The organism is Duganella sp. (genome assembly GCF_039595735.1).
Taxonomy (GTDB): Bacteria; Pseudomonadota; Gammaproteobacteria; order Burkholderiales; family Burkholderiaceae_D; genus Rugamonas.
Window position 1 is genome coordinate 57,672 of record NZ_JBCNLB010000013.1, and the last position, 57,671, is coordinate 115,342.

Annotated in this window: 48 protein-coding genes (2 of these 48 cut by a window edge); 27 read left to right on the forward strand and 21 right to left on the reverse strand. The window is 64.2% G+C overall.

Translation table 11 applies throughout. From position 1 onward, the window contains the following. Positions 1–373, forward strand: the 3' portion of a protein-coding gene (locus ABDW57_RS19685) for a hypothetical protein (RefSeq protein ID WP_343731876.1). Its footprint begins 1,040 nt before the window's first position; 373 of the gene's 1,413 nt are visible here — the last part of the coding sequence; its start codon lies beyond the left edge, outside the window; it ends in the stop codon at positions 371–373. Positions 374–387: 14 nt separating this feature from the next. Here the strand turns inward: ABDW57_RS19685 and ABDW57_RS19690 are convergent, their stop codons facing one another. Both ABDW57_RS19690 and ABDW57_RS19695 read right to left on the reverse strand, forming a co-directional pair. Then, positions 388–1,137 carry a carbonic anhydrase family protein gene (locus ABDW57_RS19690; protein ID WP_343731877.1) on the reverse strand — a complete coding sequence of 250 codons (750 nt, stop codon included), beginning with the start codon at positions 1,135–1,137 and terminating at the stop codon, positions 388–390. Between the two features lie 90 nt (positions 1,138–1,227). Then, on the reverse strand, positions 1,228–2,151 hold the full coding sequence (locus ABDW57_RS19695) for a LysR family transcriptional regulator (RefSeq protein ID WP_343731878.1): 924 nt from the start codon (positions 2,149–2,151) through the stop codon (positions 1,228–1,230). 84 nt (positions 2,152–2,235) lie between these two features. On the opposite strand from ABDW57_RS19695, the gene ABDW57_RS19700 reads away from it, so the two are divergent. From ABDW57_RS19700 to ABDW57_RS19710, 3 genes are read left to right on the forward strand one after another with little or no spacing between them, the layout of a single operon-like run. Continuing rightward, positions 2,236–3,201 (forward strand): MBL fold metallo-hydrolase, encoded by a 966-nt coding sequence (locus ABDW57_RS19700; protein ID WP_343731879.1) that lies wholly within the window; start codon positions 2,236–2,238, stop codon positions 3,199–3,201. Positions 3,202–3,210: 9 nt separating this feature from the next. Then, entirely contained in the window at positions 3,211–4,875 is a 1,665-nt protein-coding gene (locus tag ABDW57_RS19705) for an FAD-dependent oxidoreductase (protein ID WP_343731880.1), read from the forward strand. Beyond that, complete coding sequence (locus ABDW57_RS19710) at positions 4,872–5,084, forward strand: DUF2783 domain-containing protein (RefSeq protein ID WP_343731881.1); 213 nt, start codon at positions 4,872–4,874, stop codon at positions 5,082–5,084. The genes ABDW57_RS19705 and ABDW57_RS19710 overlap by 4 nt, the downstream gene beginning before the upstream one ends. Before the next feature lie 4 nt (positions 5,085–5,088). Here the strand turns inward: ABDW57_RS19710 and hpaR are convergent, their stop codons facing one another. Then, entirely contained in the window at positions 5,089–5,586 is a 498-nt protein-coding gene (hpaR, locus tag ABDW57_RS19715) for a homoprotocatechuate degradation operon regulator HpaR (protein ID WP_343731882.1), read from the reverse strand. Positions 5,587–5,707: 121 nt separating this feature from the next. On the opposite strand from hpaR, the gene ABDW57_RS19720 reads away from it, so the two are divergent. The 14 genes from ABDW57_RS19720 to ABDW57_RS19785 all read left to right on the forward strand — a co-directional run bounded on the left by ABDW57_RS19720 (position 5,708) and on the right by ABDW57_RS19785 (position 21,212). Beyond that, entirely contained in the window at positions 5,708–6,340 is a 633-nt protein-coding gene (locus ABDW57_RS19720; protein ID WP_343731883.1) for a fumarylacetoacetate hydrolase family protein, read from the forward strand. Continuing rightward, positions 6,337–7,104: a fumarylacetoacetate hydrolase family protein gene (locus ABDW57_RS19725; RefSeq protein ID WP_343731884.1), complete on the forward strand. Its 768-nt coding sequence runs from the start codon at positions 6,337–6,339 to the stop codon at positions 7,102–7,104. The genes ABDW57_RS19720 and ABDW57_RS19725 overlap by 4 nt, the downstream gene beginning before the upstream one ends. After that, complete coding sequence (hpaE, locus tag ABDW57_RS19730; protein WP_343731885.1) at positions 7,086–8,543, forward strand: 5-carboxymethyl-2-hydroxymuconate semialdehyde dehydrogenase; 1,458 nt, start codon at positions 7,086–7,088, stop codon at positions 8,541–8,543. The genes ABDW57_RS19725 and hpaE overlap by 19 nt, the downstream gene beginning before the upstream one ends. 10 nt (positions 8,544–8,553) lie before the next feature. Continuing rightward, positions 8,554–9,402: a 3,4-dihydroxyphenylacetate 2,3-dioxygenase gene (gene hpaD, locus ABDW57_RS19735; protein ID WP_343731886.1), complete on the forward strand. Its 849-nt coding sequence runs from the start codon at positions 8,554–8,556 to the stop codon at positions 9,400–9,402. A gap of 9 nt (positions 9,403–9,411) precedes the next feature. Then, positions 9,412–9,813 carry a 5-carboxymethyl-2-hydroxymuconate Delta-isomerase gene (locus ABDW57_RS19740; protein WP_343731887.1) on the forward strand — a complete coding sequence of 134 codons (402 nt, stop codon included), beginning with the start codon at positions 9,412–9,414 and terminating at the stop codon, positions 9,811–9,813. Next, a complete protein-coding gene (gene hpaH / locus ABDW57_RS19745; protein WP_343731888.1) occupies positions 9,806–10,609 on the forward strand; it encodes a 2-oxo-hept-4-ene-1,7-dioate hydratase in 804 nt (267 codons plus the stop codon). Before ABDW57_RS19740 ends, hpaH begins: the two co-directional genes overlap by 8 nt. A gap of 9 nt (positions 10,610–10,618) precedes the next feature. Then, positions 10,619–11,413, forward strand: a complete 795-nt coding sequence (locus ABDW57_RS19750) for an aldolase/citrate lyase family protein (protein ID WP_343731889.1) — start codon at positions 10,619–10,621, stop codon at positions 11,411–11,413. A gap of 104 nt (positions 11,414–11,517) precedes the next feature. After that, positions 11,518–13,146 (forward strand): DUF1302 domain-containing protein, encoded by a 1,629-nt coding sequence (locus tag ABDW57_RS19755; RefSeq protein ID WP_343731890.1) that lies wholly within the window; start codon positions 11,518–11,520, stop codon positions 13,144–13,146. 39 nt (positions 13,147–13,185) lie between these two features. Then, positions 13,186–15,531, forward strand: coding sequence for an efflux RND transporter permease subunit (locus tag ABDW57_RS19760; protein ID WP_343731960.1), 2,346 nt, complete (start codon positions 13,186–13,188; stop codon positions 15,529–15,531). 9 nt (positions 15,532–15,540) lie between these two features. Next, a complete protein-coding gene (locus ABDW57_RS19765) occupies positions 15,541–16,518 on the forward strand; it encodes a YCF48-related protein (RefSeq protein WP_343731891.1) in 978 nt (325 codons plus the stop codon). A 22-nt stretch (positions 16,519–16,540) separates the two neighbouring features. Beyond that, positions 16,541–17,965, forward strand: a complete 1,425-nt coding sequence (locus ABDW57_RS19770) for an aldehyde dehydrogenase family protein (RefSeq protein WP_343731892.1) — start codon at positions 16,541–16,543, stop codon at positions 17,963–17,965. Positions 17,966–18,090: 125 nt separating this feature from the next. Continuing rightward, positions 18,091–19,113 carry a helix-turn-helix domain-containing protein gene (locus tag ABDW57_RS19775; RefSeq protein WP_343731893.1) on the forward strand — a complete coding sequence of 341 codons (1,023 nt, stop codon included), beginning with the start codon at positions 18,091–18,093 and terminating at the stop codon, positions 19,111–19,113. Between the two features lie 85 nt (positions 19,114–19,198). Continuing rightward, a complete protein-coding gene (locus tag ABDW57_RS19780; RefSeq protein WP_343731894.1) occupies positions 19,199–20,530 on the forward strand; it encodes an aspartate aminotransferase family protein in 1,332 nt (443 codons plus the stop codon). Continuing rightward, the gene (locus ABDW57_RS19785) at positions 20,523–21,212 is read left to right on the forward strand and encodes a helix-turn-helix transcriptional regulator (protein ID WP_343731895.1); all 690 of its coding nucleotides are present in this window, start codon (positions 20,523–20,525) and stop codon (positions 21,210–21,212) included. Before ABDW57_RS19780 ends, ABDW57_RS19785 begins: the two co-directional genes overlap by 8 nt. Here the strand turns inward: ABDW57_RS19785 and ABDW57_RS19790 are convergent. The 3 genes from ABDW57_RS19790 to ABDW57_RS19800 are packed head-to-tail and all read right to left on the reverse strand — an operon-like array spanning position 21,198 to position 23,533. Then, positions 21,198–21,959, reverse strand: a complete 762-nt coding sequence (locus ABDW57_RS19790) for an SDR family oxidoreductase (RefSeq protein WP_343731896.1) — start codon at positions 21,957–21,959, stop codon at positions 21,198–21,200. The two genes, ABDW57_RS19785 and ABDW57_RS19790, sit on opposite strands and share 15 nt — an antisense overlap. A gap of 3 nt (positions 21,960–21,962) precedes the next feature. Beyond that, a complete protein-coding gene (locus ABDW57_RS19795) occupies positions 21,963–22,757 on the reverse strand; it encodes an SDR family oxidoreductase (protein ID WP_343731897.1) in 795 nt (264 codons plus the stop codon). A 5-nt stretch (positions 22,758–22,762) separates the two neighbouring features. Beyond that, entirely contained in the window at positions 22,763–23,533 is a 771-nt protein-coding gene (locus tag ABDW57_RS19800) for a MoaF C-terminal domain-containing protein (protein ID WP_343731898.1), read from the reverse strand. A 157-nt stretch (positions 23,534–23,690) separates the two neighbouring features. Between ABDW57_RS19800 and ABDW57_RS19805 the strand changes: the two genes are divergently transcribed. Together ABDW57_RS19805 and ABDW57_RS19810 are read left to right on the forward strand one after the other, a co-directional pair. Next, the gene (locus ABDW57_RS19805) at positions 23,691–25,079 is read left to right on the forward strand and encodes a DUF1329 domain-containing protein (RefSeq protein WP_343731899.1); all 1,389 of its coding nucleotides are present in this window, start codon (positions 23,691–23,693) and stop codon (positions 25,077–25,079) included. A 32-nt stretch (positions 25,080–25,111) separates the two neighbouring features. Further along, positions 25,112–26,512, forward strand: a complete 1,401-nt coding sequence (locus tag ABDW57_RS19810; protein ID WP_343731900.1) for an APC family permease — start codon at positions 25,112–25,114, stop codon at positions 26,510–26,512. A 3-nt stretch (positions 26,513–26,515) separates the two neighbouring features. Here the strand turns inward: ABDW57_RS19810 and ABDW57_RS19815 are convergent, their stop codons facing one another. From ABDW57_RS19815 to ABDW57_RS19825, 3 genes are all read right to left on the reverse strand, one after another. Next, on the reverse strand, positions 26,516–27,562 hold the full coding sequence (locus ABDW57_RS19815) for a DUF4351 domain-containing protein (RefSeq protein WP_343731901.1): 1,047 nt from the start codon (positions 27,560–27,562) through the stop codon (positions 26,516–26,518). Positions 27,563–27,639: 77 nt separating this feature from the next. Beyond that, positions 27,640–28,014, reverse strand: a complete 375-nt coding sequence (locus tag ABDW57_RS19820) for a cupin domain-containing protein (RefSeq protein WP_343731902.1) — start codon at positions 28,012–28,014, stop codon at positions 27,640–27,642. 15 nt (positions 28,015–28,029) lie between these two features. Beyond that, positions 28,030–29,328 carry an FAD-binding oxidoreductase gene (locus ABDW57_RS19825; protein ID WP_343731903.1) on the reverse strand — a complete coding sequence of 433 codons (1,299 nt, stop codon included), beginning with the start codon at positions 29,326–29,328 and terminating at the stop codon, positions 28,030–28,032. A gap of 180 nt (positions 29,329–29,508) precedes the next feature. Between ABDW57_RS19825 and ABDW57_RS19830 the strand changes: the two genes are divergently transcribed. Continuing rightward, positions 29,509–30,612, forward strand: coding sequence for a helix-turn-helix transcriptional regulator (locus tag ABDW57_RS19830; protein WP_343731904.1), 1,104 nt, complete (start codon positions 29,509–29,511; stop codon positions 30,610–30,612). Here the strand turns inward: ABDW57_RS19830 and ABDW57_RS19835 are convergent. The 3 genes from ABDW57_RS19835 to ABDW57_RS19845 all read right to left on the reverse strand — a co-directional run bounded on the left by ABDW57_RS19835 (position 30,609) and on the right by ABDW57_RS19845 (position 34,473). Further along, complete coding sequence (locus ABDW57_RS19835) at positions 30,609–31,520, reverse strand: transporter (RefSeq protein ID WP_343731905.1); 912 nt, start codon at positions 31,518–31,520, stop codon at positions 30,609–30,611. The genes ABDW57_RS19830 and ABDW57_RS19835 overlap by 4 nt on opposite strands. 1 nt (position 31,521) lies before the next feature. Continuing rightward, positions 31,522–33,255 carry an amidohydrolase gene (locus ABDW57_RS19840; RefSeq protein WP_343731906.1) on the reverse strand — a complete coding sequence of 578 codons (1,734 nt, stop codon included), beginning with the start codon at positions 33,253–33,255 and terminating at the stop codon, positions 31,522–31,524. A 111-nt stretch (positions 33,256–33,366) separates the two neighbouring features. Beyond that, positions 33,367–34,473 carry an endonuclease/exonuclease/phosphatase family protein gene (locus ABDW57_RS19845; RefSeq protein WP_343731907.1) on the reverse strand — a complete coding sequence of 369 codons (1,107 nt, stop codon included), beginning with the start codon at positions 34,471–34,473 and terminating at the stop codon, positions 33,367–33,369. 224 nt (positions 34,474–34,697) lie between these two features. On the opposite strand from ABDW57_RS19845, the gene ABDW57_RS19850 reads away from it, so the two are divergent. The 6 genes from ABDW57_RS19850 (at position 34,698) to ABDW57_RS19875 (ending at position 46,941) form a co-directional block, all read left to right on the forward strand. Beyond that, positions 34,698–37,736, forward strand: a complete 3,039-nt coding sequence (locus ABDW57_RS19850) for a putative Ig domain-containing protein (RefSeq protein WP_343731908.1) — start codon at positions 34,698–34,700, stop codon at positions 37,734–37,736. Between the two features lie 10 nt (positions 37,737–37,746). Beyond that, positions 37,747–38,319, forward strand: a complete 573-nt coding sequence (locus ABDW57_RS19855) for an NF038129 family PEP-CTERM protein (protein WP_343731909.1) — start codon at positions 37,747–37,749, stop codon at positions 38,317–38,319. A 111-nt stretch (positions 38,320–38,430) separates the two neighbouring features. Next, positions 38,431–39,873 carry a hypothetical protein gene (locus ABDW57_RS19860; protein ID WP_343731910.1) on the forward strand — a complete coding sequence of 481 codons (1,443 nt, stop codon included), beginning with the start codon at positions 38,431–38,433 and terminating at the stop codon, positions 39,871–39,873. A gap of 11 nt (positions 39,874–39,884) precedes the next feature. Then, positions 39,885–42,932, forward strand: coding sequence for a glycoside hydrolase family 2 TIM barrel-domain containing protein (locus ABDW57_RS19865; protein ID WP_343731911.1), 3,048 nt, complete (start codon positions 39,885–39,887; stop codon positions 42,930–42,932). A 178-nt stretch (positions 42,933–43,110) separates the two neighbouring features. Next, positions 43,111–46,059 (forward strand): TonB-dependent receptor, encoded by a 2,949-nt coding sequence (locus ABDW57_RS19870; RefSeq protein WP_343731912.1) that lies wholly within the window; start codon positions 43,111–43,113, stop codon positions 46,057–46,059. A gap of 69 nt (positions 46,060–46,128) precedes the next feature. Next, positions 46,129–46,941: a hypothetical protein gene (locus ABDW57_RS19875; protein WP_343731913.1), complete on the forward strand. Its 813-nt coding sequence runs from the start codon at positions 46,129–46,131 to the stop codon at positions 46,939–46,941. Here ABDW57_RS19875 and ABDW57_RS19880 read toward each other — a convergent pair. The 9 genes in view from ABDW57_RS19880 to kduI are tightly spaced (at most 44 nt apart) and all read right to left on the reverse strand, a layout consistent with a single transcriptional unit that may run on beyond the window. Next, a complete protein-coding gene (locus ABDW57_RS19880; RefSeq protein ID WP_343731914.1) occupies positions 46,935–48,572 on the reverse strand; it encodes a glycoside hydrolase 43 family protein in 1,638 nt (545 codons plus the stop codon). The two genes, ABDW57_RS19875 and ABDW57_RS19880, sit on opposite strands and share 7 nt — an antisense overlap. Then, positions 48,569–49,771 (reverse strand): glycoside hydrolase family 88 protein, encoded by a 1,203-nt coding sequence (locus tag ABDW57_RS19885; RefSeq protein WP_343731915.1) that lies wholly within the window; start codon positions 49,769–49,771, stop codon positions 48,569–48,571. The genes ABDW57_RS19880 and ABDW57_RS19885 overlap by 4 nt, the downstream gene beginning before the upstream one ends. Before the next feature lie 9 nt (positions 49,772–49,780). Continuing rightward, positions 49,781–51,016, reverse strand: coding sequence for an oligosaccharide MFS transporter (locus ABDW57_RS19890; RefSeq protein ID WP_343731916.1), 1,236 nt, complete (start codon positions 51,014–51,016; stop codon positions 49,781–49,783). Positions 51,017–51,060: 44 nt separating this feature from the next. After that, positions 51,061–52,938 (reverse strand): glycoside hydrolase family 97 catalytic domain-containing protein, encoded by a 1,878-nt coding sequence (locus tag ABDW57_RS19895; protein WP_343731917.1) that lies wholly within the window; start codon positions 52,936–52,938, stop codon positions 51,061–51,063. An 11-nt stretch (positions 52,939–52,949) separates the two neighbouring features. Then, positions 52,950–53,900, reverse strand: a complete 951-nt coding sequence (locus ABDW57_RS19900; protein ID WP_343731918.1) for a carbohydrate kinase — start codon at positions 53,898–53,900, stop codon at positions 52,950–52,952. Beyond that, positions 53,897–55,096, reverse strand: coding sequence for an AGE family epimerase/isomerase (locus ABDW57_RS19905; RefSeq protein WP_343731919.1), 1,200 nt, complete (start codon positions 55,094–55,096; stop codon positions 53,897–53,899). The genes ABDW57_RS19900 and ABDW57_RS19905 overlap by 4 nt, the downstream gene beginning before the upstream one ends. After that, positions 55,093–56,154 (reverse strand): hypothetical protein, encoded by a 1,062-nt coding sequence (locus ABDW57_RS19910; protein WP_343731920.1) that lies wholly within the window; start codon positions 56,152–56,154, stop codon positions 55,093–55,095. Before ABDW57_RS19910 ends, ABDW57_RS19905 begins: the two co-directional genes overlap by 4 nt. Next, on the reverse strand, positions 56,151–56,906 hold the full coding sequence (gene kduD, locus ABDW57_RS19915; RefSeq protein ID WP_343731921.1) for a 2-dehydro-3-deoxy-D-gluconate 5-dehydrogenase KduD: 756 nt from the start codon (positions 56,904–56,906) through the stop codon (positions 56,151–56,153). Before kduD ends, ABDW57_RS19910 begins: the two co-directional genes overlap by 4 nt. A gap of 9 nt (positions 56,907–56,915) precedes the next feature. Then, a protein-coding gene (gene kduI, locus ABDW57_RS19920; RefSeq protein WP_343731922.1) for a 5-dehydro-4-deoxy-D-glucuronate isomerase crosses the window boundary here: on the reverse strand, positions 56,916–57,671 show its 3' portion. It continues 93 nt past the right edge of the window; 756 of the gene's 849 nt are visible here — the last part of the coding sequence; the start codon falls outside the window, past its right edge — the gene reads right to left on this strand; the stop codon is at positions 56,916–56,918.

Genomic DNA, 57,671 nt, shown 5'->3' on the forward strand with positions numbered 1-57,671 from the left:
TGTGCGCTACGGCAAAGTGCACATCTATAACAACTACTTTGAAGGCTCGCGCTCGCATCCGGTCTACAAGCATCAGTACAGCATAGGCGTCGCGTACAAGGCGAAAATTATTGCGCAGAACAACGCGTTTGAGATCGCCGGCGCTTCAAGCTGCCCGGACATTATGAAGAATCCGGGCTCGTCCAGCATGACCGGTGCGATTGTGGAATCGGGCTCCCTGCTGAATGGCGGCGCGCTCAGCGCTGGCGGCGCCTGCAGCTTCAGCAACGCGGTCGGCTGGACGGTTCCGTACAGCGTCAACCTGCTGAACGCGGCCGACGTCAAGCAGTCCGTGCTCGGGAACGCCGGCACGGGCAAGCTGACGGTGAAATAGCCCTGCGCAGCGCCTTAATCGGCGCTTTCCAGCACAGCGCGGCCCAGCAGCGGCTGTACCGGGCGCGCGTTGTGCGGATACAGGCGGGTGAAGCGGCGCAGCTGCGCCGCCGAAATCTCGACCGGGTTTTTCAAGACATACCAGTTCACCCCTTCGCTGCACGGCGGGGTGGTGAGCGAACCGGCGAAGTTGTAGTAGCCATGCGCGGCAGGCAGCAGTTGCGCGATGTCGAGCGTCACGCCTTCCGGATCTTGCTGCACTTCCTTCTGTTGCGGAATCGCTTGCCACACGGTTTCCACCAGCGGATTGGTTTTGCCGCGCTTGAACAACACCGCGACCACCGCCAGCTTGCCATCGGCATCACGGTGCACCAAGTGCGCCACCAGCGGATAGCGGTGGCCCTTGATGCTTTCCTCGCTTGGCGTGTGGAAGTGGAATTGCAGCAGCTGGTATTCGTGACCGTCGATGCTCAGCTTGCTACCGGGCGCGTAATTCACCTGCACCGTGTGGCCGTTGTCGATAATGTGCAACGGCGTCGGCGCGTAATCGAAATTCAGGGCCGGCAAGGCGCTTTTTTGCGTGGTGCGGATATCGATCGGCGACTGCTCGTGGCCCAGCTTGCAGCTGCTGAAGTCCGCCTGCAGACTGCCCCAATGTTGCGGGCCATGCGCGCCGTCGTAACTCCAACTGGCGTGAGGCTCGGCGGCAAAGGCGAGGGTGGGCAGGAGAGCGGCGCAAAGCAGGAGGCGGCGTGGGAAGTGCATAAGTAATCCTCATGTGAATAATCCTGCTACGGTGGCATCGTTTTTTCCGTGCGTCAATTCCAGGATTATTACAATTTGGAAAGGTATTGCTTATTCGGGTGCCGTGTCGAAGGTTTCCTTGACCTGGCGCCGCAGCCAGATGTTGGCGGCGTCGTGCTGCACGCGCGGATGCCAGTGCTGGCGGATGGCGAAGGCGGGAACTTTGATCGGCGTCTCCACCATCTTGATGCTTTTGTAACTGGCGAATTTGGTGGCCAGTTCGCGCGGCACGGTGGCGATCAGGTCGGGGTTATCTTCGATGATGATGGGCACGGTCAGGAAGTGCGGTGTGGTCAGGTAGACACGGCGCGGGCCGGCCACGTGGTCAATCACGCTGTCGTAGCTGTCTTCGCGCCGGCCGGACAGCGACACCACAATGTGTTCCATATCGAAGAACTGCTCGGCGGTCAGTCTGTCGCCGATCTTGCGGTTGCGGCGGTTGACGATGGTGACGAAAGAACGCATGAACAGCTGCTGCTGGAACAGGCCCTCCGGCACCGAATGCAGCGATCCGAGCGCCAGATCGGCCTCGCCGCTTTCCAGCACGCCCTGGATCTGATGCACCGGCACCTGCAGCGTGCGCAGCGTGCAATGCGGGGCGGCCTCGCGCAGCCTTGAAATCAGGCGCGGCAGGAAAATCAGCTCGCCCATATCGGTCAGGCACAGGCTGAAGGCGCGGCGCGCCACCGCCGCGTCGAACCCTTCGCGCACCAGCAATTCGCCGCGTACCGTGCCCATCACCGACAACACCGGGTCCAGCAACTCCAGCGCTCGCGGGGTGGGCTGCATGCCGCTGCCGGTTTTCAAAAACAAGGGATCGCCAAAAAACGCGCGCAGGCGCTTGAGCGCGTGGCTGACGGCGCTCTGCGACATGTTCAGCTCATGCGCCGCGCGGCTGACGTTGCGCACCCGGATCAGGGCGTCGAACACCGGCAGCAGGTTGAGGTCCAGTTCGCCGTTATGAATGCTGTTCATAGTATCTATCGATGTGTGCTAATTTACAGATAATACGGCAACTCGTATCGTCTGCCTACCCAAACGAATATGAGGAGATCCACCGTGGCAGCAGAAAAGAAATTCGCTTCCCAGGCAGACCTGGAAGAAAAGAAGACCAGCTTCATCAAGCTGTCCGACAACGCCTATGCGTACACCGCCGAAGGCGATCCCAATTCCGGCGTCATTATTGGCGACGACAGCGTGATGGTGATCGACACCACCGCTACCCCGGTCATGGCGCAGGCGCTGATCAAGCACATTCGCAGCGTGACTGACCTGCCGATCAAGTACGTGGTGCTGTCGCACTACCACGCGGTGCGCGTGCTGGGCGCGTCGGCTTACTTTGACGAAGGGGCGGAACAGATCATTGCCTCGCGCGGCACTTATGAGCTGATCGTCGAACGCGGCGAGCAGGATATGAAATCCGAGATCGAACGCTTCCCGCGCCTGTTTGCCGGCGTCGAGTCGGTGCCCGGCCTGAGCTGGCCGACCATGGTGTTTGAAAAAGAGCTGACCATCTTCATGGGCAAGCTGGAAGTCAGGCTGGCGCACGTCGGCATGGGCCACACCAAGGGCGACACCATCGCCTGGATTCCATCGCAGAAGATCTGCTTCTCGGGCGATCTGGTGGAATACGATGCCGCCGCTTACACCGGCGACGCCCAACTGGAAGAATGGCCGGCCACGCTGGAAGCCCTGCGTGCATTGGGCGCGGAAAAGCTGGTGCCTGGCCGCGGCCCGGCACTGCTGAATCCACAGGAAGTCAACGCCGGCCTGGATTACACCAAGGACTTTGTCACCACGCTGCTGCAGAGCGCGAAAGAGGCGGTGGCGCAGAACCTGACGCTGAAAGAAGCCATGAGCCACACGCGCAGCAAAATGGATCCGAAGTTTGGCCACGTTTTCATCTATGAGCACTGCCTGCCGTTCGACGTCACCCGTGCCTATGACGAAGCCAAGGGCATCAAGCATCCGCGCATCTGGACCGCCGAGCGTGACAAGGAAATGTGGCACTCGCTGCAAGCCTGAGGTGACCCCATGAGCAAAGATATCGATTACCAAAGCTGCGTGTTCGAGCACGCGCCGCACCGCGCCGGCACCACCGAGCGGCATCCGGTGGTGGTGGTCGGCGCCGGTCCGGTCGGACTGGCGACCGCCATCGACCTGGCGCAGCAAGGCACGCCGGTGCTGCTGCTGGATGATGACAACAAGCTGTCGATCGGCTCGCGCGCCATCTGCTTCTCCAAGCGCACGCTGGAAATCCTCGACCGCCTGCAATGCGGCGAGCGCATGGTGGAGAAGGGCGTGAGCTGGAATGTCGGCCGCATTTTCAATCGCGATGAAGAAGTCTACAGCTTCGACCTGCTGCCGGAAAGCGGCCATCGCCGCCCGGCGTTCATCAACCTGCAGCAGTACTACCTGGAAGGCTATCTGCATGAACGCAGCCAGGAGCTGTCCAATCTTGACCTGCGCTGGCGCAGCCGCGTCGCCGGTCTGGTGCAGCACGACGGTCATGTCACGCTGACGGTGGAAACGCCGGACGGCGCCTACGATCTGCAAGCTGAGTACGTGGTGGCGGCCGATGGCGGCCGCAGCGCCATGCGTTCGCTGATGGGCCTTGAAAGCAAGGGGCGCGTGTTCCGCGACCGCTTCCTGATCGCGGACGTCAAGATGACGGCCGACTTCCCGAGCGAGCGCTGGTTCTGGTTCGATCCGCCATTCCATCCTGGCCAGTCGGTGCTGCTGCACCGCCAGCCGGATAACGTCTGGCGCATCGACTTCCAGCTAGGATGGGACGCCGATCCGGAAGCGGAAAAACAGCCGGAGCGCGTGCTGCCGCGCATCCGCGCCCTGCTGGGCAAGGAGGCGCGGTTTGAACTGGAGTGGGTCAGCATCTACACCTTCTGCTGCCTGCGCATGGACCAGTTCCGCCATGGCCGCGTGCTGTTTGCCGGCGATTCGGCGCATGGCGTGTCGCCGTTCGGCGCGCGTGGCGCCAACAGCGGCGTGCAGGATGCCGACAACCTGGCGTGGAAGCTGCGCCTGGTGCTGCAAGGCCTGGCGCCGGACAGCCTGCTGGACACCTACGCCCGCGAGCGCGAATATGCGGCCGATGAAAACATCCTCAATTCGACCCGCGCCACTGACTTCATCACACCGAAAAGCGCGGTGAGCCGCCTGTTCCGCGACGCCGTTTTGCAACTGGCCAAGGACTATCCGTTTGCGCGCAAGCTGGTGAACAGCGGCCGCTTGTCGACGCCCTCGGTGTACGAGGACTCGGTCCTGAATACGCCGGATGCGGACAACTTCCGCCGCGGTCAGCGTCCCGGTTCGCCGGCGTCCGATGTGCCAGTGCTGCAGCAGGGGCGGCCGGCTTGGCTGCTGGAGCAGTTGGGCAATCAGTTCACCGGTATTTATTACGCCGGCGGTGCGGACGATCGGGCCAGGCTGCATCAGGCGCAAGCGCTTGCGGGCGATGACATCCCGGTGCGCATGGTGGTGGTGGCGCCGGCCGGCCGCGCAGACGCCGGCATGCTGGAAGACGCGGAAGGCCTGTTCGCCAACCGCTACGACGCTACGCCGGGGACGTTCTATCTGCTGCGTCCCGACCAGCATGTGTGCGCACGCTGGCGCACATTCGATCCCCAAGCCGTGCGTGACGCCGTGGCGCGGGCAACCTGCAAGGAAATGGAGTTCGCATGAACCAACTGAACCTCACGCAAAACCTGGACGACTACGACGACTTTTACGAACTGCTGGTCGATACGCATCAGGATCTGGACGATGCGCAGAGCGCCATGCTGAACGCGGAAGTGATCCTGCTGCTGTCCAATCACATCGGCGACATGGACGTGCTAAGCCAGGCGTTCAAGATCGCGCGCGACAACGTGGCGGCGCATCCGCCGCGTTAAGCGGCTACTTGAGCAGATGGGCGACTTCCGGGTCCAGCTGCTCGGGGCCGGGCAGCTTCACTTGCGCCACCGCGTTGCGGTCGGCGCTGTTGAAGCGGTCCATCAGCGCGATGATCTCGGCCATCATCTCCGGACCGTAAGCCTGTTCGAGGTTGCGGTACTGCTGCGTGATCAGCGGACTCATGGCGTCCACCACTTTCTCTCCCAGCGCCGTCATGCGCACCGTGACGCGGCGCTGGTCTTCCTCCATCCGCGTGCGCGCGATCAGCTTCATGTCCTCCATGCGCGACAGTACCCCGGTCAGGCTGGGGCCAAGAATCAGACAGCTCTCCGAAATCTCACGTTGTTCCAGATCGCCGGCGTCGCTCAGCACGCGCAAAATGCGCCATTGCTGCTCGGTCAGGCCGAAATGGGAAATGATGGGGCGGAACTGTGCCAGCACATTGTCGCGTGCCTTCAACAGCAGGTTTGGCAGGTTGCGGTACTTGATCTTCTTGGCCATGGCTCGGTGGTGGTAACGATGTATCGCTATTTTAATCGATAACATCGTAACAAAGCGTTTGACTCGTTAAGATATTAACGATTAACATGTTAATGAATATTCAGCGAGCAGGGAGCAATTCATGACACAGATATCACCGTCCGCCGCCGTTTACGGCGTGGTGTTGAACGACAGCGCGTCGCTACAGGCCTTGGGAGACCTGGAGGCCGCGCCATACAAAGCGCCGCCACGCGCGCCGGTCCTCTACATCAAGCCGGCGAATACCCACAGCCAGGACATGCGCCTGCCACCGGGCGCCACCGAGGTCGAAGTCGGCGCCACGATCGGGCTGGTGCTGGGGCGCGACGCCACGCGCCTGAGCGCAACCGAAGCTCTGGCGGCGCTTGCCGGCGTGGTGCCGGCAGCTGATCTGAGTCTGCCGCACAGCAGCTACTACCGTCCCGCCATCCGCGAAAAGTGCTTTGACGGCGCCTTGCGCCTGGGCGCGGTGCAGCCGTTGAGTGACCTGTCGCGGGTGGCGTTAAGCGTGGAAATCGATGGCAAGGTGGCCGATGGCTGGCCACTTGCCAGCCTGATACGCGATCCGGCCCGTTTGCTGGCAGAAGTCACAGCCTTCATGACACTGCGGGCCGGCGATGTGCTGCTGGTCGGCGTGCGCTACAAGGCGCCGCGTGCGCCGGCCGGCAGCTGTGTGCGTGTCGTCGCCAGCGGCATGCCTGCGCTGGAATTCGAGATCGCCAAGGAGCAGTCATGAAACACGGACGCATTATCTGGCAGGGCGCCGAACAGGCGGTAACGCAGGCTGCCGACGGCCGCGTGCAACTGGCGGATGGCCGCCTGTTGAACGAGGATGAGGTCAACTGGCTGCCGCCATTCGTACCCGGCACTGTATTCGCCCTCGGCCTGAACTACGCCGACCACGCCAAGGAACTGGCGTTCAAGGCGCCGGAAATGCCGCTGGTCTTCCTCAAAGGCCCTGACACCATCGCGCCGCATCGGGCAGAGACGGTACGCCCGGCGGATGCCACGTATATGCATTACGAGTGCGAACTGGCGGTCGTCATCGGCAAGCAAGGCCGTAACGTCAGCCGCGACGAGGCCTGGGGCCTGGTGCGTGGTTACAGCGTGGCCAATGACTACGCCATCCGCGACTACCTGGAAAACTACTACCGTCCCAACCTGCGCGTAAAAAATCGCGACGGCTGCACGCCTGTCGGCCCATGGCTGGTGGACCGCGACGACATTTCCGATCCCATGCGCCTGCAACTGCGCACCCGCATCAACGGCGAATTGAAACAGCAAGGCAGCACCGCCGACATGATCTTCGATATCCCGGCGCTGATCGCCTACCTGTCGTCCTTCATGACCTTGAATCCTGGTGACGTGATCCTGACCGGCACTCCGGAAGGCCTGGCCGACGTGCAGCCGGGCGACGTGATTGAAACCGAAATCGAAGGCATCGGCTGCCTGACCAACACCATCATCCCTGAGAGGACATCATGCACATCCAACACCTGATCAACGGCCGCCAGGTCGACAGCGAGCAGCATTTCGACACCATCAACCCAGCTACCGGCGAGGTGCTGGCCACCGTGGCCAGCGGCGGCCAGCAGGAGGTCGAAGCCGCAGTGGCAGCCGCCCGCGCTGCCTTTCCAGGCTGGTCGGCCACGCCGGCCAAGGAACGCGCGCGGCTGCTGCGCAAGGTCGGTGATCTGATCGCCGCCCATGTGCCGGAACTGGCAGAACTGGAAACGCGCGACTGCGGCCAGGTCATCGGCCAGACCAGGAAGGCGCTGATCCCACGCGCCGCCGACAACTTCTACTACTTTGCAGAACTGGCCCAGCATCAGCACGGCGAAACCTACGATTCCGACACCGGCCACCTGAATTACACCCTGTGGCAGCCGGTCGGCGTCTGCGCGCTGGTCTCGCCGTGGAACGTGCCGTTCATGACCGCCACCTGGAAAACCGCGCCATGTCTCGCGCTGGGCAATACCGCCGTAATGAAAATGTCGGAGCTGTCGCCGCTGACGTCCGCACGGCTGGGTGAATTGATACTGGAAGCAGGGATTCCGCCCGGCGTATTCAATCTGGTGCACGGCTATGGCGACACGGCTGGCGAAGCGCTCATCTCGCATCCGGATGTGCGGGCGATTTCGTTCACCGGCTCCACCGCCACCGGCAACCGCATCGTCAGGACCGCGGGCCTGAAAAAGTTCTCGATGGAGCTGGGCGGCAAATCGCCGTTCATCATCTTCGACGACGCCGACTACGAGCGTGCGCTCGACGCCGCCGTGTTCATGATCTTTTCCAACAACGGCGAGCGCTGTACTGCCGGCTCGCGCATCCTGGTGCAGGACACCATCCACGACCGTTTCGTGGCCGATTTTGTGGCCAGTGCGTCGCGCCTGCGGGTGGGCGATCCGCTCGATCCCGGCACCATCATCGGTCCGATGATCAGCCGTGGCCACTGGGACAAGGTCACCAGCTACATCGAACTGGGACAGCGCGAGGGCGCCAGGCTGGTATTCGGCGGCGGCACGCCGGACGTGGCCGCACATCTCAAGGGCGGCAACTGGGTGCAGCCGGCCGTGTTTGCGGAAGTGGACAACCGCATGCGCATCGCCCAGGAAGAGATCTTCGGCCCGGTGCCTTGCATCATCCGCTTCAGGACCGAAGAAGAAGCGATCCGCATCGCCAACGATACGCCATACGGTCTGTCATCCTATCTGTGGACCGAAAACACCGGCCGCATGCTGCGCATGGCCAAAGCCATCGAAGCCGGCATGACCTTCGTAAACAGTCAGAACGTGCGCGACCTGCGCCAACCGTTCGGCGGCGTCAAGGCCTCCGGCACTGGGCGCGAGGGTAATCACTACAGTTACGACGTGTTCTGCGAAGCGAAAAACGTGGCCGTGTCCTACGGCAGCCATCCAATTCCGCGCTGGGGCGTTTAAGGAGAGCGACATGGGAAAACTCGCACTGGCCGCAAAAATCACCCACGTACCGTCGATGTATTTGTCGGAGCAGGAGGGGCCGCACAAGGGCTGCCGCCAGGCCGCCATCGACGGCCACAAGGAAATCGCCCGCCGCTGCCGCGATCTGGGCGTGGACACCATCGTGGTGTTCGATACGCACTGGCTGGTCAACAGCGGCTACCACATCAACTGCGCGCCGCACTTTGAAGGCATCTACACCAGCAACGAGCTGCCGCACTTTATCAAGAATCTGCCGTATGCCTACGATGGCAATCCGGTGCTGGGTCACGCGATTGCGGCCGCTGCCACGGCCGACGGCGTTCACACCCGCGCCCATGACGATACCAGCCTCGGACTCGAATACGGCACGCTGGTGCCGATGCGTTACATGAACGAAGACAAGCGCTTCAAGGTCGTATCGATATCGGCGCTGTGCCAGGTCCACGACATCGACGACAGCGCGGCGCTGGGCCGTGCCGTACGGCGCGCGATCGAACAAGACTACGACGGCACAGTGGCGGTCTTTGCCAGCGGCTCGCTGTCGCACCGCTTTGCGCAAAACGGTGTCTCCGAGCAGTTTCTGCACAAGGTATGGGACCCGTTCCTCGAAACCACCGACCGCCACGTGGTCGACCTTTGGACCAAGGGCGATTGGAAGGCGTTTTGCGGCATGCTGCCGGAATATGCCACCAAATGCCACGGCGAAGGCTTTATGCACGACACGGCCATGCTGCTGGGAGTCCTGGGCTGGGACGAATACGAGGGCAAGGCCGAAATGGTGACGCCTTATTTCGGCTCTTCCGGCACCGGCCAGTTGAACGCCGTGTTCCCGCTGTAGGAGGCGACCATGCCTCATCTCGTCTTTGAATGCACAGCCAATATCTACGATGCGGCCGACATTCCTGCGCTGCTGCGCAAGGCTAACGGCGTGCTGATTGCGCAGGACGGTGTTTATCCGACCGGCGGCATCCGCGCGCGCGCCGTTCGGCTGCAGGATTACTGCATCGCCGACGGCAGCGCCGATGACGCCTTCGTCCATGCCACGCTAAAGATCGGCGCCGGCCGCGCGCCCGAAATCCGGCGCGCCACCGGCGACGCCTTGTTCGCCATGATGAGCGAGCACTTCGCCACGCTCTACGCCCAACGCGGCCTGGCGCTGTCACTGGAAATCAATGAATTCACCGAGAGCGGCGCCTGGAAGCAGAACAACATTCACGCCCGCTACCGCAAGGAGAACAACCATGCTTGACCAAACCATCATCAACGACGCCGCGCGCCGCCTGCACCTGGCAGAGCGGACCCGCCTGCCGGTCCGGCAAATCTCGCTCGACCATCCGGACATCACCATCGCAGATGCCTACGCCATCCAGCGGGCATGGATCAAGCTCAAACTGGGGGAAGGGCGCCGCATCATCGGCCACAAGATCGGCCTGACCTCGCGCGCCATGCAGATGTCGTCGCAGATCGACGAGCCGGATTACGGCACGCTGCTGGACGATATGCTGTTCCAGGATGGCAGCGACATCCAATGCGAGCGCTTCATCGATCCCATGATCGAAGTGGAACTGGCGTTCGTGCTCAAAGACCGCCTGGCCGGTGCCAGCCTGACCATGATGGACGTGCTGTCGGCCACCGATTACGTGATTCCGGCAGCGGAAATCATCGACGCCCGTTGCCATCGCATCGATCCCGAAACCAAACGTACGCGCAAGGTCATGGACACCATTTCCGACAACGCCGCCAATGTCGGCGTCATCATGGGCGGCCGCCCGGTCAGGCCCATGGACCTGGATTTGCGCTGGGTGGCGGCGCTGTTGTACCGCAATGGCGTCATCGAAGAAACCGGCGTGGCGGCCGGCGTTCTGAATCATCCGGCCAATGGCATTGCCTGGCTGGCCCGCAAGTTCGCGCCGTTCGACGTGGCGCTGGAGCCGGGCCAGATCATCCTGGCCGGTTCCTTCACCCGCCCGGTCAAGGTGCGTGCCGGCGATACCTTCCACGTCGATTACGGCCAACTGGGCGCCATCAGCGCGCGTTTTGTCTAGGAGGCGGGCATGCAGATTCCGCGTAACGGTTTCAGACACGCACTGCTGGCCGGCGAGCGGCAAATCGGCCTGTTTCTCGGCACCGCCAGCCCCTATGTCGCAGAAATGGTGGCTGGCGCAGGCTTTGACTGGCTGTTGATCGATGGCGAGCATGGCCCGAACGACCTGCGCACCATCCTGGCGCAGTTGCAGGTGCTGGCGGCGTATCCGGTGCGGCCGGTGGTGCGCACGCTGGACCATGACCCGGCCCGCATCAAGCAGCTGCTGGATTGCGGCGCGCTAAGCCTGATGGTGCCGATGGTGGAAACCGCACAACAGGCGCAGGCGCTGGTGCGGGCCATGCGCTATCCACCGCATGGCATACGTGGCGTTGGTACGGCCATGGCGCGCGCTGCGCACTGGAATGCGGTGGGCGATTACTTCAGCGAGGCAGAACGCGAGTTGTGCCTGCTGGTGCAAATTGAATCGGCGGCCGGGCTGAAGGCGCTGGAGGAAATCGCCGCCGTAACAGGCGTGGACGGGGTATTCATCGGTCCATCCGACCTGGCGGCGTCCATGGGGCATCCCGGCAATCCCGGCCATCCCGACGTCAAGGCGGCGGTGGCGGACGCGATATGCCGCGTCGCCGCCGCCGGCAAGGCCGCTGGGGTGTTCTCGGCCGATCCCGCTGTGGCGGCATCCTACGGCGAATTGGGCGCGCGCTTCCTGCTGGTCGGCGTCGACACGCTGCTGTTGCGCCAGGCCGCGGAGGTGCTGGCGGCGCGCTTCACCCATGGCGCCGGCGCCACAGGTGCGGCTTACTAAGCCTGTCCGCTGGTTATTGATACACGAATTGCCAGTTTTCGATACCGGCCCCTTTGGGGAGGCAATTAGGATGTGTTCACATACACTAACCAGCGAGGAATTGCATGATCAGCAAATTGACGCAGGCGGCGCTCGCCGTCTCCATCGCATATGCCGGCGCGGCGCAAGCGGCCACCTTTCAGACGGACAGCATCTCCGGCTCCTTCGATTCAACGGTCACCGCCGGTCTGGGCGTGCGGACGCAGAATCCCAGCTGCTCGCTGATCACCGCGGGAGCGAACGGGCAGGGTGCACCGGCCGGCTGTCTGGCGCCCACCAGCGCGCTGGGGGACCAGGGAGACTTGAACTACGGACGCGGTGACCCCTTCACCACCTACCTGAAGGGCACGCACGAACTGCTGCTGAAAATGCCGGACGACTGGAAGTTCCTCGGCCGCGTCAGCTGGGTACGCGATTTTGCCTCGACCCGCACCAACGATTACGTCAGCGCCACCAACCCGCCCGGCATCGGTCCGCTGACCGGCGATGCGGCCGATGACCTGCGCCTGAAAGCGCGCCTGCTGGACTTCTGGGTCAGCAAGGAATTCTCGCTGGGCGAGGAGCGCGCGCGGGTGCGCGTTGGCAATCAGGTGATCAGCTGGGGCGAAAGCCTGTTCCTGCCCGGTGGTATCAACCAGACCAACGCCATGGACATCATGCGCCTGTCGCAGCCGGGCACGCAGTTGAAGGAAGTGTTCCTGCCGGCGCCGATCGCCAGCTTCGCCACAGGCCTGGGCCACGGCTTCAACTTCGAAGCCTACGTGCAGGCCCGCTGGAACGACAACTACTTCCCGCCGACCGGCAGCTACTGGTCGAACGTGAATGGCCTGGGCAAAGGCGACAACGCCTACGGCCTGCCGAAAGATAAAGCCCGCAACGGCGGCCAGTATGGCGCGTCGCTGCGCTGGCAGCCGGAAGGCACATCGTTGAATCTCGGCCTGTACGCCATGCGTTATCAGGACAAGGCGCCGCAATTCAGCCTGGCCGGCGGTGCGCCTCACTGGACCTTTGCCGAGGATCGCAAGATGATCGGCATCAGCGCCAACCTGCCGGTGGGCGACTGGGCGCTGGGCACCGAGCTGTCCTACCGCCCGAAAGACGCGGTGGCGCTCAATTCCGCCGCCAGCGGCTGCAGCTACAACAACGGCGACTGCTACGTCAACGAGAAGAAGCTGCAATGGCACGTTACCGGCATGCTTAGCCTGACGCCCAGCGAATATGGCGGCATCCTCAAGGCGCTGGGTGGCGCCGACACGGCAACGCTGCTGGCGGAGGCGGTGGTGGTGCGCTATCCGAACCTGAAACGCTTCTACGGCGCCGATCCGGTATCGGCCGGCGGCTGGGGCTGGGGCCAGGAATTCAATCCGGCCGGCACGCCGGAATCGGCGGGCAGCAAAACCTCGTGGGGCTACAACTTCGACTTCAGCTGGGTGTATGACGGTACGCTGGTGTCGGGCTGGCAGGTGGTGCCGGAGCTGTACTACTTCCAGGCGGTGAACGGCCGCACGCCGAATACGGCTGGCCTGTTCATGAAAGGCGCCAAGTCGGCCAATATCATCGTGAGCTTCATGCGCAATCCGGCCACCTGGCAGTTTGCCGTCAACTACGGTCGATTCTGGGGCGGGGAGCGCGTGTTCGATCAGCCGCTGCGCGACCGCGGTTTCGTCGGCGCCTATGTCTCGCGCAACTTCTGATCGGATTACATCGTGTCAAAATCATCTTTACCGCGCCTGATGCACGCATTGGAAAATGCCTGCTTCCGCTGGCGCACGCCATTCCTGATCTGGCTGGCGGTGTTCACCGCCGCCATGGCGTATTTTGCCGTGCAGTTGCGCATGGACGCCGGCTTTGAAAAGCAGCTCCCCATCGGCCATGAATACATCGCCACCTTCCACAAATACCGCAACGACGTGCTGGGTGCGAACCGCATGAATGTGGTGGTCAAGGCCAGGCAGGGCAGCATCTGGACCCAGCAAGGCCTCAAGCGCCTGTTCGAGGTGACGCAGGCGGTAAGCTACCTGCCGGGTGTGGACCGGCTGGGCGTGCAGTCGTTGTGGACGCCGAATAGCTTCGTCAACGAGATCACGGAGGAGGGTTTCCGCGCCGATCCGGTCATTGACGGCACCATCACGCCGGATCAACTGACGCCGGAGATGATCGCCAATATCCAGCGCTCGGCCAATCAGGGCGGCTTTGTTGGCACGCTGGTCTCGCGCGACCAGAGCAGCGCCATGATCATCGCTGAATTGTCGGAGGTGGACAAGGAAGGCCACAAGATCGACTATGTTCAGTACAACCACATGCTGGAAGAGCAGATCCGCCGCAAGTTCGAAGACCAGAACTTTGAAATCCAGATCATCGGCTTCGCCAAGCAGATAGGCGACATTGCCGACGGCGCCTCGTCGGTGCTGCACTTTTGTGTGGTGGCGCTGTTGCTGACCGCACTGGCGGTGTACTGGTACTGCCGTTCGCTGCGATTTACGCTGCTGCCGATTGTCTGTTCGCTGACGTCCCTGATCTGGCAGTTCGGCGCGCTCAAGCTGCTGGGCTTTGGTCTGGATCCGTTGGGCGTGCTGGTGCCGTTCCTGGTGTTTGCGATTGGGGTATCGCACGGCGTGCAGCAGATTAACTACATCATGCGCGAACTGTCGCATGGCAAGACCACCGAGCAGGCGGCACGCGCCAGCTTCAGCGGGTTGATGATACCGGGCGTGCTGGCCCTGGTGACGGCGTTCGTCTCCTTCATCACGCTGATCCTGATTCCGATTCCGATGGTGCGCGAGCTGGCGATCACCGCGTCGCTGGGCGTGTTCTTCAAGATCACCACCAACCTGGCCATGCTGCCGGTGGCGGCTTCCTACTTCTCGTTCAGCAGCGAATATGCGCAGCGCTCGCTGCGCCAGCGCGAGCAGCGTTCGCAGTGGCTGCGCGTGCTGGCCCGCGTGGCCGAGCCAAAGACGGCGCTGGTGGTGCTGGCGATTACCGCCGGCGTATTTGCTTGCGCCGCCTGGCAGAGCCGCGATCGCGTGATCGGCACGCTGCAGCCGGGCGCACCAGAGCTGCGGCCGGAAGCGCGTTTCAACCGCGACGCCGTCTCGATCGCTTCCAGCTATGACACCGGCCTGGATTGGCTGACCGTGATCTTTGAAGCGCCGCCCAATTCCTGCGAAAACGTGGCCTTGGGCGCGTACCAGGACCGCTTTGCCTGGTCCTTGCAGCACACGCCCGGCGTGCTGTCGGTCAGTTCTTATGCTGGCCAGCTGCGCGGCTACAACGAAGGCTATAACGAAGGCAACCCGAAAATGGCGGTGGTGCCGATCGATCCAGCCAATTATGCCTCGCTGAGCACCGAAATCGGCCGCGTGCGCGGCTTCATGAACAAGGATTGCAGCATGACTGCTGTGCACCTGTTCCTGGCCGACCACAAGGCCACCACCATCAATGGCGTCATCGCGGCGGTGAAGCAGTTCCGTCAAAGCAGCCCGCAGCCGGGCGTGACCATCCGCCTCGCTTCCGGCAATGCCGGCGCGCTGGCCGCCGTCAACGAGGAAGTCGAGCATAGCGAAATGCCGATGATGCTTTACGTGTATGCCGCCATCATCGTACTGGTGGCAGTGGTGTACCGCGACCTGCGGGCCGTGATGGCGTGCTGCCTGCCGCTGACGGTGGGTACCTTCATCGGCTACTGGTTCATGAAGGAATTGCAGATCGGCCTGACCGTGGCGACGCTGCCAGTGATGGTGCTGGCGGTAGGCATCGGCGTCGACTATGCGTTTTACATCTACAACCGGCTGCAGCTGCATTTGTCGCAAGGGCAGGGCATCACCAAGGCGATCGAGCATTCGATACTGGAGGTGGGCACCGCCACCGTGTTTACCGCACTGACGCTGGCGATAGGCGTGGCGACGTGGGCGTTCTCGGACCTCAAGTTCCAGGCTGACATGGGCAAGCTGCTGGCATTCATGTTCATGGTGAACATGGTGATGGCGATGACCGCGTTGCCGGCATGCGCCGTCTGGCTGGAGCGCGTCTTCCCGCGCCGCGCACCGGTGCGCGCGCCTGGCATCTTTGCTCACTGAGGGGCGCACATGAAACAGAGATACTTCACGACGTTGGCGCTGGCCTGCGCGATATCCGGCCCCGCCATTGCGGTTGCTGACAGCGGCCCGGCCGCCAGTGCCACCCTGGCGCTGCAACCGGCCGCGCGCAGCGCCTACGCCGCCGATGCGGCGATTCTCGGCGTGGCCCATGCCGGCAAACGTATCGTCGGCGTTGGCGACTATGGCGTGGTGCTGCTGTCCGACGACCGGGGCAAGACCTTCCGCCAGGCGCGCGCCGTGCCGGTATCGTCGACCCTGACCGCCGTTTCGTTTGCCGATGAACGCAACGGTTGGGCGGTTGGCCACTGGGGCGTGATCCTGCGCACCAGCGACGGCGGCGAGAGCTGGACCGTCCAGCGCAGCGACACGCAGGAAGACCGCCCGCTGTTCTCGGTCCACTTCTACGACGACAAGGAAGGCATCGCGGTCGGCCTGTGGTCGCTGGTGCTGGTCACGCGCGACGGCGGCGCCAACTGGCAAGCGCTGTCACTGCCCCTGCCGCCAGACGGCGGCAAGGCCGACCGCAACCTGCTGTCCGCCTTTGCCGACACCCACGGCAACCTGTACGTCGCCGCCGAACGTGGCATGGTCCTGCGCAGCGATGATCGCGGCCGCAGCTGGCGTTATCTGGACACCGGCTACAAAGGCTCCTTCTGGAGCGGCGTCGCACTGCGCAACGGCACGGTGCTGGTGGGCGGCCTGCGCGGCAGCCTGTATCGCAGCGCCGACAGCGGCCATCACTGGCAGGCGATCGACAGCGGCGTCAAAAGCTCCATCACCGGCATGGTGGAACGCGCCGATGGCGTCGTGGAGGCGGTAGGGCTGGACGGCGCCATGCTGGAAAGCCGCGACGGCGGCCAGACTTTCAAGGCGCGTCAGCGCGACGACCGCCTGTCGCTGACCGGTGTGATCGGCAACGGCAACGATGTGCTGCGCTTTTCCAAGCGCGGCATCGCAGCACAATAAAAGACAACCTGGAGGAGACCACATGAAAACCTACCCTATGACCATCAACGGCAAAGCCATCGACACCGGCCGCACGCTGGACGTGATCAACCCGGCGCTCGGCCGGCCATTCGCCGCCGTGCCGGCCGCGCGTCCGCAGGATGTGGACGCTGCCGTCGCCGCCGCGCGCGCAGCCTTCCCGGCGTGGCGCGCCACGCCGCACGCCGCACGCCAGGCCATGCTGCACGCGCTGGGTGGCGCGCTGGAAGCCAATATGCCGGAACTGATGGACCTCATCACGCGTGAAACCGGCAAGCCGCTGCAAGGGCTGAACAACGTCGGTTCCGGCATGGAGCTGGGCGGCGCCATCGCCTGGACCCACGTCACCGCTGACCTGCCGCTGGAGCCGGAAGTCATTCAGGACAACGACCAGGCGCGCATTGAAGTGCACCGCAAGCCGCTCGGCGTGGTGGCGTCCATCACGCCATGGAACTGGCCGCTGATGATCGCCATCTGGCACATCATCCCGGCGCTGCGCGCCGGCAACACCGTGGTGCTCAAGCCATCCGAATACACCCCGGTGGCCACTGCGCGCTTTGTCGAGCTGGCGCAGGCCGTGCTGCCGCCGGGCGTGCTGAATGTGGTCACTGGCGGCGGCGATATTGGCGCCGCGCTGGCCGGGCATGCGGACGTCAACAAAATCGTGTTTACCGGCTCCACCCGCACCGGCAAACGCATCATGGAGGGAGCGGCCGCCAGCCTGAAACGCCTGACGCTGGAACTGGGCGGCAACGACGCCGGCATCGTGCTGCCGGGCGCTGACGTGCCAGCCGTCGCGGCCAGGCTGTTTGGCGTCGCCTTCCACAACAACGGCCAGACCTGCGCCTGCCTCAAGCGCCTGTACGTGCATGACAGCCAGTATGAGGCCATCTGCAACGAACTGGTGCGCCTGGCGCGGGCGGTACGTGTCGGTGACGGTCTCGATCCGCAGACCGAACTGGGGCCGCTGCAAAATCGCGCCCAGCTCGACGTGGTCGGCACGCTGGCGGCCGATGCCGCCGCCCATGGCGGCCGCATCCTCAGCGGCGGCAAAGCACGCGCGGGGCAGGGCTATTTCTTCGAACCGACCATCGTGGCCGGCCTGAGCAACGGCGCCCGGCTGGTGGACGAGGAGCAGTTCGGCCCCATCCTGCCGGTGATCCGCTACAGCGATGTGGAACAGGCGATCGCCCTGGCCAACGACAACCCGAATGGGCTGGGCGGCTCGGTGTGGTCGTCCGATCTGCAGCTGGCGGCGGCAGTCGGCAAGCGCCTTGAATGCGGCACGGTGTGGATCAACGAGCATGGTGCAGTGCAACCGGACGCGCCATTCGGCGGCGTCAAGCAATCCGGCATCGGCGTGGAATTTGGCCGCCATGGACTGGAGGAGTTCACTGCCATCCAGACCGTCAAGATTATGAAACACTAAATCGCCCCAAGTGTTGGCTTTCCGCCATGTGCCTATCAATTAGGCAGGCACAGCGCGGCGGAATTTGCTAACATCTTAATGAAGCCGGCCTAGCGTCGGCTCAGCCTATTATTGGAAGGGGAGACATGAGTTTCACCGAGCAACATTACGGCAGCGCCACGGCAGTGCCGCAGGTAGGCAATGCGTTAAATGCCTGCCGCAAGACAGTTCACACTTCCAGCCTGTGGCAGCACGAGCGCGTGCTGACCGGATGGAGTCAGCTGTACGACCAACTCTCCAAAGGCAAATTCAGCGGCCAGTTCACCGAAGCTTGGGTGGGCGATGTGCAATTGTTCGAGGAGCAGACTTCGCAGGCCGTGTTTGAGAGCGGACCCGGTCGCAGCGGCGTGGTGGCGCTGGGCGTGTTTGCCAATCTGGAGGGCGAAGCGCGCTGGCGCGGCAACGTCATCGGCGCCGACCATGTGACTGCGCTGAGCGATCACGCCAGCCTGGAACTGAGCACACCGCCCAACTGCACCATGATGAGTGTGAGCGTGCCGGTCTGCATGCTGCCGACTGGCGATGAAGCCGGCAAGACCAGCGCCGACGAGCTGGTCGCGCGCGCAGCCAATCACGTCTACAGCCCGGCGCTGGCAACCATGTTGCGCGAGCGCCTGAAGGCGGCCTTGCTGACCATGACCTATCAACCCTACCAGCTGGCGCAGGCGGAAGCGCGCGATCAGCTGGTGAGCGAACTGGTGGGCCTGGTGGATGAATACCTGGGCCTGGCCCTGGGCGGCAGCGGCGTCACCGAGGCACGCAAGGCGCTGCACGTGGTGAGCCGGGCGCGCGAGTACATCGACGCCAATCCCGATCGTCCGCTGACGGTGCTGGACCTGTGCAACCGCACCTACACCTCGCGCCGCACGCTGCAATACTGCTTCACGCAAGTGATCGGCATGAGTCCGGCGGCGTACCTGAAAGTGGTGCGCCTGAACGGCCTGCAGCGCGACCTGCTCAACTCCGGCGGCGCCAGGACGATCGGCGACATGGCGGCGCGCTGGGGCTTCTGGCACTTGTCGCAGCTGTCGCTGGATTACAAGCGGCTGTTTGGCGAACTGCCGTCGGAGACCGTCAAGCGGGCTGGCGGAGGACGCGCGCTGCAGTAAGCCGATTTGCCAATTCTTGATAACCGCTGCGCCGGGGCTTGCCTAGACTGATTCCATTACAGGAAAAACAGTGGAGGGAGATCCGATGCAGACGTCAGCTTATCAATTCTGGCATCCCATGTTGCACCCCAATGAGATGAAAGTGCGCGAGCCGATCCGCATCGTGCGCGGAGACGGTTGCCACGTGTTTGACGACGGCGGCAACCGGCTGGTGGATGGCGTGGCCGGACTGTGGAATGTCAACGTCGGCCACGGCCGGCCGGAGATGAAGCGCGCCATCGCCGCGCAGCTCGATGAACTGGAATACTTCCAGATTTTCGATGGCCTCAGCCATCCGCGGGCCGAGGAGCTGTCCAATCTGCTGATCGACATGCTGGCGCCGGAGGACATGCGGCGCGTGTTCTACAGCAGCGGCGGGTCGGACGCGGTGGAAACCGCGCTGCGCCTGGCGCGCCAGTACTGGAAAGTGGCGGGGCAGCCGGAGCGCAGCAAGTTCATCTCGCTCAAGCAGGGCTATCACGGCACCCATTTCGGCGGCGCCTCGGTCAATGGCAATATGGTGTTCCGCCGCAGCTACGAGCCGCTGCTGCCCGGCTGCTACCACATCGAGACGCCCTGGACTTACCGCAATCCCTTCACCGACGATCCGGAAGAACTGGCGCACATCTGCGCCACGCTGCTGGAGCGCGAGATCCTGTTCCAGGGACCGGACACGGTGGCCGCCTTCATCGCCGAGCCGGTGCAGGGCGCCGGCGGCGTGATCGTGCCCCCGGCCAGCTACTGGCCACTGGTGCGCTCGGTGTGCGACAAGTACGGCGTGCTGCTGATCGCGGATGAAGTGGTCACCGGCTTCGGCCGCGCCGGCGCGGCTTTTGGCAGCCGCCTGTGGGGCGTCAAGCCCGACATCATGTGCCTGGCCAAGGGCATCACCTCCGGCTACTTCCCCTTGGGGGCGACCGCCTTCAACCAGCGCATCGTCGATGCATTCGACGGCAATGATGATTTTTCCGGCGCCATCTTCCACGGCTATACCTATTCCGGCCACCCGGTCGGCTGCGCGGCGGCGCTGGCCAACCTGAAGATTGTGCGCGATGAGAACCTGGCGGCCAATGCCGGGCGCATGGGCGACTATCTGCTGCAAAAGCTGTCGCCGTTTGCCGGGCGCTACGCGGCCGTGGGCGAGGTGCGCGGCAAGGGCCTGATGCTGGCGCTGGACCTGGTGCAGGACAAACGCAGCCGCGAGCCGGTTGACCCGGCCAGCGGCTATGCGGCGCGGGTGGCGGAAATCGCCCGTCTGCATGGTGCGCTGGTGCGGCCGGTCGGCACCAAGATCATCCTGTCGCCGCCGCTGGTGATCAGCGAACAGCATGCGGATGCGCTGGTGGCCGCGCTTGAAGCCGGATTCGCCGGTGCGTGAGTCGCTCGCCACAACGGCGCGCCGTATCGCCTCGGTGGCGCAGGAACTGGTCGGCGCGCAGCGCTGGGTGATCTACAGCGTCGGGCCGGATGGCCATGCCGGCGAGGTGTTGTGGGCGCAGGAGGACGAGCGCCGCTGCGCCGCCTATTTCTCCGGCTACCACCTGGAAGATCCGCTGGCGCCGCACCGCATCGCGGCCACACCGAAAGGCGTGGCCTGCCTGAGCCAACGCCTGGCCAGCGGCGCCGATCCGCAGGCGCGCTACCGGCGCGAGTTCATGCAGCCCTATGCGCTGAGCGATGCGCTGGACATGCTGCTGCCGGTGAATCCGTCCATGAGTCTTGGCGTCAGCCTGCTGCGCGATGCGCCGCATCCCGGCTACTCGCGCACGCAGGTGCAGGCGCTGACCGATTTCTACGTGCTGGCATCGCAGTTGCTGGCCCTGCAGGAACGCGAGGCGTCGCCGGAGACTGGCGCGCGCGCCCGGCTGGCGCAGCGCTGCCCGCAACTGACCGGGCGCGAACTGGATATCGCGCTGGCGGTGGCGGGCGGCATGCCGAACAAGCTGGCTGCCCGCCACGCCGGCATGTCGCCGTCGACCGTCAAAACCCATTTGCATAGCATCTTCCGTAAATGTGGCATCGCCAACCGCAGCCAACTGGCGCGCCTAGTTCTCGGGTAAGAGGGCGCCGCCATCGACGATGATGGTCTGGCCGGTGATGTAGGCCGCATCCGGTGACGCCAGGAACAGCATGGCGCCGGCGATGTCGTCCGGCGTGCCAAGGCGGCCCAGCGGAATGCGCTGGCGCAGCTGCCCGGTCACGCCGGCGTCGCCAAGGTTGGCCTGCGCCGGCGTCTGTATCATGCCCGGTTCGACGCCGTTGACGGTGACGCCATGCCGCGCCACTTCCAGCGCGGCGGCGCGGATAAATCCGTTCACTGCCGATTTGGAGGCGGCATAGTGTGCCAGGCCCGGATACGCCACGCGCGGCCCGGTGACCGAGGACGTCACCAGCATGCGCCCGCCGCCACGCGCCTGAAAGCCGGGCAGGGCGGCCTGCAGCAGGTGGAACGCGGCCCAGACGTTGACCGCAAAGGTGCGCTCCAGCAGCGGCGCATCGATGGCGGTGAAGTCGGTCAGCGGGAAGTAGGCGGCGTTGTGCACCACGATGTCCAGCGCGCCGTAGCGTTGCTGCGCGCCGGCGACGATGCGGGCCGGCTGTGCAGGATCGGCCAGGTCGGCCCCCAGCGCGGACGCCTGGGCGCCGCCGGCACGCAACTGCGCGGCGATGTGATCGGCGCCGGCCTCGTCGCGGTCCGCGATCAGCACCGCCGCGCCCTGCGCCGCAAAGCGCCGGGCGATGGCCGCGCCGATGCCGCTGGCGCCCCCGGTCACGACCGCGGTTTGTCCTGAAAACTGCTTGTGCATGGTCTACTCCATCCGGGTAAAGGCCAGCGTCGGCATGTCGACGATGGTGGAACCGCCGTCGGCCGCCAGCACCGCGCCGGTGACCATGGCGGCGGCCGGCGAGGCCAGGAAGGCGCACACTTCGGCAATTTCCTCCGGCGAGGCCGGGCGGCGCAGCGGCACCTCGGCGCACACCATGGCGTAGGCCTGGTCGAGGCTGATGCCGTGCTGTGCCATCAACGGCGCCATCTCGGCATCGGCCATTGGCGTGCGCACCCAGCCGGGACACACCACGTTGGCGCGCACCCCGGCCGGGCCATAGTCGCGCGCAATCGAACGCGACAGGCCGATCAGGGCGTGCTTGAAGGTGGTGTAGCCACACACCTGCGGCCCGGCCGCCAGCGCGGCAATGGAGCCGACAAAGACGATGGCGCCGCGTTGCGCGGTAAGCGCCGGCAGGCAGGCGCGGGCGCTGGCAAAGGCCGTATTCAGGTTGGCGGTGAGCGCGCGCTGCCAGTCTTCATCGGCAATATCGGCGCAGGCGCCCTGGCCGAAACCGCCGGCGTTGGCCACCAGCACATCCAGGCGGCCGTAACGTTGCAGTACCGCCTGCACCGCGCTGGCCATGCTGTCGCCATCGGCGGCGTCGCCAGCCAGCGCCAGGCCGCCGTGGCGGCTGGCGACTGCTTCCACCAGCTCGCGCCGGCGGCCCATGACGGCCACCTGCGCGCCCTCGGCCGCCAGCCGGGCGGCACAGGCGGCGCCGATGCCGGTACCGCCGCCGGTCACCAGCGCGACTTTTCCTTCAAAGCGCTGCATGGCCTTCACTCCCATGGCAGGGTGGCCAGCACGCGCGCATGCGCGCCCACGCCGAAGTTGCGGACTCTGTCGAAATCTTCGCCGTCGTAGCCCATGATTTTGCCGGTGGTCTTCATGGCACGCAGGTCGACCATCACAATGCCCAGCGTCGGAATGATTTTTTCGCGCCAGATGAACAGGTACAGGTCCGGCGCGATGGCGTAGTAGTCGCAGGCGTCGGTTTCGGCCAGGCCTTGTTCCGCACCGGCGATGCAGCGCCAGGTGTAGAAGCGCTGGTTGAGGTAGATGTGCTCATAGCGCTCGTGGGGGCTGTAGATGTATTCGAGGCGTTTGCCGAGCAGCCCGGTGCTGCGCTGTGGCAGCGCGGCATCGTCGGAAAATGGCCGGCCGATGGTGCCGCGGCGGATGCGCAGTTGCACGGCCGTCAGTTCCTTGCCCTCCAAGGCGCGTTGCAGCATCGGCATGCAGGTCTCCTCGCGCGTTGGCAGGGTGCCGGTCAGCTCGATGAAGCTGCCCGCTTCCAGGTTGAGAACCAGACTGACGCCTTGGCGCGCCACGCCTTGCGGCAGGTAGTCGACAAAGTAAATCCCGGCGCGCGGCGTGGTGATGCTGCATTGCGTCAGCTCGTCGCAGGCGAGCAGGGTGCTGCCGCCGTCCTCGTAGTGCAGCTGCAGGGTGCGGCCGGCCAGGTCGTCCGACTGGGTGAGGCAGTGGTTGTCCGGGGCAAAGGCGTCGCCCAGCGCGCCGACGGTGATCCATTCCTGGGTTTGGGACATGGTGCAAATCTCCTGTGGTGAAAGTCCATCCAGTGTGGTGCGCCGTGCACGGCTTGCCCATCGGCCGATTGGTCGATCCAAGATTGCCGATTTTCGATATCGCCGCCGCAGCGCTCCTCATTACCATCCATGACAGATGACCAACCAGGAGACCCCTATGCGTAATATCCGTTCCGTGTACGCCAGCGCGTTGCTCGCCACCATGCTGGCCGTTGCCGGTGCTGCCCATGCGGCCGATGACGATGCTGCCCGCCTCGGCAAAGACCTCACTCCGTCCGGCGCCGAGAAGGCCGGCAGCAAGGACGGCGCCATTCCGGCCTGGAGCGGCGTCGAAGCGCCGGCCGCTGGCTGGGCCTACGGCAAGTTCCGTGGTGATTTCTGGAAGCACAAGGGCGAAAAAGCGCTGTTCTCCATCGACGCCGGTAACGTCGAGAAATACAAGGACAAGCTGACGCCGGGCCAGATTGCCCTGATCAAGGCCACCAAGGGCTACCGCATGGACGTGTATCCAAGCCACCGCAGCTGCGGCATCCCGGACTTCGTGGCCGACAACACCAAAAAGAATATCGGCGTGGCCAAGATCGGCGCGGATGGCTGGACCCTGGCCGACGCCATCGTGCCCGGCTATCCTTTCCCGTTCCCGAAAACCGGCACCGAGGTGATTTACAACAGCAAGATGCGTTATCGCGGTGTTGGCGTGGAGTGGAAAAACTCGCTGACTTCGGTCTCGCCGCGCAAGGGCGGCGGCGACTGGATCGTGGCCGGCTCCGAGCAGACCAACTATTTCCCGTGGGGCGTGAAAGGCAGCCGCCACCTGAACACCATTCCGGACGCGGAGTCGTATGTCTATTTCGCCTATAACACCCCGACCGCGCTGGCCGGCCAGTCGCTGGCGATCCGTAATTACCTGAACAAGCCGGGCACTGAAACCTTCTACTACTTCCCGGGCCAGCGCCGCGTGCGCCGCATGCCGGCCTATGCCTACGATGCGCCGCAGATCGGCTTTGAAAACCAGTACACGCTGGACGAGCCCTATGTATTCAACGGCCCGATCGACCGTTTTGACTGGAAGCTGGTCGGCAAGAAGGAAATCTACGTGCCATACAATTCCTTTGGCGCCTACAAGTTTGACGGCGAGTTCCGTCAGCTGGCCGGCAACGATTACTTCAGCAACGAAAACCGCCGCTACGAGCTGCACCGCGTGTATGTGGTGGAAGCCACGGTCAAAAACGGCACCCGCCATTCCTCGCCGAAGAAAGTATTCTATGTAGACGAGGACAGCTACAATCTGGTGGCAGCCGAGGATTACGATGGCCAGGGCAAGATGTGGAAGGTCAAGGAAGCTTTCCTGATCCCGGTGTATGAAACCGGCACCTGCGACGCCATGGCGTTCACCCAGTACAACCTGCTGGAAGGGCGCTATGTGATCGATGGCCACGCCGCCGGCACAGGCAAGGACATGCGCTGGGTGGTGGATGCGGAAGGCCAGCGCTTCAAGGAATCGTTCTACACCGCGGATAACCTGCGCGCCATCAGCGAGCGCTAAGCGGCAACCCTCACCAGCGAGACTAGACTGATATGGAGACACGGCAGCACAGCGCAGCACCGAGGGCAGGCGGTACACTGGGCTTTTTCGCACTTTTTTCGATTGCCATCGGCGTGATTGTCAGCCAGACCAGTACGGTCTCGCTGTTGCAGGCGATCGGCATCGGCGGGCAGGGTTTTTTCCTGGCGTATGGCTTCGCCTTCCTGCTGTCGATCTGCAATGCGCTGAGCTTTGCGGAATTGTCGCTGTCGCTGCCGCAGGCCGGCAGCATCAGCACCTACGCCGAGGTGACTGTGGGACATTTTCCGGCCATCCTGGCGGTTTTTGCGGGCTATGTGGTGCCGGCCATCTTCGGCTTGCCGGCCGAGCTGATGCTGTTCGACAGCGTGATCAGCCAACTGTTCCCCGGCATCATGCCCAGCATGGGGTGGGCCTTGCTGTTGCTGGGCACGCTAGTGGTGCTGAATCTGGCAGGCACTGATGTGTTCGCCACCACCCAGCAGATCCTGACGTTTATCATCATTGCCTTCTTCCTGGTGGTGGGGCTGTACGTGATCAGCGGCATGCAGCCGACTGCCGCGGCGGCGCCGCAAATCTGGAAGAGCTACGCGGCGCATGACGCTGTGGCGCCGGTGGTGGTGTTGTGCTTCTGGACCCTGATCGGCTGCGAGTATGTGACGCCGATGGTGGAGGAGGCCAGGCACCCGCGCCGGGATCTGCCGCGGGCGATGCTGCTGGGCTTGTTGTTCATCTCGGCGGTCAACCTGCTGTTTGCGTATGGCACGGCACATGTGCTGCCGCGCGACGGCTTGCTGGCGTCGGTGACGCCGCATCTGGATGTGGTGTCCAGCGTCTTCGGCCAGGCGGGCCGCATTGTATTCGCGGTGATCGCCATGACTGCCAGTGCCAGTCTGATCAATGCTGTGCTGGGTGCGGTGCCGCGCATGCTGCACGGCATGGCGATGAATGGGCAGGCTTTCCCGCTGCTCAAGCGGGTGTCGGCGCGGCGTCAGGTGCCGGTGGCGGCCTTGCTGTTTGTGGCGGCCTGTCCGGTGGTGGGACTGATCTGGGCGCGTGGCGATGCCAACAACATCCTGCCACTGACGATTGCCGCCACCATCTGCTGGATGCTGGTGTATCTGTTGGCGCACGTGGTGTTGCTGGTGTTGCGGGTACGCAGCCCGCAGCTGGCGCGTCCGTTCCGCACGCCGCTATACCCGCTGCCGCAGCTGGCGGCGATTGCCGGCATCCTCTACGTGATTGCGAATAGCTCGCCGGAGCCGGCCATGACCAAATCGATAGTGCTGTACAGCGGCAGCGTGCTGGCGATCTTTGGTGTGGTGGCGGCGTTCTGGGTGCGTTGCGTGATGAAACAGCCGCTATTCAGGGCCGTGCCGGTGGCGCTGCCAGCGGAAACGGCCGCCGCAGGATAATTTTTATCGAAACACCTGCTTGAGCGATTGCGCCTCCGCCAGCGCGTCGCTCCAGGCCTCCAGTTGCTGCAGGCTGGCCTTGGCCAGCCTCCTGCTGGCAGTTGGAGGCAATGGCCCAAAACGCTGCACCAGCAGCCGCTCCAGCAGGGCCGCTGCACCTTCCTTACGCCCGCGCTCCAGCCCTCGCTCTACCCCTTGTTCTATTCCTCTTTTGATCCCTTTTTCAATTCCTTTTTCGATACCCAACTCCAGACCTTCTTGCAGGCCGCGTTTCTGCCCGATCTTGATGCCATCGTTGACGAACATTTGCTCGAATGAGTTATACAGTTTTTTCATTCCGTGCTCCTTTTCCAATCGATCGATAGCCAGCCCGTAGCGCCGGTCGTGCGACTCAGGCAGGGCCATCATCCAGTTGATCGCGTTGAACAAGACGATTATGCGCCTCTGGCTCCAGCGATGCTGGAACAGTAGCCTGGTCAAGTGCAGTTTGGCTGCGTAGAGTGCATCCGCATCATGATGAGCCTGCTGCGAGCGGAAATGCGCCAGGGTGAGCCAGGCAACTGGGTTGTGCGAGGCTTCCAGCGCTTGCATGTCGGTAAGGTGGTCGAGTAGTTTGGCGCTGCCAAACGAAAACTCTGCAATCGTGTCCCCTAACTGCAGGCGAAAGCCTGGCGGCCGCCATCCAGGATGTTGGTCTGCAAGCAGCGCCAGGCTGGCCACCGGCAGACCATATGCCTCGTTGATGCGGGAGTGATAGTCGTACATGCGGCGCGCCAGTGTGGCGTCCCGCTGGGCCTGGATTTCAATATGCATGAGTACTTTCTGTCCGTTGTGCAGCCGTGCCTCGGCCAGCTTGTCTGCCACCATCAGGTTGGGCTTGGCGCCGAAACCGAAGCTTGCCAGTTCCTTGTCGCGCAAGCGTGGTCGTTGTCTCCAGTCGATGTTGGCGCTGAAGTCGGGAAAGTAGAAATCCATGAAGGGGCGGAAAGCATGCGATAGCACGGCTTTCCAGGGCAGGGCATAACGGGCGGGCAGGGCGGTGGCGTGCATCCGCTCAGTCTGGCGGCAGACTGCGACCCGCCGTATGACAAAATGCAAATTGCCGGGGAATTATGCCAGCCAGACGATTATGCCGCTTGGACCACAGCAAAGAAATGCTTAATGAAGAAGTCGCTCTGGATTTCCCACAGCACTTCCGTGCCCTGGGTAACGAACCAGCTGTCGCCGGTCTGATACACCACCGACGCGCCGCTGGCCACATCGGTCAGCTTGACGCTGCCTTGCACCACGGTGGCCTGCTCGTTGAATGGATAGGTCATGCGGAACACGCCGCGCGTGACGCCAAAGTAGCCGGCCGAGACCGCATCAGCTGGGGCGCCAAAGGTGCCCAGGGCATAGGCATCGACCGTGCCCGCCTCAATGGTGGCGCCGAGCAGGGATACCGGTCCGATCAAATGCAGGTCCTGTTGGCGGATGGTGTTGGAAATGCGGGTCAAGCTCATGAAACTTCCTTTCTTTTAACGACGGCCGGTCCAATAACCGGAAACTTGGTGCCAGGTCTTCCCGGCGGAACAAATCAGGGGGCGGAACTGGTCCTTGCCGACCACGCTGGCGCGGCGCACCGAGCTGATCAGGTCATAGCGCGGCGAGCCTTCGGTCATGCCTTCCGCCAGGATCTTGCAGATGATGTGGCTGGGCGTGACGCCAAAGCCGGAATAGCCCTGCACGAAAAACACATTGGGCTGGCCGGGCAGGTTGCCGATCTGCGGGAACAGGTTGGGGCTGCACGCCATCGGGCCGCCCCACGCCAGGTCGATCTTCACATCGTGCAGATACGGGAAGATATTCAGCATCAGCTGGCGGTTCCATGCCTTCAGATCGTTAGGAATGTGATCGATGAACGGGGTGGCAGAACCGAACAGCAGGCGATTTTCTTTGGTCACACGGTAGTAATCGATCACCGGGCGGATGTCGCTATAGGCGCCGCGGATCGGGCTGATGCGCTGGATCAGTTCATCGCTCAATGGTTCAGTCATGCACTGGAAGGCATAGGTGTTGATGGTCGAGCGGTGCAGCTCCGGCTCCAGCTTGTTGAGGAAGCTGTCGCAGGCCCACAGCAGCTTGTTGGCCGTGACCGTGCCCTTGGCGGTGCGCACCTTGATGCGGCGGCCGTAGGTGACTTCCACTGCCGGCGAGTATTCGAAAATCTTTACGCCGTGGCCGGCCAGCGCCTGCGCCTCGCCCAGCAGCAGGTTGAGCGAGTGGACGTGGCCGCCGCCCATGTGCAGCAGCGCGCTCTGGTAAGCGTCGGAGCCGATGATGGTCTGCACCTCGTTCCCTTCCAGGTAGCGGAGCTCGTGTTTCGAATTGAGCGACTTGAAGTCCTTCTCCCATGCGCGCAAGGTCTTGCCCTGGCGCGCGTTGAAGGCCATGTAGCCGTAGCCATGGCAGAAGTCGGCCTTGATGCGGTACTTGTCGATGCGTGCCTGGATGATGTCGGCGCCCATGTCGCTGATTTCAAAGATGGCGCGCACGCCATCCTCGCCAACGTCCTTGCGGATCTTGTCGAGATCGTGGCCGATGCCGGCCATGATCTGGCCGCCGTTGCGGCCGGTGCCGCCGAAGCCCAGATAGCGCGCCTCCAGCAAGGCGATGTTGGTGTGGCCTTTTTCCGCCAGCTCCAGTGCGGTGTTCACGCCGCTGAAGCCGCCGCCGATGACGACAATATCGACATCGATGTCCTGCTCCAGGCTGGGGAAGCTGAGGTCGTATTTCTTGGTGGCGGTGTAGTAGGTTGCTGTTTCGATATTCATCATAAGAGTCTTGCACGCGCGGTGCACCTGGTTGGACAGCACGGTTCTGCCATTGCTTCCAGTATCCCGGCAATGTGTTGGTGTCCGTTATCAAAAACCGGCAAACATCGGCGCCAAATGCGCCATGGCCGCCGATTTCCCCTAAAATGAAAAACAAATAAAACCATACGGGAGAACAAGATCATGCACACGGACAGCCTGCTGTACCAGCTCTATGCCCGTCCGGACGACGCCGCGCATTGGACGGCGGTGCTGAACCAGCTGTGCCGCGAAACCGGCGCGCGCTCGGCCGTGCTGCAGTCGGTCAAGCGCACCGGTTCGCGATTGACGATTGCATGGAGCGCGGCCGATTCCTATACCCTCAGCCGCGATGCGGCGCCGCCGGCCGGCATAGGGGACGCCGACAACCCGCGGCTGGAAGCACGCAGCTTCGCGCGCGGCCTGAACCGCATCGCCCGCGATGAGGAATTGTTCGACCGCGACGACCCGGCGCAACGCCGGCTGCATGAACAGCTGGCGCAACGCCGCCTGGGGCGTTTCATGGGCAGCCTGCGCCAGCTGGATGACGACACCTACCTCGGTCTGGCGCTGCACCGCGCCATCGATGATCCGGAAGATTTTTCGGTCGCCCATGCCAATCAGCTGGCCATGCTGACGCCGCATTTTGGCCAGGCCATGGCCTTGCGTGCGCGCCTGCGGGCCAGCGATGAACTGGACCGCCAGTTGCGGCGGCATCTGGACCGCATGCGCAGCGGCCTGATCGTATGCGATGCGCAGGCGCAGGTACAGTGGATGAATCAACGCGCACGGGCCTTGCTGCAGCAGTCTGGCGGCCTGCAACTGCGTGGCGATGTGCTGTGCGCGGCCGACGCGCGCTTGCGCCGCCATATTGCCGATCTGGCGGCCGGCGCCGGCGGCAACCGTTATCTGACCGTGGGCGAGGGCAGGGAATCGCTGCATCTGGCGTTGCAGGCGTCGGAGGGGAGTCTGCCGGGCGGCCCCGGCACGGTGCTGCTGGCGCTGACGGATGTGGCGGCCGATGTGCCGGTGTCTGCCAGCGCGATTGCCGCGCTGTTTGGACTGACGCGGGCTGAAGCCAGTCTGGTGGCCGGCCTGGTGGCCGGCAGCTCGCTGGAGCAGTACGCGCAACGGCGCGGCGTGGCGCTGGGCACCGTGCGCGGCCAGCTCAAGCAGGTACAGGCCAAGACCGGCGCCACGCGGCAGGCGGAACTGGTGCGGCTGGTGTTGTCGTCCGCCGCCGCCCAGTTGCCCGACGCGCTCGCCTAGAACACCCAGGCCGCACGCAGTGCGAGCTGGGCGCCCTGCGAGCGGTTACGGGCGCCGAACTCCTTGTAGGCATGGATCCAGATGTTGGGCATGCCGGAACGCGGATCGAAGAAGTTCAACGCCGGGCCAAGCGCCGTAACGCGGGCGCGATTGCCGTTGACCACGCCGACGCCGTCGTCATCGCTCAACTGGCGGTAGTGATACCCGCCCAGGCCGATCGTGTACGCCCCGACGTGCTGTCCCAGTGCGAACTCGTGCTGCCATTCGGTGCCGGAGCGGTAGCCGGTGGCGTGGTTGCGTGTGTTGACGTTAACCTGAATCGTCGACGACACTTCAAAGCCGCTGGCGCCGATGCGGGTGAACGCATACGTCGGTGAATAGGTCCAGTGATTGGTGCCGGGATTGGCCAGGCGGTTCTTGTCATAGGAACCGGTGGGCGCCTGCACCTGCAGCGCCGCGTACTGAAACCAGCCCTGGCCGGCCCATTGCAGGATCACCGGCACCACGCTGATGTCGCCCATGGCGGTCTGCTTGCCGTGCAGGTCCAGGCGGCCGGCCGGTGTTGGCACGCCCAGATTGAGCCTCATGTTCAGCAGCGGCAGCACCGCCGCATAGCCGTACCGGGCGCCCAGGATTTCGGTCCGGGTCATCTTGATGACGGCCACGCCCAGGCTGTTCACGTCCAGCTCGGCCGCCACCGGCGAGCGGTTGCCGTCGTTGTCGCGCAGTTGATTGGCGTGGTAGAAGGTGCTGCGCACGCCAACCGCTGCCACGTCGGACGGCGGCGGCATGATGCCGGCGCCAAAGTCGGTGACGCCAAAGGGCGTGATCGGTGCGCCGCCTTCCACGGCGGCGGCGGAACCGGCAAGAAAGAACAGGCACGCTGCGTATTTTTGTTGAATGTTCATATCAGTCCTTATGGAAGACCTGGCGGCCCCGGAAATAGGTTTGTTGGACGGTGGCGGTGTGTACCTGCGTGACGGGAATCTTGAACAGGTTCTTGTCGAGCACGATGAAATCGGCCGACTTGCCGACCTCGATGGAGCCGGTTTCGGCGCCCAGCCCCATGGCCTCGGCGCTGTTGAGGGTGTAGATGCGCAGCGCGGTGGCCAGATCTACCGCCTGCTCGGGCCACAGCGCCCCGGGGATCGCGCCGGCCGGGTCGCGCCGCGTCACCAGGCCTTCAATGCCCATCCATGGATTCGGCGTCGGTTGGCCGGCCGGCCAGTCTGAGCCGCCTGCCACCAGCGCGCCGGCGCGGGTCAGGTCCAGTATCGGGAAGATGTGCGCGGCGCGCTCCCGGCCGATCGCCATTGCGGTGGCCATGCCGATGCCGGTGGGATACCAGATCATCGGAGAGATATCGGCGGTGACGCCCAGCTGGCGGAAGCGCGCGAGGTCGCTGTCGGCAATAAAACTGGCATGCGCCACCTGATGGCGCGCGCCCGGCATGCCATTGCGCTTGCGGACTTCCGCGATGGCGTCCAGTGCCAGCCGCACCGAGCCGTCGCCGGTGGCGTGCAGCTTGACGGGGATGCCGCGCTTGTCGAATTCACTCAGCAGTTCCACCAGCTGGGCGCGGGTGTAGTTGCTCTTGCCATGGAAATGCGCGCCGTGTTCGGCATCCGGCAGATAGGGCTGCAGGAATTCGGCGGTGCGCGCCGGCGGTATGCCGTCGAGGAAGATCTTGGCGAAATCAGGCTTCAGGTTAGGGCCGCGATAGTTCTCGCGCAGATCCGCCAGCGCCAGGCCGGTATGCTCGGCCGGATCGGCGCTGGGCATGGTCGACAGCGAGGCCACCATGTGCAGCGGCAGGCCCGGCCCGCGGTCGACCTGGCTCCAGATGCGCAGCGTGCCCTCGGAACTGAAGGCGTCCTGCACGCCGGTGATGCCGACCGCGTTCAGGGTGGCGCCGGCAGCCTTGGCCGCGGCCAGCTGGCGCGCCTGGGTGCGTGGCGGCACTTGCCGTTCCAGCGCCAGGAAGGCCGGGAACTCCTTGAACAAACCGGTGGGCTGGCCGCTGGCCGGGTCCTTGACGATGATGCCGCCGGCCGGATCGGCACTGGCGGCGCTGATGCCGGCGCGCTTCATGGCTTCGCTGTTGGCCCAGCGGTTGTGGAAGGTTTCGTCGCGCAGCAATACCGGATGGCCGCCGCTGGCGCGGTCCAGCGCCGCCAGCGCGGCTGGCGTGGCGATCTCACCCATCAGGGTGCTGCTCCACGCCGCGCCGACCACCCAGTCGCCCGGCTCCGCCTTGGCGGCGCAGTCGGCCACGCGCGCCAGCACCTGCTGGAGCGTGCTGAATGGCGGGAAGTTGCAGGCGTATAAATCTTCGTAGGCGCCATCCAGCGGGTGGCTGTGCACATCGTTAATGCCGGGCATGGCCATGGCGCTTTGCAGATCGATGACGCGGGTTTGCGGTCCGGCCAGTTTGGCGATCTCGGCGTTGCTGCCAACCGCTACATAGCGGCCGTCACGCACTGCGAACGCCTCGGCCCAGGCGGTTTTGCCCTGCACGGTGTAGATGCTGCCGTTGCGGACGATGAGTTCGGCCGGTGCGGCCTGGGCCGCTGCCAGCACCCATGGCAACAACAGCCCGGCGAGGGCGGCCGCCAGCCGCCCCCCATGCTTGTTACGCTCCATAAATCGCTCCCTTTGTTTTGGTTTATCAGTTGACTGCCTGAGCCAGTCTAGGGAGCGGCTGGGGCAGGGTCATGTACCAAATGGGAGGAATTTCGCCGGCGCTGGTTTATTTTATGAGGGCAGGTCGAAGTCGGCCCAGAGCAGATGGTGGTCGGAGGCCTCGTCGCTGGTTTTGGTGACAGTGTCGTAGGGTTGCCACAGGGTCGGGTGGTAACTGCCCTGGCGCGCGATGCCGGCAGCCTGCAGGCGCTGTTGCAGCGCCGGCGACATGATGAGGTAGTCGATCTTGTTGGCGGCCGTGCCGGTGCCGTAGGTGCCGGGCCGGTCGGCAGGGTAGGAGGGATGGCTCTGGATGTCCGCGAAGCCGTCCTGCCACAGGCTGTCGAACAGCGGCTGCGCCGGCGTGTCGTTCAGGTCGCCGGCGATGAGTACATACGGCGTGCGGCGCAGTCCGGCCAGCGCAATGGCGTGCGCGCGCTCGGCCTGGGCACGCCGCCTGGCGCGCATGGCCGGCGTGTCGCCGCCGCGCTTGGACTTGAAGTGGTTCGGCAGCACCAGCAGTTCGCTGCCGTCCCCCAGCGCGATCCAGTATTCGGGACAGTCACGCGAGAAAATGTGGCTGCCATCCGGCCGCAGGTCGTCCACGTGGCTGGCCATGCTGCGTATCGGGTAGCGGCTCAGCAGGCCGACATCGATGCCGCGCTCGTCGTTGCCGTCGATGACCATGTGATGAGCGTAGCCAAGGTTGAACTGGGCTTGCAGTAGCTGATGGTTGAAGCGGCCCAAAGTGGGACGCGATTCCACTTCCACGCACACCAGGATGGCGGGATTGACGCCGGCAATCACGCGCGCGGTGTTATAGGTGGCGGCCCAGGTCACTTCGCCCATGCGCAGCTCAAACCATCCGGTCCAATCGGCCCGCCCGCCGGCAACGACGGTGACCGCACCGGTGCGGGCGCGAGAATACAACTGGCCGCGTATCCGGTTCAGGACCAGGTAGCTGTTGGAGGGGGCGTTGAGGCTGCTGAAGCGATAGACATCGTCCAGCGCGAGCAGCCGTTGCTTGTCGTGCTGGTTATAGCTGGCCTTCTCGACGATGGTGTTCAGTTCGGCATGGTGCTCCACCGCGTGCCGGCCGGCCAAGCGCCCTTCGTCGGACAGCGCCAACGGGCGCGTGAACAGGTTTTCCATGTTAAAGCTGGCGATACGGATAGTCATGGCTGCGCTCCTCAAATGAATTCATATCAAAAATGCAAGCATTGAAAACATCTTAGGCGCGCCAGCAGAAAATTATTAGAAATGTATCAGTGCCGCGACAGATAGTCGGCCCCGGCGTGGTACATTTCTGGGCCGCCCTTCACACGCAACAATTTGTTATCGATAACTTATTCAAAATTGTGATCGATAACGGAAGGCGGCCCCATCAATTAAAAAGGAGACCTATGAATACCCTTACACTTCGGGGCGTCACCACCGCCGTGGCATCGGCGTTGTTGTGGCTGTCCTCATCGCCGGCTGGCGCCATCAACTTCGTGGCCACGCCGCAGGCCGAGCCCACGGTCAGCGCGGCTGGCTTCAAACATCCGGCGCTGGGCTTCACGCTGGAGCAGCTGGAGTACGCGCGCCAGCAGGTCAGGGCGGACGTGGAGCCGTACAAGAGCTACTACAACACGCTGGCCACGGTGTGCTGTGGCTACGCCGGCCTCGACCTGCAGCCGACCAACCGCGACCCCAGCAAGGTCGATACCCCGAATACGCCGAACTACAACAACGGCACCGGCCAGACGCGCATGATCAACGATTCGCAGGGTGCGCTAACGCAAGCCATCCTGTACTACATGACCGGCAAGAACGAGTACCGCCGCAACGCCATGCGCATCCTGCGGACGTGGAGCAATATGAATCCCAATGGCTACGCCTACTTCCCGGATGCGCACATCCACAATGGCGTGCCGCTGTTCCGCTTGTTGATGGCGGCGGAGATCATGCGCTACACGCCGGCCGACGCCACCTACACCGCATATCCGCTGGCCTGGACCGCCACCGATACGCAAAAACTCAAGGACAATCTGATCGATCCGATGGAGCGCACTTTCTTCGCCAGCAACGAGCGCTTCATGAACCAGCATGTGTATTCGATTGCCGGCCGGCTGGCTGGCGCCATCTTCACCGACAACCGCGCGCGCTACGATGAAACGGTGGAATGGCTGACCGTGAATGCCACATCCACCCGGCAGGACATCAATGGCGGCATCCTGCCATTGATCCCCCTGATCGCCGCCGACAATCCGCTCAACAAGGAAGGCTATCCCTTCTATCAGATCCAGGAAATGATGCGCGACCAGGCGCACGGCGGCGACAATGTCGACAACCTGATTGGCCTGCTGCGGCTGGTAAATTCGCAGGGCACCAGGGTCGATCCCTATACCGGCAAGCCTTCCACCGCCGGTGACGCGGTGAGCGTGTATCACTTCGGCGGCAATCGCCTGCTGATGGGCGCCAACTCGTACGCGCAGTTCATGCTGGGCTATAAAACGCCATGGGCCGACACCAGCGGCGGCAGCTCCGGCATGTCGGAAGCGTATCGCGGCCGTCTGTACGCGGCCGAAGGGATTGCCGAAATCTACAACGTCTACAAGTACGAACAGGGCGTCGATGTCGAGGCGGTGGCGCCTTATCTGGCGACTGCCGCCTCGCACCAGAATGGCTATGTCACGCCATGGGGGCGCGGCACGCCGGACAACAAGGACTTTGGGGCCGAGGCCTTCATCACGCTGCCCAAGGCGCTGACCGGCAAGCCGCTGCCGCCCAATACCGGCATGCTGGAGACCGAGCGCAAGACGGTGTATCTGAACGGCGACTGGAGCACGCTCAGCGAAGGCGAGCGCACGTTTGGCCGGAGCCAGCTTACGCCGGCGGGCGCCACCGTGGTGTTCCATGACATCGTCTACGCCGACCGCAGCAAGTATGCGCCGGTCGGCGTCATGATCCGCACCAATGCGGTGACCAGGCTGTCGGCCAGCGGTACCGAGGGCGGCAAGCCATGGTGCGAGATGACAGTGCCGGATACGCAAGGGCAGTGGCGCTACATCGTGCCCGATGCCTCCACTGCGGCCACCGGCGCGCGCCGGCTGGGCGACAACATCATCTACTTCAAGTTCAGCGGCGCGGAAGGCGCCACTGTGGACGTGGATTTCGTCAACCTGAACGCGCCCACGCAACTGACGCCGCCGCGCTTTTCCATGCCGGTGTTCCCGCTGACGGAATACGTGGTACAGGGCATGCCGTTCCGCGCGACTTACACGGCCACCGATGCCAACCCGGCGGATACCGTCGCCTACAAGGCGATCAGCCTGCCGGCTGGGGCCAGCGTGGACAGCGCCACCGGCATGGTGAGCTGGACGCCGACGCCGGACCAGGTTGGCGAGCATGACCTGGTCATCAGCGCCACCGACGGCGTTGCCATCAGCACCATGACGGCGCGCCTGAACGTGCAGCCGGACCGGCAGGCCGCTTTCCTGGCGGCGCAGGGCGGTTACGACAGCGCCGCGGTCTACACCACGCCGTCACTGGCCGCGTTCAAGGCCGAGATGGCGCCGCTGCAGCAGGCGCTGACCACCACCGCCGACGCGGATTTCCCGGCGCTGCTGAAGAAGGTGCAGGCGGTAACGCAGAAGCTGGAGCTGCTCAACCCGCGCCTGGCGTCGGATGGCAGTCTGGACTGGAGCAAGAACATGGTCACCACCACCGTGCTGAATCCGGCGACGATCCCCGGACTGGTGGATGACGATTACAACACCACCTCCGGCGACCTGCGCGACGTGGTCACGCTGGATTATGGCGAAAACTACCGCGTGGCCGCCAGTGCCTTCGGCATCCGTCCGCGCTTCATGTTCGGCAACCGCACCCAGGGCATCAATGTCTACGGCTCCAACGACAAGGCCAGCTGGACCTTGTTGAGCAGCCGGGAAACCAGCGACACCAGCGGCCAGAACTTCATCATGGAGGTGATACCGGTGGTGCAGGGGCAGGAAGACCAGCGGTACCGCTACTTCATGGTGCGTGTCGATCATCCGGGGCCGCCGACCGATCCGGCTTACCCGGGCATTTCATCGTACAGCGAGCTGCACTTCTACGGCAGCCGCTATGACTTGCTGGCGCCGGTGGATGTCAGCGCCAGCGTGAGGATGCAGCAATCCGGCCTGACGATGAACCGCTTCACGCAGAAGTACAGCGGTACAGTGACCATCACTAACAACACGCAGCAAACCATCAAGGGGCCGCTGCAATTTACGCTGGAGAATCTGACCGCCGGCGTCACGCTGGACAATGCCTCCGGCAGCAAGGACGGCGCGCCCTATATCACGCTGCCTGCCACCGATCTGGCACCGGGGCAGAGCGTGACGCTGAGCACCACCTTCAGCAATCCATCCAGGCTGGCGATCGCATACAACCGCAAGCTGATCAGCGCAAAATATTAAGGAGACCAAGATGACTTTCGTAAAAGACCTGTTGATGAAGCTGATGCTGGCCGCCCTGCTGCTGGGCGGGGCAGGGCAGGCATCGGCACAGCACTACAGCATCACCATCGACACCGCCACCCTGGGCGATGGCCCTGCCTATCTCGGCCTGTATTTCCTTGGCCTGGCCGACGCGGCGCCGGCCACCGCCACGGTGAGCCAGCTGGCGGGGGATCTGAGCGGGCCTGCGCAGCTCAGCGGCGCGGTCAGCGGTGCGTTGCCGGGGCCGCTGGTGTTTGGCAATGGCGGCGAGCTGGTACAAGCCGTCACGCTGGGCAGCGTGTTGAGGTTCAGCCTCAGTCTGACGCTGGGCAGTGGCGACAGCGGCCTTCAATTCGGCTGGGCGCTGTTCAACGACAGCAGCTATCTGGGGGCGGACGGCGACCTTGGTGTCATCGCGCTGCAACCCGGCGCTGTGCCATACACGGTCAGCACCTTCAGCGCCGCCAGCAGCGTGACGGCGGTGCCTGAGCCGGCGACGTTTGTGCTGTTGCTGGCTGGCCTGCTGTGCCTGGCGACGTTGCGGATGCGGCGCGCCGGCTAAGCGCCATAGGGCCGGCGTGCGGTATTCGCATTCCGGCCCCACGAATTGTTTGACATGGCCGGCAGAGCCGTATAATCTGTTATCGATATCAAGAATAATTCAGGAGATATTTTGTCCTTCATACGCATACTGACGGGCGTACTGGCCTGTCTGCAACTGTCGCTGGCCACTGCCCAGGTGCAGGTCCATCCTTTCCCCAATCCGGTCCGCTACAGCCACCATAACGACGACTTTACCGTGCGCGTGCGCGTGCCCGGCGGCGCCTGGCAAGACCTGTATGAATACAAGGTGAAGGTCGACCTCGATAAACCGCAGGAAGCGTCGATGGTGTACTTCAATTTCGACGGCACGGTCGAACTGGCGGTGCAGAAGAATAACGGCATGTTTTCCAAGGTGGCGGTGCGCCCGGACGCCAAAGGCCTGAAACCGGTGGTCAGGGACGGCATCGCCTACATCACGCTGCATCGCCCGGAAAACCTGAGCATCGAATTTGACGACGATCGCCTGCACAACCTGCATGTGTTCACGCATGCCATCCGCAAGGACATGCCGGCCACCCCGGCCAGTTTGTCGTCGAATGACATCGAGAAGGGCAAGCTGCCGGACTTTACGCAGAAGGTGGTGTTCTTCGGCCCGGGCGTCCACACCGGTGAATTCCGCCTGCGCTCGCACAGCACGGTGTATATTCACGGTTCCGCAATTCTGAAGAATCCGCTGGTGCTGGACGGTGTGGAGGACGTCAAGGTAATCAGCGATGGCCTGTTTGACGGTGTCGACATGACCACTATCCGCAATTCCCGCAATATCGAGATCGATGGTCCTATCTTCATCAACCAGCCGCATGGCACCATGCGCTGCATTACTTCGCAGGATCTGGTGGAGCGCAATATCCGCAGCATCGGTGCGGGACAGTGGTCGGACGGGCTGGGGCACTTTGCCTGCGAGCGCGTGACCATCAGCGACAGCTTTATCCGCACCTCCGATGACTGCCTGACCTTCTACAACCACCGCTGGGACATCTGGGGCAATACCCGCGACGTCAAGGTCAGCAAGACCACGCTGTGGGCGGACGTGGCGCATGCCATCATGATCGGCATCCACGGCAACACGCCGACGCCCGAGCATCCGCAGCCAGAGGTGCTGGAGCGCCTGCGCTTCTCCGACATCGACATCCTCGATCATGACGAGGACGAGCCGGAATACGAAGGCGCGCTTGGCATCATGGCCGGCGACGACAACCTGGTGCGCGACGTGGTGTTTGAGGATATCCGCGTCGAGCGCATCGAGGAGGGCAAGCTGTTCAACCTGAAGATAGCGTACACCGCCAAGTACAACACCAGCCCCGGCCTCGGCATCGAGAACGTCACGCTGCGCAATATCCGCTATTCCGGGCGCGGCTCGCCCAGCGCCGCACGAATCACCGGACATGACAGCAGCCGCAAGGTAAAAAATGTCATACTGGAGAACGTTACCATGGGCGGCAAAAAAATCACCAGGCCGGAGCCCGGCGTGCTGGAGGTGAACGAATTTGTCGATGACATCCAGTTCCGTTGAAAAGGGTAGATGTGAGCATACAAAAGATCATGACAGCCATGCTGGCGGCCGCGCTTGCCGCGCCGGCGCTGGCGGCACAGCCGGCGCGCGCCGAATGGGAACAGCCCGAAGTCGTTGCGGTGAACCGCGAGCCGATGCGGGCCACCTTCTTTAATTTCGAGTCGCGCGAGAAGGCGCTGGCCGGCGAGCGTTCCGCCTCCGCCAATTTCCTTTCGCTGGACGGCACTTGGGCGTTTGCCTATTCCGCCACGCCGGAAGCGCGGCCGAAGAACTTCTACCAGCCGGGCTACGATGTCAGCAAGTGGGGCAGCATCCAGGTGCCCGGCATGCTGCAAACGCAGGGCTACGGCAAGCCGATTTTCACCAATATCGATTATCCTTTCCCGGCCAATGAGCCCTTGATCCCGCATGCGCTTAACGAGGTCGGCTCCTACCGCCGCGACTTCAACCTGCCGGCCAACTGGAAGGAACGCGACGTGTTCCTGCAGATTGGTGCGGCCGGCGCGGCCTACTATGTGTGGGTGAATGGGCAGAAGGTCGGGTACTCGGAAGACTCCAAGCTGCCGTCGGAATTCAACCTCACGCCGTACGTGCGTGCGGGCCGCAACACCATTGCGATTGAGATTTACCGCTGGGCCGATGGCTCCTATCTGGAAGACCAGGACTTCTGGCGCGTCAACGGCATCGAGCGCAGCGTGTTCGTGTACGCCGAGCCAAAGACGCGGCTGCGCGACTACACGGTGACGGCGTCGCACGACGGCCGCTTCGCGCTGGCGGCGGAGATGGCCGGCAAGCCTGCCGAGGTCACGGTGACGGCGCGCGTGCTGGATGGCGACAAGGAGCTGCTGCAGGCCAGCGCCGCGCCGGGTGCCGACCGCAAGGCCGTGCTGCGCGGGACGGTCGCCAACGTCAAGCCATGGTCGGCCGAGACGCCCAATCTCTATACGCTGCTGATCGAAGTGAAGGACGCGCGTGGCCAGCTGGTGTCCGCCACCGCGCGCAAGATCGGTTTCCGCACCGTGGAAATCGCCAGCGGCGAGGTGCGCGTCAACGGCAAGCGCATCATGATCAAGGGCGTCAACCGCCACGAGCATGATCCGCACACCTATCGCGTGATGTCGATGGACAGCATGCGCAAGGATATCGAGTTGATGAAGCGTGCCCACGTCAATGCCGTGCGCACTTCGCATTACCCGAACGATCCGCGCTGGTACGATCTGGCCGACGAATATGGCCTGTACATCATGGACGAGGCGAATATCGAATCGCACGGCTATATGCAGCTGGGTGATCGCGCGCCAACGCCGGAGGCGCGGGCCGCCATCCAGCTCGGCTACAAGCCGCACTGGCGGGCCGCCCACCTTGACCGCGTCTCGCGCATGGTGGAGCGCGACAAGAACTCGCCGTCCATCATCTTCTGGTCGCTGGGAAACGAGGCCGGCACCGGCCCGAACTTCGAGCAGGCCGCCGCCTGGATACGCAAGGCCGATCCGACGCGCCTGATCAGCTATCTTGGCCATGGCACGATCGGCGAGGAGCATCTGCCCAACGCATACGTCGACATCTATGCGCCGATGTATGACGATATCGAGAAAATGGCCGATTACGCGCAGGACCCGGCCTACCAGCAGCCCATGATCCAGTGCGAGTACGCCCACGCCATGGGCAACTCGCTCGGCAACCTGGAAGACTACTGGCAGGTGATCCGCGCCCACCGCAAGCTGCAGGGCGGCTTTGTGTGGGACTGGGTCGACCAGAGCGTGATCGCCAAGGATGAAAAAGGCCGCACCTACTGGGCCTCGGGATTTGACCTCAATCCTAAGCGCGGCGACAACAGCGTGGTGGGCGACGGCGTGCTGCGTTCCGACCGCACGCCGGACCCGGAATACTACGAACTGCAGAAGGTGTATTCGCCGGTGGTGTTTGAGGGCGATGCGCGCAGCGGCAAGATCGAGGTGGTGAACCGCTATGATTTCCGCGATCTGTCGCACCTGTCGCTGGCCTGGAAGCTGGAGCGCAACGGCGTGCAGATCGCGGCCGGCACGCTGGCCTCGGCCAATGCGCCGGCCGGCGGCCGCCAGCAGCTGGCGCTGCCTTCCGCGGTGGCGGATGCGGTCGATCAGGCCGGAGCGGGGGAGCTGGTGCTGACGGTCAGTGCGTCCGGAACGGAAGGGCAGGCTGGCTGGTCGCAGTTTGTGCTGGCCGCACCGACGGCAGCCGCTTCCAGGGCGGCATGGGTGGCGCCGCAGGGGAATGCGCTGCGCGCCGGCAAAGCCGTGCTGTCGCTGGATCCGGCCACCGGCCTGGTGAATTACAGCGTGGACGGCAAGCTGCTGCTGAAAGGCGGCAGTCCGAATTTCTGGCGCGGCCTGACCGATAACGACGAAGGCGCCGGTGTCGACAAGACGCACAAGGTCTGGCAGACCTTTACCGCGCAGCGCAAGGTGCGCTCGGTAACGGCGGAGGGCGATAGCATCAAGGTGCTGTTCAGCTTTGGTGCCGGCGCCGCGCACTGGGAGAATGTGTTCCGCATGCGCGCCGACGGCACGCTCGACGTGCAGGCCAGCTTTGTCCCGCTGCGGGATGATCTGCCCGATCCGCTGCGCCTTGGCCTGCGCTTCGATATGCCGGCCAGCCTGAGCCAGCTGCAATGGTACGGCCGCGGGCCGCACGAGTCGTATGTCGACCGCAAGACCGGCGCGGCCCTGGGCCTGTATGCCGGCGCGCTGGCGGACCAGTACCACAGCTACATCCGGCCGCAGGAAAGCGGCAACAAGACCGATGTGCGCTGGCTGGCGTTGTCCGGCGCGCTGAAGATCAGTTCCGATGTGCCGTTTGCCTTCAACGCGCTGCCGTTCCCGTATGAGGATGTGTACCTGCGTGCGCGCGGCCAGTGGAAGAGCTCGGAGATCGCGCCGCATGGCGACGGCAGCCTGCTGATCGACATGGCGCAGGCCGGCGTGGGCGGCGATACCGGCTGGAGCCTGAATGGCCGTCCGCACGTCAAGTACCGCATTCCATTGCGGGAGGCCAGCTACCGTTTCAGCATCACGCCGTAAGGCCAGTTGTTGTATTCCGACACAAGCGGATTTCAGCGAAGAAGTGATTGACCCTGCTGGTCCGCTTGTTTATCATGTTTACTAAAGTTATCGATAACTTTTTATGTCTGGTCTTGATTTGTTATCGATAACTAACACACCAAGCTTTCATTATTAGAAAAAAAGAGGAGATCAAGTCATGCGTAAGGCCCTGTTCAACACTGTCCAACTCACCGCCATGGCGCTGGCTGTCAGCCAGGCTTTTGCCCAGGCCCCAACCCAGGATGCCGGCACCACTGTGGTGGTGAGCGGTATCCGCGCCAGCGCCAGTTCGGCGGTGGCTGTCAAACGCGACACGATGGAGGTGGTGGATTCGATTTCCGCTGAAGACATCGGCAAGCTGCCCGACATGAACGTCGCGGAGACCCTGACCCGGGTGCCGGGCGTGCAAGGCTACCGCTACGGCGGCGAAGGCGCGTCGCCGGTTGGCCAGGGCTCGGGCCTGACCATCCGAGGCCTCTCCGGGCAGACTGCGTCGCAAGTGAACGGCCGTGCCTACTTCACCGCCGGTGCGCGCGAATACAACATCGAAGGCGCGATTCCGGGCATGGTGGCCGGCATTGACGTGTACAAGAATCCGTCGGCCGAGCATATCGAAGGTGCGATCGGCGGCCTGGTCAACATCCGCACCCGCAAGCCGAGCGACTTCAAGGAACTGACCGCTACGCTGAGCGTGAACGCGCGCCAGAACGACATGGCCAAAAAGACCGACCCCGAGCTGTTTGGCCTGATCGCCAACAAGTTCGATCTGGGCGGCGGCTCGCGCATCGGTGTGATGGCGGCCGGCGTGTACCAGAAGAGCACCGGCCGTTCGGACAACAATCCGGCCAACGGCGGCGCCAACTTCAAGCGCGCCATCCGCGCTGACAGCGCCGAGTATGCCGCGCTGGCGGCGGCCAACACCGCCAACAGCCCGTCGCAGCCGATGGCGGCCTACGTCGGCCGCAGCGACGTCTCCTACCTGAGCAGCGTGCCGACCGTGGCCACCGGCGGCGCCAACACGCCCAACCTGAGCGGCCTGACCGCCGCGCAGGCCAGCAATGTGATGGTGGCGCCTGGCCTGACCAGCAACGTATTCCAGGAAACCATCTACCGTACCCGCAAGGGCCTGAGTCTGGCGGCCGACTACCGCCACAGCAACACGCTGCGCTTCTACACCGAAGGCGAGTACACCTATTACCAGTACTATCAGAATTACCGCGGCCTGAATTCCATCGACGGCGGCAATGTGCAGAACCTGCAAACCTCGCCGTTCGCCTTCACCGAAGGCCTGGCCAACCGCAACCTGAACGGCGGCAGCGACGATGTGCTGGTCAATCAGCGCCTGCGCGGCGGCACCTTCCTCAACTCGGCGATCAACACGCTGGGCGGCGAGGAACATCGTCCCTATACCACCTGGATCGCGGCCGGTGGTGTCGAGTGGAGTCCGACCGCGGCATGGTCGCTCAAGGCCGACCTGAATTACATCAAGGCCGACCAGACCCAGGATAACCGCTCGGTCAACCTCGATTCGGCCAGTGGCCTGTACTGGAACACCACCCGCGTGGCTGACGGCGCGCCGCACCAGCTGACCTTCAGCGGTCCGAGCCTGTCCGATCCGAACAACTTCGTGTTCCGCGACTATAGCAACGGCACCTACCAGAAGTGGGATGATAATGGCTACGCGGCCAAGCTGGATGCGGCGTATTCGCCGGACGGCGGCTTCCTCACCAAGATCAAGTTCGGCGCGCGCGCGGCGCACCAGAAGAGCCTTTACACCAACTTCAGCTTCAGCGGCAAGCCGCTCACCAGCGATGGCAAGGCACTGGCGGCCAACCGCGCCAACGGCATCAACGCCGGCACCATGACCGGCCTGCTGGAAACCGCACCGACCAACTTCATGAACGGCGACGCCGGTTATGCGGGCGGCTTCCTGGTGGTGGCGCCAACTGCGCTGGACGGCAACCGCATCATGACCGCCTTCCCGAATGCCGGCATCCCGGCCGAGGGCAGCTATCCGGAAAATGCGCTGGCGCGCCGCGTGTTCAGCGAGCATACGCTGGCCGGCTATCTGGTCGGCGAGTTCGCCACTGAAGACGAACGCCTGCGCGGCAATGTCGGCGTGCGCCTGGTGCGCACCAATACCGACCTCACCGCGCGCGTGGCCAACGTGACCGGCGGCACCACCGTGATTGCCGATAACTTCAAGTCGACTTCCTACACCAACGCGCTGCCGACGTTTAACCTGACCTACAACATCCAGAAGGACTTCCTGGCGCGCTTCGGCTACGGCCGCGGCATGACCCGTCCGGACATCAGCGCGCTGAATCCATCGATCGTGGTCAACACGGTGAATGGCACCGGGTCGGTCGGCAATCCTGACCTGCGGCCGCAACTGGCCAACAGCTTCGACTTGTCGCTGGAACGATACTTCAGCGCCACCAACTACGTCTCGGCGGGCGTGTTCGACAAGCAGATCAAGGGCTTCCTGAGCGGCATCGTGGAATGCCAGACGGTGGCGCTGGCGCCGGCCTACAATGGCAGCATCGCCAACAGCTGCCCGGCGGGCCAGTACCAGATCACCAAGTCGGTGAACTCGCAGGATGGTTATGCACGCGGTGTGGAAGTGGCGGGGCAGTACTTCTTCGACAAGGACGCCGGCTGGCTGCAGAATTTCGGCGGCTCGGCTTCCTACACTTACGTCGACACCTCGAACCCGATCAACATCGGCAGCCTGACCGCGCCGCGCATCATCGACAGCCAGCAGCCGATGGTGTCGAAAAACAGCTACACCGTGGCTGGCATGTATGAGGCCAAAGGCTTCTCGGCGCGCCTGGTCTACACCTGGCGCTCGGACCAGGTGCTGTTTGGGGTGTCGCCCAACCCGATCGACGGCCGCTACATCCGTTCCTACGGCATCATGGACGCCTCGCTCAATTACGACATCATGAGCAACCTGACCCTGAGCGTGAACCTGTCCAATCTCACCAACAAGGGCCTGGACCGCTACGTGGGCGAGCCGGGCGCGTATGGCACCGGCATCGAGCGTCAGCACTATCTGAACGGCCGCACCTTCAGCGTGGGCCTGCGCTACAAGTTCGGCAAGTAAGATTTGCCGCCGCAACCGCAATCCTGGCACGCCGCCGGGGTCGCGGTTTTTTTATGAGTGAAAGAAAAAATGAAATTACGCTTCCTTGGCATAGACGAAGGCTTGCAGCGACTGCACCTGATTGACACCGCCACCCCGGACTTCATCTGGACGCTGGATCTGAAAGACTATCCGTTGGCGCGCGACCTGCAGCGGCTGGACGACGAGCGCGTACTGGTCGGTTACGATCATGGCTTTTTCGAACTGGAATGGCGAACCGGGCGCGTGCTGGCGGATTGCCGGCAGTGGCGGGACGTGACGGCCGTGCATCGCCGTGCCGACGGCAGCACGCTGGTCACCGGCATGAACCTCGATGGCCGCAATGGCGTCAACGTGCTGACGCTGGACGCGCAAGGACAACTGCTGCACGCCGCCTTCCGCGAAGGCGACTACGTGCGCCTGATGCGCGTAACGCCACAGGGCACCTATCTGCTGTGCACCAATGATCACATCAAGGAAACCACACCGGAACTGGTGGAACTGCGCCGTTTCAGCGCGCCGGGCTTCGAGCACGCATGGAAGGCCGAGCGTCTGGCCGATGGCAAGACCATCGTGTCGGCCGGCTATGGCGCGTTCATGGCGGTGTTCGACAAGGAGGGTGGACTGGCGCATCGCTTTGGCGCCGCTGGCGAGCTGCCGCAGGCCGTGGCGCCATTCTTCTACGCGAGCCATGAGTTCCTGGCGGACGGTCAGCTGCTGGTGGCGAACTGGCAGGGCCACGGCCCGGATAACGGCCGCAAAGGCGCGCAACTGCTGCAGTTCGATCGCGATGGCCGGCTGGTGGACAGCTGGTCGGCCCCGCAGCGCATCTCATCGCTGCAAGGCCTGTTGTTGCTTCAATAGGGACCGGAACCGGGCGCCGTCAGATCGAAGTGCTCCACGTCCAGCCAGGAGCCGGCTTGTTTGCCGATGCTGAACAAGCCGACCTGTGCACCGACCCAGGTGCCGCGCGTGACCGGAAAGGGGCCGCTGGCCGGTTTGAAGGTCAGGCCATCCACGCTGTACGAAAAATTGACGAAGGCGCCTTCGTTCATGTGCGCACGCAGCGTCAGTTCATGCGGCGCATCGGCCAGCACTACGGTCGACTGCTCCTTGCAGCGCGGGCCGAATGGGCCGCACACCGTCATCACCAGCTGGTTGACCTTATCTTTGCGGCGCAGGCCCAGCCATGCATACTGCATGCCGTTGACGATCAGGCCCGCACGGTCGCCGTCGCGCGCCTGATCCAGCTTGATGCGGGTGGTGGCCAGGAAGCGCGAGGCCGGCGCCTTTTGCGTCAGGATCGCCGGTGAGGCGCGTACGTAGTCATCGGCGTCTTCCACTGCTTGTGTGTAGAGCCGCAGCGTGCCCGGCCTGGCCGACAGCGAATACCATTCCGGCCGCGCGTTCGCCCCCCATTGCCATTGCAGGCCCAGTTGCGCGGCGCTGAAATCGTCGCTGGTCGGCGGGGTTGCCAGCGGCTTGCCTTGCACCGGCTTGGCGTGCGTGATCAACGGCTCGCCGGTGCCCGGCTTGCGGCCTGCCTGTCCGATCAGCGGCCAGCCGTCTTTCCACTGCATCGGTTGCAGGTGCGTGACGCGGCCGTAGGCGCCTTTGTCCTGGAAGTGCAGGAACCAGTTGCTGCCATCGGGCGCGTCGACCCACGCGCCCTGGTGCGGACCGTTGACCGGCGTGTCGCCCTGGTCCATGACATTGCGCACCTCGTAAGGGCCGGCCAGCGTGCGCGAACGGAACACAGCCTGCCAGCCTTGCTCGACGCCGCCGGCCGGCGCAAACACGTAGTAGTAGCCGTTGGCCTTGTAGATCTTCGGTCCTTCGACCGTGTGATAGCCGGGATAGTCGGCGCCGTTGATGATGTCGCGGCCTTTCTCATCCAGCATCCTGGTGGCGCCGGCATCCATGCGGCGCAGCGTGATCACGTTGTTCTTGCCGGCGCGGCTGAAGGCCCAGGCGTGCAGCAGGTAAGCCTGGCCGTCGTCGTCCCACAGCGGTGCCGGGTCGATCAGGCCGCGGCCGGCCAGCAGCAGGCGCGGCGCGCTCCACGGGCCGCGGAACTGCTCGGCTTCGATCACGTAGATGCCGGAATCCGGGTCGGGATAGAAGATGTAGAAACGGCCGTTGTGGTAGCGCAGGCAGGGCGCCCATACGCCTTTGCCGTACTGCGGCGTGGCAAAGTTGGCTGCCGGCGTCAGCGCGGGCAGGGCGTGGCCCACCAGCGTCCAGTTGACCAGATCCGGCGATTCCAGCAGCGGCAGGCCGGGCGTGTTGGAAAAGCTGGATGCGGTCATGTAGAAGCGGTCGCCGACGCGGATCGCGTCCGGATCGGCGTAGTCGGCGTGCAGCACCGGGTTGCGATAACGGCCGTCGCCCAGATCGGCAATCCATGGCGCGTTGGCTGGCGGCGGGCTTTGCGCGTGGGCGGCGTGGCACAGCAGGGCCGCGGCCAGCGCGGCGGTCAGGGGCAGGCGTTTCACCAGTAAGGCTCCCAGATGCGGCTCAGGCGCGTCAACGCTTCCAGATAGAAGTAGTCGCCCCAGATGCAGGATTCATCGACGCCGATGCGGTTCGGCTTGTGGTACACGGCGTGGCGCAGCAGGCCGGCGCCGGCGGCGCCGTCGTGGTTGAAATAGTGCTCGGACAAGGTGAGAACCATGCCGGCGGCGGCGCGCTCATAATCCGCGCGCAGCGGATCGAGCAGCGGCAGGCGGCTGGCCAGTTCCAGCAGGCCGCAGGCGGCTACCGCCGCCGCCGAGCTGTCGCGTTCTTCCGGCCCGCCGGTAAAGATCAGGTCCCAGTAGCAGATGCCGTCCGGCGGCAGGCGGTTCAGGTAGTAATTGGCCACTACCTTGCCCAGTTCCAGCAGCCGCGTGTCGCCGTTATGGCGCGCCACCAGCGGGAAGCCCGTAATGCCCCAGGCCTGGCCGCGCGCCCAGCACGAATCGTCGCTGTAGCCCTGGTGCGTCTTGCCTTCACGCGGCTGGCCGTTGTCGGCGTCGAAGAAGAAGGTGTGGAAGGTGGAACCGTCGGCGCGCACGATGTGGCGTGCGGCCTGCTCGATGTGACGGTTGGCGGCGTCGCGGAAACGCAAGTCGCCGCTGGTGTCGCTGGCCCAGTACAGCAGCGGCAGATTCAGATTGCAGTCGATGATCATGCGGCCGCGCTGGGCCGGGTCATGCAGGTCGCCCCAGGCCTGGATGATGCCGGCGCCCGGATAGTAGCGCTCCAGCAGCAGCCCGGCCGCGCCCAGCGCTGCGCTGCGCGCCTGTTCGCTGCCGGTCAGCTTGTAGCCGGCCACGCAGGACAGGCTGTACAGGAAGCCTAGATCGTGGTGATTGGTGGCGATGCGTTCGCGCTGACGCCGGTCGAAGCTGGCGACGTGGGCTTCTGCCACAGTGCGGAACTCCGGCTTGCCGCTCAGCTCATAGGCCAGCCACAACATGCCGGTCCAGAAGCCGTTGGTCCACTCGGTGTTGTCCATGGCGGGATAGATGCCGCCAGTGCTGGACGGCGTCGGGAACCGCGTGCCGAAATGCGCGGTGTTGCGTTCCACTGCGGCCAAAGCCGCGCCGATGGCCTGGTCCAGCTGCGCACGCGCTGGCAGCTGGCGCCAGGCTTGCGGCAGGCGCGCGGTTTGCAATGGTTCCGGACGGGCCGGATGTAGTGCTGCTTGCATGAGTGATCCTTAATGGGTTGCCAGGGCGGCGTTCTTGCGGGTAGCGACTTCGGGCGGCGTAGGCGACAGCGCGAACGCCGACAGCACCAGGCACACCGCGCCAATCGCGGCCAGCAGCAGATAAGTGTGATTGAAGCCAAACAGGTCGTAGGCCTTGCCGACCAGCGGCGACAGCAGGGCCAGGCCCAGCGAGTGGCCGAAGCTGACGCCGACCATGTAGACGGTGGAGGCCAGGCGGTTGTCAAAGTGGCAGGCAATGTAGCGGAATACCGACACCACCAGGATCGGCAGCTCGATCGAATGCAGCATCTTCATGGCGGAGATCGACACCGGGCCGACCGCCAGGCCGGAACCGGCAATCCGGAAGATCATGATGGAACCGGCCAGCAGCAGGCCGTATTTGGCGCCGATGCGGCGCACCAGCAGCGGCGACACAAACAATCCCGCCGCCTCGACGAAGATCTGCAAGGAGTTCAGGTAGCCGAACATGGCGGCGCCGGTGGCCTTGTCCGGAAACTGCGAGGCAAAGTAGCTGGGGAACTGCTGGTCGTACACCAGATACAGGTTGGTCACGCTCAGGATGAACACCATGAAACGCCAGAACGCCTGGTCGCGCAGCAGGCTCAGTGCCTCGCTCAGGCGCAGCTTGGCGCCGGCGGCGGCCGCGCTTTCATGTTGCGGCAGGCGCCACAGCGCCAGCATCAGCACCAGCAGCAGGCCGGCCACGGAGGCCAGCATGAAGTTGATGTGCGGGTCGACGTTGTACAGGCGGCCGGTCATGAAGGCGGCGCTGGCAAAGCCCAGCGAACCCCACAGCCTGACGCGGCTGTACTCAAAGCCGTAAGCGCGGCCAATGCGGTCGACATATGATTCAATTGCATAGCTGCCGGCAATGAAGGTGATGCCGAGGTAGATGCCGCCCAGCGCGGCGCCGGCCAGGATGTGCGACTTGAGCAGGGGGCCGTAGACGTACACCAGAAACAGACCGGACAGCATGCACATGACGCCGACCGCCCACAGCACGTGCTTGCGCATGCCCACCTTGTCCGAGAGATAGCCGTACACCGGCTGCGAGCACATGGCGGCGATGAAGTTGGCGGAAAATACGATGCCCGTCTCGGTGCCGGACAGCTGTAAGGTATTGCGCAGCCACAGGGCCAGCAGCGACATGCTCATGGCCTGGGCAAAGAAATACACGTACACAAAGGTGCACAGGAAGCGGAAATGCGACTGCTTGCTAGTCATGACCGAGTTGTCTCCGGATTGTTCTTGTGTTTGTTATCGATAACCTATCGCGCCTGCGCCGGGCTGTCAAGTGGGCGCAGCCACAGGGCCTGGCCGCCCGACGCCGGCATGGCCAGCGTCAGCACGGTATTGGCGTCAACCGCCTGCCGCCGGATGCCGACCTTGGTGCGGGTGGGGGCCTGGGCGTCGTCGGCGTAGATGGTGGCTTCATAGCGCTGGCCGGCCGCAAGGAAATCGAGTTTCAGCGGCACCGTGCGCGCGTCGTTGTTGGTGATGGCGCCGACATACCATTCCTTGCCGCTGCGGCGGGCGATGGTGACGTTGCGGCCGGGCGCGCCATCCAGCACGCGGGTTTCATCCCAGACGGTCGGGACCCGGTCCCAGAACGCCAGTTCCGGTTCGTCCTGCGACATCTCCGGCTTGTCGTACCAGTACAGCGTTTGCAACGGGCTGTAATAGATCACGGCCAGCGCCAGCTGGTGGGCGTGGGTGGTCTTGATGCGCGGATCGTAGTAACAGATGGTGTAGTCGGCCGCGCCGGCCAGGTAGCGCACGAAGGGCAGCACGGTGTTGTGGGTGGCGTCCGGCATTTCCTCGTTGCCGCGAATGCCTTCGGAGGTCAGCAGATTGGGCCAGGTGCGCTGTTCGCCGGTCGGGCGCCAGTCGTCGTGGATGTTGACCATGATGCCGGCGGCGGCGGCCTGGCGGATGGCTTTCTCGACCCAGGTGGTCCAGCGGTGCGAGCCGACCTGCACGAAGCCGAACTTGACGCCCTTGACACCCCAGTCGCGGTAAGTCTGGAACAGGGTGTCGGACTGCGTCAGCAGCGCCTGCTGGTTCACGTACAGCCACACGCCGATGCCGCGCGCTTTGGCATAGGCGATGATGGCCGGCAGGTCGAAGTCGGGGATCGCGACTTTGGTGGCGTCCGAGTCGAACGAAAAGGCCGGACCGTACCACTTCCAGTCAAACAGAATGTACTCCAGCTTGTGGCGCGCGGCAAAGTCGATATTGGCTTTGGCGGCGGCGGTGGTCTGGGTCATCACGCGCATGATCTTGCCGGGCTTGATCCAGGCGGTATCGGCCAGTGGCGTGGCCTGGTTCAGGTTGAGGATGAAGTAGTTGTTCTCTACCAGTTGAGCGGGCGTGGCGGCGATCATGATGCCGCGCCACGGCGTGGCAAATGGCGAGATCAGGTCGGCCGCGTCATGCATGGCGGTGACCAGCGTGTCCGGCTTGTCGGCGCTGAGCTTGAACTTGGTACGGGCGTAGTCCACCATCTGCGCTTCCAGCAGGGCCACGTGCAGGCCGTTCGGCAGCTCCAGCGTCAGCGGGCGCTCGGACTGGTCGGGCCAGTCGCGCAGCGGCAGCAGTTGGTAAGGCGCCTGCGCCCAGCCGTGGAACCAGGCCCTGGTGCCGGCCGGCAGGGCGAATTCGGTGTCCTCCCCGATCACGCGGTAATAGCTGCCTTTTTCATTTTCCGGGAAGGCAAAGCGCAGCGCCACGCCTTGGTTGTAGACACGCGCTTCCAGCGACAGTTTGTAGACCGGATTGTCGTCCTTGACCAGATCGATGGCCATGGCCTGGTAGTGGTCGCGGATGCGGGCGGTTTCGCCGGTGACCGGCGTCCAGCTGCTGTCATGGCTGCTGCGGCGCACGCCGGTCACGGCCAGGTTCTCGAACCAGCGCGCGCGGCGGTCGACCGGCAGCGCCATGGCGCTTTCCGACAGGTGATTGTCAAGCCGCAGTTCCAGCAGCGATTCGCGGATCACGGTCTGGCCGCCGTAGTTGACGCTGTAATACAGGGCGCGCTTGCCGGCAGCGTCGGTTTTCTGCTGCACGGTCAGGACGATTTTGCCGTCCGGGGAGGCCAGGCGTTGTTCCAGGCCGGCGGCTGGCGCCAGGCCGCAGGCCAACAGCATGCATATTGCAATCAGGCGGCGCATGAGGGGCTTCCTTCCGCAAAGGTAGTGACGTGGACCGATGGCGCCAGCGCCTCGATCTGGTCAAGGGTAGGGGGGACGGCGCCAGTCTGCAGGCAGGCGGCGGCGCCGGCTGCGACGGCAAAGCGCAGATGGTGCATGCCGGTTGCCTGCGGATGGTGCATCAGGCTATACAGCAGCGCGCAGATGCAGGCGTCGCCGGCGCCGATGGTGTCGGCCACGGTGATGGCCGGCGGTTTGGCCCGCCAGGCTTGCCGTCCGGCGTGGAATTCCGCGCCCTGGGCGCCGCGTGTCAGCAAAATACTGGTCTCCGGGTTGAGGGCGCGCAGGCTGGCGCAGGCCTGGCGCACGTCGTCGGTGCGGAACAGGCCGACCAGGTCTTCGTCCGAGACCTTGATCACATCGGCCAGCGCCGCCATCTTGCGCAGCATGGGATCATAACGCTCATCCATCAGCTTGCGGAAATTGGGATCATAGCTGATCCTGACGCCGGCCGACTTCAGACTGCAGGCCAGCGACAGCAAACGGTCGGCCAGCGGCGGACGCGCCAGGCTGATGCCGCCAAAATGCACCCAGCGCACTTCGCGGTCCCAGCCGCTGGGCAGGTTCCATGGCGCGAACTGCTGGTCGGCGCTGTTTTCACCGATGAAGAAGTAGTCCGGCGGCGCGGTTTCGTGCACTACCGCCAGCAGCGGCGGGCGGTCGTTGAGCTGCAGGAAGCGCGGATCGAGGCCGGCTTCCTGGGCGCTGGCCTGCAATGCCAGGCCGAACACGTCGTTGGAGATGGCGCCGGCAAACGCGCTCGGCACCTCCAGCCGCGCCATGGCGCGCGCGACATTGAGGCCGGCGCCGCCGGTCATGCTGGTCCATTGATTGGGGCCGGTGCGGACCATGTCGGTCAGGGCTTCGCCGGCGGAGACAAACAGGGGCAGGGTGTTCATGCAGCGCTCCCCAGCGCGCGCAGCACTTCGTAACAGGCGCCCATGGTGTGGTAATCGGTCTTGCCGGCCGGGCTTTTCTCGTCGCTCAGCTGGCGGTTGTCCTGGCTCAGGATCCGATACCAGGCGCCGTGGCGGTGGTCCACCATGTGGGTCCAGCTATAGCGCCACAGGCGGTCGTACTCGTCCCAGAAGCGCGTTTCGCCGGTGCGTACCGCCAGCACGGCGGCGGCGGCCAGCGATTCGGCCTGCACCCAGAAGTATTTGTCGCCGTCGCAGACACTGTTATCCGGCGCGAAGCCGTACACCATGCCGCCGTGCTGCGCGTCCCAGGCGTGGTCGAGGGCGTCGTCGAACAGCCCGATCGCGCGCGGCAGCAGCCAGTCGGCCGGCAGATGGCGCTCCAGCAGCAGGAGCAGCTTGGCCCATTCGGTAAAGTGGCCCGGCTGGTAGCCCCATGGACGGAAGATGTTGGTCTTGTCGTCGCGATTGTAGTCCCAGTCGATCTGCCAGTTGGCGTCGTAGTGTTCCCAGATGCGGCCGCCGGCCAGCGCGGCCTGGCGTTGCGTGATGTTGCGCGCCACTAGTTCGGCGCGCAGCAGATAGTGGCGCTCGCCGCTGGCTTCATAGGCGGTGATCAGCGCTTCGCAGGCGTGCATATTGGCGTTCTGGCCGCGATAGGGCCGCACCTCGCTCCAGTCGGGCAGCGCCTGGTCGGCGTACAGGCCGTGCTGCTGTTCCCAGAAGTGCTGTTCCATCAACGCGTAGACTTCGGCCATCCATTGCCGCGCTTCCGCGATGCCGGCGGCCAGCGCCTGCGCATAGGCCAGCAGCACGAAGGCCAGGCCATAGCAGTGGTTCTCGCCGTCTTCCACGGTTTTCTGCCGGCCGTCCCAGCGCAACTGCCAGGCGTAGCCGCCGGTGGCCGGGTCGCGGTGCACCTCGCGCAGGAAGGCCACGCCGTGGCGTACCGCGTTCAGATATGCGTCGCTGGGAAAGTGGCGATGCGCCATCGCATAATTGAAAACGAAGCGGGTGCTGCTGACCAGGTGGCGCGTGGCGCGGTCGTAAACCGTGCCGTCATCCTTGAAGAAATGATAGAAGCCGCCGCTGGCGTCGATGCAGCGCGGGTGGTAGAAACGCATGGTTTCCTGGATGTGCTGTTGCAGCGCTGCGGGGGATCGGAATTGCGGCGTCATGTCGGGCTCCAGTCGTTGAAAGATGGCGCCAGGCGGGCTGGCAAGGCGCCGCTCCAGGCGGCAATGCGGTATTGGGTGCGCCACGGCTGGCCGGCTTGCAGGGTAATGCCGAGGCGGTCGGCCAGCGGGTGATGCCGCGGCGGGCGGGCAACGCGGCTGAGGTCGAACACGCTGTTGACCGGTTCCGCGCCAAGCGCCACGTGGCGCCCCTGCCACGGGAACTCCGGCCGGCCGCGGTTGCTCAGCCAGAGCATCAGATCGGGAAATTGACGGGTGTCCCACCACATGCCGACGTGGGCGTCGTAGTCGAGGTAGTTCAGGCTGAACGGCGCGGCGTTGTGGCTGGACTCCAGGGACCTTACTTGCAGCAGTTCTTCGCCGTCCTCACGCAGGGGCAGGTGGCTGAGGTCGAGCGGACCGTGAAGGCCGGCCAGGGCGTCGAGACGTTCCGAACGGGCATCGGGCAGCAGGCGGCTGATGGCGCCCGCGCTGCTGCTCGGGTAGCTGAAGATGCCGGCGTGCCGGCCCAGCTCCAGCTTGACCCGGCCGCTCGGATGCGGCAGCCGGAAGGTTGGGTGCAGGCCGGCCGGCAGGCGCAGGCTGCGCCGCGGAAGGATCAGCAGCTGCATATCCAGCGCAGGCGCGTCCGGAATCACCTGCAAGTGGCGCTCGATGCGGGCGATCGGCGAGTCCTGCGGATAGTCGATGGCCAGGCAAACCCGCTCGCTGCTGGCGTGTTCGCACTGCCAGCGGTGGTTGGCGCTGTAGCCGTGCGGCCAGCTGTCTTCCGGATTGACGGCGGTCCATTCCGGCGGCAGATCGGGCGGCTGGTCGGTACGGCCGAAAGGCACGCACGGCCATTCGCCGCGCATGCGGCGCAGCACCCCAGGCAGGTCGAGCGAGCTGGTGGTGCCGGCCCATGGCGCGACGTGCATCACCTGCAGGTCGCGTTCGGCGTCCAGGCGGAAATGCAGGGGACCGAGCATGGCGCCCAGCGCTTGCACCTCGGCGCTGCCGTGCGCCCATTCCAGCCGCCACATCTGGCGCAGGACGCTCATCGTGCCAGCCATCCGCCGTCTACCGGCAGCACCACGCCGTGCACATAATCGCTGGCGGCGCTGGCCAGGAATACCGCCGCGCCGGCCAGGTCGTCCGGCCGGCCCCAGCGTCCGGCCGGGATGCGCGCCAGGATTTGCGGTTCGCGTTCGCGGTCGGCGCGCAGAGCGGCCGTGTTATTGGTCGCAAAGTAACCAGGTGCGATGGCGTTGACGTTGACGCCGCGCGCCGCCCATTCATTGGCCAGCGCGTGCGTCAGGCCGGCCACGCCGCTTTTGCTGGCCGCGTAGGCCGGCACGCGGATGCCGCCCTGGAAGGACAGCAGCGACGCCACATTGATGATCTTGCCGCCGCCATTCGCCAGCATGTGGCGCGCCGCCGCCTGCGACAGGAAGAACAGCGACTTGAGGTTGGTGTCGACGACATCGTCCCAGTCCTGTTCGGTCACGTCGATGGCGTCCGCACGGCGGATGATGCCGGCGTTATTTACCAGGATATCAAGCCGGCCAAAGGCGGCCAGCGCCTGATCCACCACGCCGGCCAGTTGCGCCTGCCGCGACAGGTCGGCCGCCACGGCATGGAAGCGGCGGCCTGCAGCATGCACACGGGCGGCGGTTGCGGACGAATCGCTGCGGCCGGCCGCCGCGATATCGGCGCCGGCTGCGGCCAGCGCGATGGCGATGGCCTGGCCCAGCCCCGTATTGGCGCCGGTGACGAGCGCGACGCGCCCGCTCAGGTCAAACAGATTGTGCATGGTGGTCTCTTATTTGAGCTGGCAGATGTCCAGCACCGTCATGTCGGTGTAGTCGAGGTTTTCGCCGCCCATGGCCCAGATGAAAGCATAGTTGGCGGTGCCGGAGCCCATGTGAATCGACCATGGCGGCGACAGCACGGCTTCCTCGTTATCGATAACTAAATGGCGCGCAGCATCGGGCTGCCCCATGAAATGGAAGATGCGCTGGTCCTTGGCCAGGTTGAAATAGAAATAGACTTCGGAGCGGCGCTGGTGCACGTGCGGCGGCATGGTGTTCCAGACGCTGCCGGTTTTCAGTTCGGTCAGGCCAAGCAGCAGCTGGGCCGAGCGGCACACCCCGGGGATGACGTACTGGTAAATGGTGCGGGCGTTGGAGGCTTCCAGGCTGCCGCGCTCCAGCGGCACGGCGGTGGCGTGGCTAATTTTCTTCAGTTCGTAGCGGGCGTGGGCAGGCGTCGAGGCCAGGTAGAAGCGGGCCGGATTGCCTGCATCGTCCGAACTGAATTCCACGCTAGCGCTGCCCATGGGGACATACAGGCCGTCGCGCGGCGCCAGTTCAGTAATGACGCCGTCGACCGTCACGCGGCCGGCGCCTGCGCCGACGTTGATAATGCCCAGTTCCCGGCGCGCGAGGAAGGGCACTGCGCCGCCGCCCGGCGTGGCCGGCTGCGGCGGCAGGGCCAGCGTTTGTTGCAGGGGCAGGGCGCCGCCGATGATGAAACGCTCATCGTGGCTGTAATTGAGGGAAATGCGTTCGGGGTGGAA

What these genes read in the sequence shown, in the direction of transcription:
- ABDW57_RS19810 (WP_343731900.1), top strand. Translation starts at nt 25,112, where the DNA reads ATGGAGACACGGCAGCACAGCGCAGCACCGAGGGCAGGCGGTACACTG.
- ABDW57_RS19905 (WP_343731919.1), bottom strand. Translation starts at nt 55,096, where the DNA reads ATGACGCCGCAATTCCGATCCCCCGCAGCGCTGCAACAGCACATCCAG.
- ABDW57_RS19775 (WP_343731893.1), top strand. Translation starts at nt 18,091, where the DNA reads ATGAGTTTCACCGAGCAACATTACGGCAGCGCCACGGCAGTGCCGCAG.
- ABDW57_RS19830 (WP_343731904.1), top strand. Translation starts at nt 29,509, where the DNA reads ATGCACACGGACAGCCTGCTGTACCAGCTCTATGCCCGTCCGGACGAC.
- ABDW57_RS19910 (WP_343731920.1), bottom strand. Translation starts at nt 56,154, where the DNA reads ATGAGCGTCCTGCGCCAGATGTGGCGGCTGGAATGGGCGCACGGCAGC.
- ABDW57_RS19720 (WP_343731883.1), top strand. Translation starts at nt 5,708, where the DNA reads ATGACACAGATATCACCGTCCGCCGCCGTTTACGGCGTGGTGTTGAAC.
- ABDW57_RS19800 (WP_343731898.1), bottom strand. Translation starts at nt 23,533, where the DNA reads ATGTCCCAAACCCAGGAATGGATCACCGTCGGCGCGCTGGGCGACGCC.
- ABDW57_RS19850 (WP_343731908.1), top strand. Translation starts at nt 34,698, where the DNA reads ATGAATACCCTTACACTTCGGGGCGTCACCACCGCCGTGGCATCGGCG.
- ABDW57_RS19750 (WP_343731889.1), top strand. Translation starts at nt 10,619, where the DNA reads ATGCAGATTCCGCGTAACGGTTTCAGACACGCACTGCTGGCCGGCGAG.
- ABDW57_RS19710 (WP_343731881.1), top strand. Translation starts at nt 4,872, where the DNA reads ATGAACCAACTGAACCTCACGCAAAACCTGGACGACTACGACGACTTT.
- hpaH (WP_343731888.1), top strand. Translation starts at nt 9,806, where the DNA reads ATGCTTGACCAAACCATCATCAACGACGCCGCGCGCCGCCTGCACCTG.
- ABDW57_RS19875 (WP_343731913.1), top strand. Translation starts at nt 46,129, where the DNA reads ATGAAATTACGCTTCCTTGGCATAGACGAAGGCTTGCAGCGACTGCAC.
- ABDW57_RS19770 (WP_343731892.1), top strand. Translation starts at nt 16,541, where the DNA reads ATGAAAACCTACCCTATGACCATCAACGGCAAAGCCATCGACACCGGC.
- hpaE (WP_343731885.1), top strand. Translation starts at nt 7,086, where the DNA reads ATGCACATCCAACACCTGATCAACGGCCGCCAGGTCGACAGCGAGCAG.
- ABDW57_RS19690 (WP_343731877.1), bottom strand. Translation starts at nt 1,137, where the DNA reads ATGCACTTCCCACGCCGCCTCCTGCTTTGCGCCGCTCTCCTGCCCACC.
- ABDW57_RS19845 (WP_343731907.1), bottom strand. Translation starts at nt 34,473, where the DNA reads ATGACTATCCGTATCGCCAGCTTTAACATGGAAAACCTGTTCACGCGC.
- ABDW57_RS19885 (WP_343731915.1), bottom strand. Translation starts at nt 49,771, where the DNA reads ATGCAAGCAGCACTACATCCGGCCCGTCCGGAACCATTGCAAACCGCG.
- ABDW57_RS19780 (WP_343731894.1), top strand. Translation starts at nt 19,199, where the DNA reads ATGCAGACGTCAGCTTATCAATTCTGGCATCCCATGTTGCACCCCAAT.
- ABDW57_RS19870 (WP_343731912.1), top strand. Translation starts at nt 43,111, where the DNA reads ATGCGTAAGGCCCTGTTCAACACTGTCCAACTCACCGCCATGGCGCTG.
- ABDW57_RS19840 (WP_343731906.1), bottom strand. Translation starts at nt 33,255, where the DNA reads ATGGAGCGTAACAAGCATGGGGGGCGGCTGGCGGCCGCCCTCGCCGGG.
- ABDW57_RS19895 (WP_343731917.1), bottom strand. Translation starts at nt 52,938, where the DNA reads ATGCTGTTGGCCTGCGGCCTGGCGCCAGCCGCCGGCCTGGAACAACGC.
- ABDW57_RS19890 (WP_343731916.1), bottom strand. Translation starts at nt 51,016, where the DNA reads ATGACTAGCAAGCAGTCGCATTTCCGCTTCCTGTGCACCTTTGTGTAC.
- hpaD (WP_343731886.1), top strand. Translation starts at nt 8,554, where the DNA reads ATGGGAAAACTCGCACTGGCCGCAAAAATCACCCACGTACCGTCGATG.
- ABDW57_RS19820 (WP_343731902.1), bottom strand. Translation starts at nt 28,014, where the DNA reads ATGAGCTTGACCCGCATTTCCAACACCATCCGCCAACAGGACCTGCAT.
- ABDW57_RS19835 (WP_343731905.1), bottom strand. Translation starts at nt 31,520, where the DNA reads ATGAACATTCAACAAAAATACGCAGCGTGCCTGTTCTTTCTTGCCGGT.
- ABDW57_RS19740 (WP_343731887.1), top strand. Translation starts at nt 9,412, where the DNA reads ATGCCTCATCTCGTCTTTGAATGCACAGCCAATATCTACGATGCGGCC.
- ABDW57_RS19825 (WP_343731903.1), bottom strand. Translation starts at nt 29,328, where the DNA reads ATGATGAATATCGAAACAGCAACCTACTACACCGCCACCAAGAAATAC.
- ABDW57_RS19855 (WP_343731909.1), top strand. Translation starts at nt 37,747, where the DNA reads ATGACTTTCGTAAAAGACCTGTTGATGAAGCTGATGCTGGCCGCCCTG.
- ABDW57_RS19755 (WP_343731890.1), top strand. Translation starts at nt 11,518, where the DNA reads ATGATCAGCAAATTGACGCAGGCGGCGCTCGCCGTCTCCATCGCATAT.
- ABDW57_RS19790 (WP_343731896.1), bottom strand. Translation starts at nt 21,959, where the DNA reads ATGCACAAGCAGTTTTCAGGACAAACCGCGGTCGTGACCGGGGGCGCC.
- ABDW57_RS19805 (WP_343731899.1), top strand. Translation starts at nt 23,691, where the DNA reads ATGCGTAATATCCGTTCCGTGTACGCCAGCGCGTTGCTCGCCACCATG.
- ABDW57_RS19725 (WP_343731884.1), top strand. Translation starts at nt 6,337, where the DNA reads ATGAAACACGGACGCATTATCTGGCAGGGCGCCGAACAGGCGGTAACG.
- ABDW57_RS19765 (WP_343731891.1), top strand. Translation starts at nt 15,541, where the DNA reads ATGAAACAGAGATACTTCACGACGTTGGCGCTGGCCTGCGCGATATCC.
- kduD (WP_343731921.1), bottom strand. Translation starts at nt 56,906, where the DNA reads ATGCACAATCTGTTTGACCTGAGCGGGCGCGTCGCGCTCGTCACCGGC.
- ABDW57_RS19760 (WP_343731960.1), top strand. Translation starts at nt 13,186, where the DNA reads ATGCACGCATTGGAAAATGCCTGCTTCCGCTGGCGCACGCCATTCCTG.
- ABDW57_RS19695 (WP_343731878.1), bottom strand. Translation starts at nt 2,151, where the DNA reads ATGAACAGCATTCATAACGGCGAACTGGACCTCAACCTGCTGCCGGTG.
- ABDW57_RS19900 (WP_343731918.1), bottom strand. Translation starts at nt 53,900, where the DNA reads ATGAACACCCTGCCCCTGTTTGTCTCCGCCGGCGAAGCCCTGACCGAC.
- hpaR (WP_343731882.1), bottom strand. Translation starts at nt 5,586, where the DNA reads ATGGCCAAGAAGATCAAGTACCGCAACCTGCCAAACCTGCTGTTGAAG.
- ABDW57_RS19705 (WP_343731880.1), top strand. Translation starts at nt 3,211, where the DNA reads ATGAGCAAAGATATCGATTACCAAAGCTGCGTGTTCGAGCACGCGCCG.
- ABDW57_RS19815 (WP_343731901.1), bottom strand. Translation starts at nt 27,562, where the DNA reads ATGCACGCCACCGCCCTGCCCGCCCGTTATGCCCTGCCCTGGAAAGCC.
- ABDW57_RS19795 (WP_343731897.1), bottom strand. Translation starts at nt 22,757, where the DNA reads ATGCAGCGCTTTGAAGGAAAAGTCGCGCTGGTGACCGGCGGCGGTACC.